Consider the following 56,059-nt stretch of genomic DNA (forward strand, 5'->3'; position numbering starts at 1 on the left):
ACGATGATTTCCAGGTGCAACTCGCCCATGCCGGAGATGATGGTCTGGCCGGACTCTTCGTCGGTGCGCAGGCGGAACGAGGGGTCTTCGGCAGCCAGGCGGCCCAGGGCGATGCCCATCTTCTCCTGGTCGGCCTTGGTCTTGGGTTCGACGGCCTGCGAAATCACGGGCTCGGGGAAGATCATCCGTTCCAAGGTGATCACGGCCTCGGGGTCGCAGAGGGTCTCGCCGGTGGTGACGTCCTTCAGGCCCACGCAGGCGGCGATGTCGCCGGCCAGGATCTCCTTGATCTCCTCGCGCTGGTTGGCGTGCATCTGCAGGATGCGGCCGATGCGCTCCTTCTTGCCGCGGATCGGGTTGTAGACCGAGTCGCCGGACTTCAACACGCCCGAATAGACGCGCACAAAGGTCAGCTGGCCGACATAGGGGTCGGTCATCAGCTTGAAGGCCAGGGCGGCGAACTTCTCGTCGTCGGCGGGGCGGCGGCTGACCGCCTGCTCGTCGTCGTCGGTGCCGGCCACCGGCGGAATGTCGACCGGCGAAGGCATGAAGTCGATCACGGCGTCCAGCATGCGCTGTACGCCCTTGTTCTTGAAGGCGGTGCCGCACAGCATCGGCTGGATCTCGCCGGCGATGGTGCGGCTGCGGATCGCCAGCTTGATCTCGTCTTCGGAGAGGTCGCCCGTCTCCAGATACTTGTTCATCAGCTCCTCATTGGCCTCGGCGGCGGCCTCGACCATCTTCTCGCGCCATTCGACCGCGCCGGCCTGCAACTCGGCCGGGATGTCCTCGTAGCTGAACTTCATGCCCTGCGAGGCCTCGTCCCAGATGATGGCCTTCATCTTGAGCAGGTCGATGACGCCCTTGAAATGCTCCTCGGCGCCGATCGGCAGCACGATGGGCACCGGGTTGGCCTTGAGCCGGTCCACCATCATCTGGCGCACGCGGAAGAAATCGGCGCCGACGCGGTCCATCTTGTTGACGAAGGCCAGGCGGGGCACCTTGTACTTGTTGGCCTGACGCCAGACGGTCTCGGACTGGGGCTGCACGCCGCCGACCGAGTCGTAGACCATCACCGCGCCGTCGAGCACGCGCATCGAACGCTCCACCTCGATCGTGAAGTCCACGTGCCCGGGGGTGTCGATGATGTTGATGCGGTGCTCGGGCAGCGACAGGTCCATGCCCTTCCAGAAGCAGGTCGTCGCGGCCGACGTGATCGTGATGCCGCGTTCCTGCTCTTGCTCCATCCAGTCCATCGTGGCGGCGCCGTCATGCACCTCGCCGATCTTGTGGTTCACCCCGGTGTAGAACAGGATGCGCTCGGTCGTGGTGGTCTTGCCGGCATCGATGTGCGCGGAGATACCGATATTGCGGTAGCGCTCGATGGGGGTCTTGCGGGACATGGTGTCACTCCTGGCTCGGGTTTGTGCGTCGGTGCGCGCAGATGGGGATGTTTTCCCGGATCTCCAGTCGAATGTACTCGTGGGGGCGCGACCGTGCCAGTTGCTTGGTTTTGCGCGCGATTCCTCGGCAGGTGCGCGAGGCGTTGCGCGCCGTCCGTCGTACCCCATGTTTGAGGGGGTGGTGATGGGTGCGATGACATCTCTGGCCTGCGTTTTGCTGGCTACATTCCGAGCCCAGGGAGAGAGGACACATGAAGAGAAGCTTGTTTTGTCTGTTGGCGACGTCGGGCTTGCTGAGCTTGGCGCCGGCCATGGCCGCGGACGCTGGGGAGTCGAGACCGCGTGCCGGCATGACCTGCACGGTCCCGGACGGCTGGTGGTCGCTCGATCCCCGCAAGCCGGAGCAAGCGGAGGCGGTGCTCGTCGTGGCCTTGCGGCCGCTCGTGACCGCGGAGCCCGGGGCCTGGGTGCAGCCGCTGCGCGGTCAACTGACCGGCTACCAATATCTGATCCCGCTCGCCCGCCTGCAGGCATGCCGCGCGACCTGAGCCGAGCGACGCCGCCTCGCCCGCTGCCGCGGGCGCGAGCCTGACGCGCGGAATCTTCGCATCGGCCTGAGCGCCGGCGCCCGGTCACCAACCCGCCATTGGCGGGTTTTTTCATTTCAAGATCCCTTGATGGGTCGCTGCAAGTTCATCCAGCACTTGTAAAGCAGTTTGCAAGTCCTTCTTTTTGAACGACTTTTATTGACGTCAAAGCTCCAATAACGGGCTGTAAGTACTTGATTTCATTGAGAATTTTTTGGTTTTCGGTATTGACCGGCGCGCGTGCGATAAGTAAAGTGGTGAAAAGTGCAATTTAGTGGGTCGCTGTGGCGAATTTCGTGTTTCAAGGGGCGTCGGCCTTGGCAATGGATGCCAAGGGGCGGCTGGCCGTCCCAACACGGCATCGCGAGACCTTGCAGGAGCTCTGCGCCGGCCAGCTGACCCTGACCAAACACCCCGAGGGTTGCCTGATGCTTTTTCCGCGCCCGAGCTGGGAAACCTTCCGCGACCGCATCGCTGCCCTGCCGATGTCGGCCTCGGGCTGGAAGCGCGTCTTCCTGGGCAATGCCCAGGATGTGGAAATTGATGCCTCCGCGCGTATCCTGATTGCGCCCGAGCTGCGTGCCGCCGCCGGCCTGCAGAAGGATGTGATGCTGCTGGGCATGGGCAGCCACTTCGAACTCTGGGATGCCGCCCGCTACGCGGCCCACGAGGCTCAGGTGATGCAGTCCGAGCTGCCGGACGCCTTGAAGGATTTCAGTTTCTGATGGCCGCGCCCGACACCTCCTCTTTCACCCACACCACCGTGCTGCTGCACGAGACGGTGGATGCCGTGCTGACGCGGCCCGATGGCGTCTATGTCGACGGCACCTTCGGCCGTGGCGGCCATTCGCGGCTGCTGCTGAGCAAGCTCGGGCCCGCGGGGAGGCTGATCGCGATCGATCGCGACCTCGAGGCCATTGCGGCCGCCACCTCGGGCGATACGCGGGTCTCGGACCCGCGTTTTTCCATCTGCCATGCGCCCTTTGCCGAGATGCGCGCCGAGCTCGACCGGCTGGGTGTGCATCGGGTGGACGGCGTGATGCTGGATCTGGGGGTTTCCAGCCCCCAGATCGACAACCCGGCGCGCGGCTTCAGCTTCCGCTTCAGCGGTCCGCTGGACATGCGCATGGACACGACACGCGGCGAAAGTGCCGCGGATTTCCTGGCCCGCGCCGACGAGCGCCAGATTGCGGAGGTGATACGCAACTATGGGGAAGAACGGTTTGCTGCACAGATTGCAAAGGCGCTTGTTGCTTGCCGCGCAAGCGGGAGTCCAGTTCGAACAACCGATGAGCTTTCCAAAGTCGTGGCTGGCGCGGTCAAAACCCGCGAACCGGGCCAGGACCCTGCAACGCGCACATTTCAAGCGCTTCGGATTCAGGTCAACGCCGAGCTTGAAGAGCTCGAGCAGGGGCTGAGGGCCGCGCTGGCCCTGCTGGCGCCCGGCGGCCACCTGGCGGTGATCAGCTTCCATTCGCTGGAGGACCGCATCGTCAAGACCTTCATCGGCGCGCACAGCAAGGAGGTCTATGACCGCCGTGCGCCCTTTGCGGCACCCAAACCGCTGGCGCTGAAGGCGCTGGCGCGCATCAAGCCCGGCGAGACCGAGGTGCGCGCCAACGGTCGCGCGCGTTCGGCCATCCTGCGTGTGGCCGAGCGCACCGACGCGCCCCTGCCCGAGGACCGTGCCGCATGAGCCGCCTCAACCTGCTGCTGCTGATCGCCGTGCTGGCCAGCGGCATGGTACTGGTCAGGAGTGCCTACGAGTCGCGCCGCCTGTTCACCGCGCTGGACCGCGCCCAGGCCGAGTCGCGCCGCCTGGATGCCGACCACCAGCGCCTGCTGGCCGAGCGCCAGGCGCAGGCCACCAATCTGCGCGTCGAGCAGGTGGCGCGCGAGCGCCTGCACATGCGCGTGGTCGGGCCGGCGGTGACCCAGCAGGTCGAGTCCGGCCGTGCCGCCTCGGGAGTCGCCCCATGAGCTGGTGGCGCCCCGATGGGAAGAGCGGCGGGAAGGGCGGCAAGGCCGGCGCGCGCGCCGTCAGCGCGCGCAGCGTCAGCTATTCCAGCAGCCCGCTGCTGGCCTCCAAGACTCCGCCCTGGCGCTCGCGCTTCCTGGTGGCCCTGGTGGGCCTGGGCTTCATGGGCCTGCTGGGGCGTGCCGTCTATGTGCAGGTGATCGGCAACGAGTTCTTCCAGCGCCAGGGCGAGGCGCGCTATGCCCACACGATGGAGCTGCCGGCCAGCCGTGGCCGCATCAATGACCGCAAGGGCCAGGTGCTGGCCACCAGCGTGGCCGTGCCCTCGATCTGGGCCATTCCCAAGGAGGTCGAGGCGGATGCCGGCCAGCGCCGCGCGCTGGCCAAGATCCTCGGCATCAGCCGCCAGGAGCTGGACAAGAAACTCGACCCGGCCAGCCGCTTCGTCTGGCTGCGCCGCCAGGCCGACGACGACACCGCCGCGCAGATCAAGGCCCTCAACCTGAAGGGCGTGTTCCAGGACCGCGAGTACAAGCGCAAGTATCCCGAAGGCGAGGCCGCCGCCCATGTGGTGGGCTTCACCAATATCGAGGAGCGCGGCCAGGAGGGCATCGAGCTCGCGTTCCAGAAGGACCTGCAGGGGCGCGACGGCTCGCGCTCGGTCGTGCGCGACCGCCTGGGCCGCGTGGTCGAGGACATCGGCGAGCGCGTGCCCGCCAGCAATGGCCGTGACATCGACCTGTCGATCGACTCCAAGGTGCAGTTCTTCGCCTACCAGCGCATCCGCGACGCGGTGGCCGAGCACCGCGCCAAGGCCGGCTCGGTGGTGGTGCTGGATGTGCAGACCGGCGAGGTGCTGGCCCTGGCCAACTTCCCCAGCTACAACCCCGGCGACCGCCAGAACCTCAGCGGCGCCCAGCTGCGCAATCGCGCGCTGACCGACATCTTCGAGCCCGGCTCGACGATGAAGCCCTTCATCGCCTCGCTGGCGCTGGAGACCGGCCGCGTCAGGCCCGACTCCATCATCAACGTGGCGCCGCGCAGCCTCAGCATCAACGGCTTCTCGCCCACCGATGCCCATCCCTATGGCGACCTGACGATCGCCCAGGTGATCCAGAAGTCCAGCAATATCGGCGCGGCCAAGCTGGCCATGCAGATGCAGCCGCGCGAGATGTACGAGCTGTTCGCAGCCATCGGCCTGGGCCAGCGTCCGCAGCTGAACTTCCCCGGCGCGGTGACCGGCAAGCTGCGGCCCTACAAGAGCTGGCGCCCGATCGAGCAGGCCACGATGAGCTATGGCTACGGCCTGTCGGCCTCGCTGTTCCAGCTGGCGCGCGCCTACACCGTGTTCGCGCGCGACGGCGAAATCATCCCGGTGACCATGACCAGGCAGCCCGAGGGCGAGGTCGCGCATGGCATCAAGGTGTTCTCGCCCAAGACCATGCAGGACATGCGGAGCATGCTGCAGATGGCCGCCGGCCCCGGCGGCACCGCGCCGCAGGCCATGGTCAGCGGCTACAGCGTGGGCGGTAAGTCCGGCACCGCGCACAAGCAGGAAGGCAAGGGCTACACCAACAAGTACCGCTCCTGGTTCGTCGGCATCGCGCCGATCAGCAAGCCCCGCATCGTCGTCGCGGTGATGGTGGACGAGCCCAGCAACGGCGTCTATTTCGGCGGCGCGGTCGCCGGCCCGGTGTTCAGCCAGGTGGTCGCGCAGTCGCTGCGCCTGCTCAACGTGGCGCCGGACCTGGACGTCAAGACCCAGATCGTCGCGAAGAACATCGCGGCGGTGGAGGAGAGCTTCTGATGCCGCTGATGCGTCTGAAATCCCCCGAGGCCGCGGCCCGCTGGCTGCGCGAATGGACCACCGGCACGCTGTGCACCGACAGCCGGCTGGTCCGGCCGGGTGATGCCTTCATCGCCTGGCCCGGCCACGCGCAGGACGGCCGCCGTTTCGTACAGGCCGCGCTGGATGCCGGCGCCGCCACCTGCCTGGTGGAGCTGGACGGCGTCGAGGCTTTTCACTTCAATGACGGCCGCGTCGCCGCGCTGCCGGGGCTGAAAGCCGTCACCGGTCGCATCGCCGCCGAGTATTTCGAGCAGCCCACGCGCGCCCTGCAGGTCATCGCCAGCACCGGGACCAATGGCAAGACCAGCACCGCCTGGTGGACCGCGCAGCTGCTGAGCCTCTTGGGCCGGCGCTGCGGCGTGGTCGGCACGCTGGGCATCGGCGAGCCGCCGCTGCGCGATCAGCCGGCTCAGATCACCTACACCGGGCTGACCACGCCCGACCCGGTACAGCTGCAGGCGGGCTTCCGGCGCATGGCCGACGCGGGCTTCGCGGCCTGTGCGATCGAGGCCTCGTCGATCGGCATTGTCGAGCAGCGCCTGGCCGGCACCGAGATCGCGGTGGCGCTGTTCACCAACTTCACGCAGGACCACCTGGACTACCACGGCGATATGGCCGCCTACTGGGAAGCCAAGCGCCGTCTGTTCGACTGGCCGGGCCTGCGCGCCGCGGTGATCAATCTGGATGACCCCAAGGGAGTGGCGCTGGCGGCCGAGCTGCAGGGGCGGCTGGATGTCTGGACCTATGCGGTCGAGGCGCCGGGCCGCCTGTCGGCCCGCGGCCTGCATTACCAGGCCGGCGGTCTGGCCTTCACCTTGCATGAGGGCGAGACCGCACTGCCGGTGCAGACCGGGCTGATCGGCGAGTACAACGTGGCCAATCTGCTGGCCGTGATCGGCGGCTTGCGCGCCCTGGGGCTGGCGCTGGCCGACATCGTCGCCGCCGTCCCCCTGATCACGCCGGTGCCGGGCCGCATGCAGCGCATCGGCGCGGGGCTCGGTGCGCCGCAGGCCGTGGTGGACTATGCCCACACCCCCGACGCGCTGGAGAAAGCGTTACAAGCCTTGCGTCCGCTGGCGGCCGCGCGCGACGGACAATTGCTGTGCGTGTTCGGCTGCGGCGGCAATCGCGATCCGGGCAAGCGCCCGCTGATGGGCGCGATCGCCGGGCGGCTGGCCGACCGGGTGATCGTCACCAGCGACAACCCGCGTCATGAGCCGCCGCTGGACATCCTGGCCCAGGTCGCGGCCGGTGTCGGCGGGCCGTGCGAGCAGATCGAGGACCGCCATGCGGCGATCGCCCGGACCCTGGCCGGCGCGGACGCGCGCGACGTGGTGCTGATCGCCGGCAAGGGGCATGAGGATTATCAGGAGATCGCGGGTCAGCGCCGCCCGTTCTCCGATGTGGTCGAGGCCGAAGCCGCCCTGGCCGCGAGGAAGGAAGTGAAAGCATGAGCGCGCCCCTGATGACCCTGGCCCAGGCCCATCACCTGCTGCAGGCGGCGCTGCCGCAGGCGCGGCTGATCGGCGACGGGCAGACCGAGATCCTGCGCGTGCACAGCGACACGCGCAGCCTGCGGCAGGGCGATCTGTTCGTCGCGCTGCGCGGCGAGCGTTTCGACGCGCATGACTTCCTGCCGCAGGCCGGCGCCGCCGGCGCGGTGGCGGTGATCGCCGAGCGCGGCATCGCCGGGCAGGGCCTGGCCGGCATCGAGGTGCCGGACGCCAAGCAGGCGCTGGGCCTGTTGGCCGCGGCCTGGCGTGCGCATTGCCATCTGCCGCTGATCGCGGTGACCGGTAGCAACGGCAAGACCACGGTCACGCAGATGATCGCCAGCATCCTGCGCGCCTGGCTGGGCGGCGCCGCGCTGGCCACCGAGGGCAACTACAACAACGATATCGGCGTGCCGCTGACGCTCTTGCGCCTGCGCCAGGACGATGCGCAATGGCATCGCGCCGCGGTGGTCGAGCTGGGCATGAACCATCCGGGCGAGATCGCCCCGCTGGCCGCGATGGCCCAGCCCACCGTGGCCCTGGTCAACAACGCGCAGCGCGAGCACCAGGAGTTCCTGCAGACCGTCGAGGCGGCGGCGCTCGAGAACGGCGCGGTGCTGGAGGCCCTGGGCGCGGCCGGTATCGCGGTGTTTCCGGCCGACGACGCCTGCGCGCCGATCTGGCTGCGCCAGGCCGGCAAGCGCGCGACGCTCAGCTTCGGGCTGCAGGGCCAGGCCGATGTGACCGGCCATGCTCAATGGGTGCAGGGCGGTGGTGATGCGGGCGATGCCGGGCATTGGGCGCTGGAGCTGCACACGCCGGCCGGCGATGCGCCGGTGGCCTTGCGCGTGGCCGGCCAGCACAATGTGCGCAATGCGCTGGCGGCCGCCGCGAGCGCGCTGGCCGCCGGCGCGCCGCTGGCCGTGATCCGCAAGGGGCTGGAGGATTTCGAGCCGGTCAAGGGCCGCTCGCAGCTCAAGAGCCTGAGCCGCGGCGGCCAGCGCGTCACCCTGATCGACGACAGCTACAACGCCAATCCCGACAGCGTGCGCGCCGCCATCGACGTGCTGGCCGACCTGCCGGGCGCCTCCTGGCTGATCCTCGGCGACATGGGCGAGGTGGGCAGCCAGGGGCCCGAGTTCCACCGCGAGGTGGGGGCTTATGCCGCCGAGCGCGGCATCGCCGCCTTCTGGGCCGCGGGCAGCGCCTGCGCCGACGCGGCGGCGGCCTATGGCGCCGGCGCGCGCCACTTCGATGACGGTGCCGCGCTGATCGCGGCGCTGTCCCAGGCGGAGACGCCGCGCGCCAAGAACATCCTGGTCAAGGGATCGAGATTCATGCAGATGGAAAAAGTGGTGGCCGCCCTGCTGGCCGCCGAGAACAAGGCGGGAGGCACCGATGCTGCTTAGTCTGGCGCAATGGCTGCTGGCGCAGTACCCGGAGCTGGGTTTCCTGCGCATCTTCAACTACATCACCTTCCGCGCCGTGATGTCGGCGCTGACCGCGCTGCTGATCGGCCTGGCCTTCGGCCCCTGGGTGATCCGCCGCCTGACCGAGATGAAGATCGGCCAGCCGATCCGCGAGTACGGCGTGCAGCAGCATCTGGCCAAGAGCGGCACCCCGACCATGGGCGGCGTGCTGATCCTGATCGGCATCGGCGTCTCGACCATCCTGTGGTTCGACTGGAGCAACCGCTTCGTCTGGGTGGTGATGCTGGTGACGATGGGCTTTGGCGCGATCGGCTGGGTGGACGACTGGCGCAAGGTGGTGCGCAAGGACCCCGAGGGCATGCGCAGCCGCGAGAAGTTCTTCTGGCAGTCCTTGATCGGCCTGGTGGCCGCGCTGTACCTGGCCTTCAGCGTGTCCGAGACCAGCTTCCTGGGCGTGGTCCAGCTGTTCTTCCGCTGGGTGTCCAGCGGCTTCTCGACCGAGCTGCCGCCCAAGGCCGACCTGATCGTGCCCTTCTTCAAGACCGTCAGCTATCCGCTCGGGGTGTTCGGCTTCATCGGCCTGTCCTACTTCGTGATCGTCGGCACCAGCAATGCGGTGAACTTCACCGATGGTCTGGACGGCCTGGCCATCATGCCGGTGGTGCTGGTGGGCTCGGCCCTCGGGCTCTTCGCCTACCTGACCGGTTCCTCGGTCTATGCCAAGTACCTGCTGCTGCCCTATATCCCGGGCTCCGGCGAGCTGCTGATCTTCTGCGCCGCGATGGCGGGGGCAGGTCTTGCGTTCCTGTGGTTCAACACCCACCCGGCACAGGTCTTCATGGGCGACGTCGGCGCGCTGTCGCTGGGCGGCGCGCTCGGGACGCTGGCCGTGATCACGCGCCAGGAGATCGTGCTGGGCATCATGGGCGGCGTGTTCGTCGCCGAGGTGCTGTCGGTGATGGTCCAGGTGAGCTGGTTCAAGTACACCAAGAAGAAGACCGGCACCGGCCGGCGCATCTTCAAGATGGCGCCGCTGCACCACCATTTCGAGAAGTCGGGCTGGAACGAGACCCAGGTGGTGGTGCGCTTCTGGATCATCACGATGCTGCTGTGCCTGATCGGCCTGGCCAGCCTGAAGCTGCGGTGAGCGCATGAGGAATCTGAGCGGACTCACGGTGCTGGTGCTGGGGCTGGGTGACTCCGGCCTGGCGATGGCCGCCTGGGTCCAGCGCCACGGCGCGGCCGTGCGGGTCTGGGATTCGCGCGAGCGCCCGCCGCAGCTGGCCGCGCTGCACGAGCAGCTGCCGGCGGCCGAGTTCTGCCATGGCGAGCTGCCCGAGAGCGCCCTGCAGGGCGTGCAGCTGGTGCTGAAGAGCCCGGGCCTGTCGCCGCTGGACGCCCGCCTCGCGCCGCTGCTGAGCCTGGCGCGCAGCACCGGCGTGCCGGTGCAGGGCGAGCTGGACCTGTTCGCGCGCGCGCTGGCCGAGCTGAAGCTGGAGCGCCGCTACGAGCCTGCCGTGCTGGCCATCACCGGCACCAACGGCAAGACCACCACCACCTCGATGACCGCCCAACTGGTCGAGCGCGCCGGCAAGCGCGTCGCGATGGCCGGCAATATCGGTCCCAGCATGCTGACGACGCTGGCCCGGGCGCTGGACCTGGAGCCGGCGCCCGCCGCGCCCGAGGAAGCGCAGGCCCGCGAGGCCTCGCCGCTCGTCGCGCCCGAGGCGGCGGACGCGCAGGCCGCTGAGCCCGTGGATCAGGCCGAGGCTGAAGTCGAGGCTGAGGCCGGGCCCGTCACCGAGCCGGTCGCCAGCTCGACCCTGGACGAAGTGGCCGCGCTGCTGGACGAACAGCCGCTGCCGATCAAGCCGCCGCCGCCCAAGCCCAAGGTGTTCGAGCATCTGCCCGAGGTCTGGGTGCTGGAGCTGTCGAGCTTCCAGCTCGACGGGGTGAGCGGTTTCGAGCCGACCGCCGCCGCGGTGCTGAACCTGACCCAGGACCATCTGGACTGGCATGGCGACATGGCCGCCTATGGCCGCGCCAAGGCGCGCATCTTCGGTCCGGAGCTTGGCAGCGAGACCGTGATGGTGATCAACCGCGACGACGCCCTGGTCGAGGCCATGGTGCCGGCTCCCGTCAAGGTGCAGCAGGGCCGCGGCCGGCCCGCCAAGCTGGTGGCGCGCAAGGTCGTGCGCTTCGGCCTGGGTGCGCCGCGCGGCCCCGGCGACTACGGTCTGGTGGACGAGGGCGGCATGGCCTGGCTGGTGCGGGCCCGCGAGGCCGACGAGACGCTCAAGCGCCGCAAGGGCGATGCCGAAGAGGACGAGCTGTCGGTCCAGCGCCTGATGCCGGCCGATGCGCTGCGCGTGCGCGGCCGCCACAACGCCAGCAATGCGCTGGCGGCGCTGGCGCTGGCCAGCGCGGCCGGCTGCCCGCTGGCGCCGATGCTGCACGGCCTGCGCGAATACCGCGGCGAGCCGCATCGCGTCGAGCATGTGGCCATGGTGCGCGGCGTGGATTTCTACGACGACTCCAAGGGCACCAATGTCGGCGCCACCGTGGCCGCGATCACCGGCCTGGGCGCCGACCGCGCGCCGGCCAGGCTGGTGCTGATCCTCGGCGGCGACGGCAAGGGCCAGGATTTTTCGCCGCTGCGCGAGCCGCTGGCGGCTCACGCCCGCGCGGTGGCCCTGATCGGGCGCGACGCGCCGGCCATCGCCAGCGTGCTGCCGGACGGTTTGAACGCGCAGATGCACGACACCCTGGAGGCCGCCACGCGCTGGGCCTTCGCGCAGGCCCGGGAGGGCGACAGCGTGCTGCTGAGCCCGGCCTGCGCCAGTCTCGACATGTTCCGCAACTATGCGCATCGCGCCGAGGTTTTCGTCGCCGAGGTGCAGGCGCTGGCGAACGAGGAGGGTCTGGCCTGATGAACGCCCTGCTGCAATCCTGGCGCTTGCGTCTTCAAGACCTGCTGAACCGCGACAAGAGCGGCGGTGGCGGCGGCGAGGTGCCGGTGCGCGACTGGGTCAGCGTGTCCTCGGGCCAGCCGACCCGGCTGTCCAATTTCGATGTGACCCTGGTCTGGGTGGTGCTGGCCCTGCTGGCCCTGGGCCTCCTGATGGTCTATTCGGCCTCGATCGCGCTGCCGGACAACCCCAAGTTCGCCAAGTACCTGCCGACCCATTTCCTGGTGCGCCATGTGGTGGCGATCAGCCTGGCCCTGCTGGCGGCGCTGATCGTCGTGCAGGTGCCGGTGGCGACCTGGGAGCGCGTCGCGCCCTGGATCTTCGTCGCGGCCCTGATGATGCTGGTGGTCGTGCTGATCCCCGGCATCGGCAAGGGCGTCAACGGCGCGCGACGCTGGCTGCCGCTGGGCTTGATGAACTTCCAGCCCTCCGAGCTGGCCAAGCTCGGGATCGCGATGTACGCGGCCAGCTACATGATGCGCAAGATGGAGGTGAAGGAGAACTTCTTCCAGGCGGTCTGGCCGATGGCGGTGTCGCTGGCCGTGGTGGGCGTGCTCCTGCTTGCCGAGCCGGACATGGGCGCCTTCATGGTGATCGCGGCGATCGCGATGGGCATCCTGTTCCTGGGCGGCGTCAACGGCCGCATGTTCTTCCTGATCGTCGCAGTGCTGGTCGGCGCCTTCGTGCTGATGATCACCTTCAGCGAGTTCCGCCGCGAGCGCATCTTCGCCTACCTGAGCCCCTGGGAGGAGAAGTATGCCCAGGGCAAGGCCTACCAGCTGACCCATTCGCTGATCGCCTTCGGCCGCGGCGAGCTGTTCGGCCAGGGCCTCGGCTCCAGCGTCGAGAAGCTGCACTACCTGCCCGAGGCGCATACCGACTTCCTGCTGGCCGTGATCGGCGAGGAGCTGGGCCTGGTCGGCGTGGCCCTGGTGATCTGCGCCTTCTTCTGGCTGTCGCGCCGGCTGTTCCATATCGGCCGCCAGGCCGTCGCGCTGGACCGCGTGTTCGCCGGCCTCTATGCCCAGGGCATCGGCATCTGGATGGGCGGCCAGGCCTTCATCAATATGGGCGTGAACCTGGGTGCGCTGCCGACCAAGGGCCTGACCCTGCCGCTGATGAGTTTTGGAGGTTCGGCGATCCTGATGAACTGTGTGGCACTGGCGATTGCGCTGAGGATTGATATCGAGAATCGGCAACTCATGCGCGGAGGCCGCGCATGAGCACCAAGCACCTCGTGATCATGGCGGCCGGCACCGGCGGCCACATCATTCCCGGCCTGGCGGTGGCGGACGAGATGAAGCGCCGCGGCTGGAGCGTGTCCTGGATGGGCACCGAGCAGGGCATGGAGAACAAGCTGGTGCCGCCCAGCGGAATTCCGCTGGACCGCATGGCCTTCGCGGGCCTGCGCGGCAAGGGCCTCGCGCATGCGCTGCGAGGCATCGTCGGCCTGGTCAAGGCCTTCGTGCAGTCGCGCCAGGTCTTCGTGACCCGCAGCGCCGACGCGGTGCTGGGCATGGGCGGCTATGTCTGTTTCCCCGGCGGGCTGATGGCCTGGCTGATGCGCCGCCCGCTGATGCTGGTGAATGCCGATGCGGCGATGCTGATGTCCAACCAGGCGCTGAAGGGCATGGCCCGGCGCATCGCCTTCGGCTTCGACGGCTCGGCCGCGGCCTCGACGGGCAAGGCGGTCGTGACCGGCAACCCGGTGCGCGCCGAGATCGAGGCGCTGCCCGATCCGGCCGAACGCTATGCCGGCCGCAGCGGGCCGCTGCGCATCCTGGTGGTGGGCGGCTCGCTCGGCGCGCGCGCGATCAACGACTGCATCCCGAAGATGCTGGCGCTGTGGCCCGAGCAGGAGCAGAAGCCCCTGGTCGTGCATCAGGCCGGCCAGGCCAATCTCAGCACGGTGCAGGCGGCTTACCAGGCGGCGAACGTGCAGGCCGAGATCCTGCCCTTCATCGACGACATGGCGGCCCAGCTGGCCGCGGCCGATCTGATCATCTGCCGCGCCGGCGCGGTGACGGTCAGCGAGCTGTGCGCGGCCGGCCTGGCGAGCGTGCTGGTGCCGCTGGTGGTCAGCACCACCAGCCACCAGCGCGACAACGCGCGCTTCATGGCCCAGCATGGCGCGGCCATCCATCTGCCGCAGACCGAGCTGACGCCACAGGGCCTGCTGGCGCTGCTGCAGGGCCTGGACCGCGAGCAGTTGCTGGCGATGGCCGAGAAGGCCCGCGGCCTGGCGCGCCCGCGCGCCGCGGCGCGCGTGGCCGATGAAATCGAAATGATGGTGAAACGATGAAGCACGCCGCCAAGCAGATCCACTGCGTCGCAGGCGGTGAAGCCGCCGAGGCGATCGGTGCAATGCCGGGAGCGTCCGCATGAAACACGCGGTGAAACACATTCACTTCGTCGGTGTGGGCGGCGCCGGCATGAGCGGCATCGCCGAGATCCTGCACCACCTGGGCTACACCGTGTCCGGTTCCGATCAGGGGGCGAGCGCCACCACCGAACGCCTGGCCCAGCTGGGCCTGCGGGTGTTCATCGGCCATGCGGCCGAACATATCGCCGGCGCGCAGGCGGTTGTGACCTCCACCGCGGTGAAGGCCGACAACCCCGAGGTGATCGCGGCGCGCGCCGCGCGCATTCCGGTGGTGCCGCGCGCCGTGATGCTGGCCGAGCTGATGCGCCTGAAGAAGGGCATCGCGATCGCCGGCACGCATGGCAAGACCACGACCACCTCGCTGGTGACCACGGTGCTGGCCGAGGCCGGCGTCGACCCCACCTTCGTGATCGGCGGCAGGCTCAACAGCGCCGGCGCCAATTCGGCGCTGGGCAGCGGCGAGTACATCGTGGTCGAGGCCGACGAGAGCGATGCTTCCTTCCTGAACCTGCTGCCGATGATGGCCGTCGTCACCAATATCGACGCCGACCACATGGACACCTATGGCCATGACTTCGCGCGCCTGAAGCAGGCCTTTGTCGACTTCCTGCACCGCATGCCCTTCTACGGCGCGGCGGTGGTGTGCGGCGACGATCCGGGCGTGCAGAGCATCCTGCCGCTGATCTCGCGGCCCATCGTCAGCTACGGCTTCGCCGAGGACAACCAGGTGCGCGCGGTCGATGTGCAGGCGCTGGCCGGCGGCCAGATGCGCTTCACCGCCCGTCGTAATCTTGGCGCCGGCCTGGCCGACCTGGACATCACGCTGAACCTGCCGGGCGTGCACAACGTGCTGAACGCGCTGGCCGCGATCGCGGTGGCCACCGAGCTGGAGCTGCCCGACGCGCCGATCGTCGCGGCGCTGGCCAAGTTCGGCGGCGTGGGCCGGCGCTTCCAGCGCTGGGGCGAGCTGCCGGCGCAGGGTGGCGGCCTGTTCACCTTGGTCGACGACTACGGCCACCATCCGGTGGAGATGGCCGCGGTGCTGTCCGCCGCGCGCGGTGCCTTCCCGGGCCGGCGCCTGGTGCTGGCCTTCCAGCCGCATCGCTACACCCGCACGCGCGACTGCTTCGAGGACTTCGTCAAGGTGATCGGTGGCTTTGACGCGGTGCTGCTGACCGAGGTCTACGCGGCCGGCGAGGCCCCGATCGTGGCGGCCGACGGCCGGGCGCTGACGCGCGCGTTGCGCGTGGCGGCCAAGCTGGAGCCGGTCTTCGTCGAGGACGTGCGGGCGCTGCCGGCGGCGATCGCGAGCCAGGCGCGCGACGGCGATGTGGTGATCGTGATGGGGGCCGGCTCGATCGGCGCGGTGCCGGCCGCAACCGTGGATTTGCTGAAATGAACCTGAACTTCAACATCGATCCCAAGAGCCTGGGCAAGGTGGCCGTGCTGATGGGCGGCAGCTCGGCCGAGCGCGAGGTCTCGCTGACCATGTCGGGCCCCGGCGTGCTGGCCGCGCTGCGCGAGGAGGGCGTCGACGCGCATGCCTTCGACCCGGCCGAGCGCGGCCTGCACGAACTGAAAGAGCTCGGCTTCGAGCGCGCCTTCATCGCCTTGCACGGCCGCCATGGCGAGGACGGCACGGTGCAGGGTGCGCTGGAACTGCTGGGCATTCCCTACACCGGCTCCGGCGTGATGGCCTCGGCCGTGGCGATGGACAAGATCACTACCAAGCGCTTGTGGCGCGCCGACGGCCTGCCGACGCCGCGCTGGCTCACGCTGAAGACGCACGAGCAGACGCGGGAGCGCATCCGCAGCGTGCCCGATGAGCTGGGGCTGCCCCTGTTCGTGAAGGCACCGCACGAGGGCTCCAGCATCGGCCTGAGCAAGGTGATGGGCTATTCGCAGATGCAGGACGCGGTGCAACTGGCCGCCCGCTACGACGGCGAGCTGCTGTGCGAGGAGTTCATCGACGGCCAGGAACTGACCTGCCCGGTGCTGGGCGAGGGCGATGCCGCGCAGGCCCTGCCGGTGATCGTGATCGAGGCGCCCGAGGGCAACTACGACTACCAGAACAAGTACTTCACCGATGTGACCCAGTACCACACCGGTCGCCTGACGCCGGCGCTGGAGGCCGAGGTCCGGGCCCTGGTGCTGGCCGCCTACCGCTCGCTGGGCTGCCGCGGCTGGGGCCGCGCCGACCTGATGCTGCGCAAGAGCGACGGCAAGCCCTTCCTGCTGGAGATGAATACCTCGCCCGGCATGACCTCGCATTCGCTGGTGCCGATCTCCGCCAAGGCGGCCGGCATCTCGTACTCGAAGCTGTGCCTGCTGGTGCTGTCCATGGCCCGCCTGGATCGCGCCTGATCGCCTGTCCATGAACACGCTCGCCGCCGCCGCCCCGCTGCCGTCCGACGTCCGCCTGATGAATGGCGTGACGGCGCTGCTGATGGCCGGCCTGGTGATCGCGGGCCTGGGCGTGGCGCTGCACCAGCTGGCGCGGCTGCCGGCCTTCAATATCCGCCATATCCAGGTGGAGGGCGAGGTGGCGCGCAACAGCGTGGCCTCGCTGCGCGCCAATGCGCTACCGCATCTGTCGGGTACCTTCCTGAGCATGAGCCTGCGCCAGGGCCGCCAGGCCTTCGAGGCCGTGCCCTGGGTGCGCAAGGCCCAGGTGCAGCGCGTCTGGCCGAATCGGCTGCGCGTGAGGCTGGAGGAGCACAAGCCCGCGGCCTACTGGGAGGCCAAGGCCGACGGCGCCGACGCCAACAGCGACGCCAGCACCGGGCGCGCCCTGGTGAACAGCTTCGGCGAGGTGTTCGAGGCCAATCTGGGCGATGTCGAGGACGACGATCTGCCGGTGCTGGCCGGCCCGGAGGGCAGCTCGGAACGCATGCTGTCGATGTGGCGGCAATTGCAGGGCGCCAGCCAGGGCCTGGGGGAGACGGTGGGGCGCCTGGACCTGTCCAGCCGCGGCTCCTGGCGCCTGACCCTGGAAAAGGGCGCGGTGGTGGAACTGGGGCGCGGCAGCGAGGCCGAGGTGCTGGCGCGCTACCGGCAGTTCGCCACCAGCATCACCCAGATCACCTCGCGCTTCCAAACCCCGCTGCTGACGGCCGACCTGCGCCACGGCGACGGGTATGCGGTGCGCTTGCGCGGAATATCGACTACCACGACACCGGGCCCGGTCAAGGGCCAGGTCAAAAAACGCTGAGGGGCATATGGCCAAGGAATACAAGGATCTGGTCGTTGGTTTGGATATCGGCACCGCCAAGATCATGGCGGTGGTGGCCGAGGTGCTGGGCAATGGGGAGTTGCGCATCGCCGGCCTGGGTGTGGCGCCCTCGCATGGCCTGAAGCGCGGCGTGGTGGTGAATATCGACGCGACGGTCCAATCCATCCAGCAGGCCCTGAAAGAGGCCGAAATGATGGCCGACTGCAAGATATCGCGGGTTTTCACGGGGATTACCGGCAGCCATATCCGGGGGCAGAACTCCACCGGCATGGTGATCGTGCGCGACAAGGAGGTGACGCCGGTGGATGTCGCCCGCGTGGTCGAAACCGCCAAGGCCATCAATATCCCGAACGACCAGCGCCTGCTGTTGGTCGAGCCGCAGGAATTCGTGATCGACGGCCATGAGGTGAAAGAGCCGATCGGTATGAGCGGCGGTCGGCTGGAGGTCAAGGTCCATATCGTGACCGGGGCCCAGAGCGCGGCGGAAAACATCGTCAAGTGCGTGCGCCGCTGCGGCCTGGAAGTCGACCAGCTGGTTTTGAACCCCAGCGCCTCGAGCGCCGCGGCCCTGACCTCGGACGAGCGCGACCTGGGCGTGGCGGTGGTCGATATCGGCGCCGGCACCACCGATGTGGCGATCTTCACCGGCGGCTCGATCCGTCATACCGCCGTCATCCCGATCGCCGGCGACCTGATCACCAGCGATATCGCGATGGCGCTGCGCACGCCCACCAAGGACGCCGAGGAAATCAAGGTCGAGCATGGCGTGGCCAAGCAGCTGCTGGCCGACCCGGCGGACCAGGTGGAAGTGCCGGGGCTGGGCGACCGGGCACCGCGCATGCTGTCGAAACAAGCACTTGCGGGGGTTATTGAACCCCGAGTCGAGGAAATATTCTCGCTGGTGCACCAGGTTATCCGCGAGAGCGGTTACGAGGAATTGCTGTCGTCCGGCATTGTTTTGACCGGCGGCTCGGCGGTGATGCCGGGCATGGTGGAACTGGCCGAGGACATATTCCTGAAGCCGGTGCGCCGCGGCAACCCGACCTATAGCGGTGCGCTGTTCGACATGGTTTCGAACCCGCGCTCGGCGACCGTGATGGGTTTGTTGGAGGAGGCCCGGCTGTCACGCACCCGGGGTTTGAAAGCGGCACAGCAGGCCGGTTCGGTGAAAACCATCATCGGCCGTGCCAAGGATTGGTTTCTGGGTAATTTCTGAGCGCCCTGTAAGCGCTGTGGCGTGCGGCCCGAAAAATATGGGCCGACACGTAAAAAAGGGGTCTTCCCTGTAGTTTTTAACGGTTGGCAACTGCACAATTGCTGAAGGAGGTTTGCTATGGCGATCGAGATGATCGAAGAGTTTGATCAGGGCACCCAAATCAAGGTGATTGGGGTCGGTGGCGGCGGCGGCAACGCGGTCGATCACATGATTGCCCAGGGCGTGCAAGGTGTGGAATTCATCTGCGCCAATACCGACGCCCAAGCCCTCAACCGCTCCAAGGCCGACCAGCTGCTGCAGCTGGGCACCTCCGGTCTCGGCGCCGGCGCCAAGCCCGAGATGGGCAAGGCCGCCGCCGAGGAGGCCGAGAACCGCATCCGCGAATCGATCCAGGGCGCGAACATGCTGTTCATCACCGCCGGCATGGGCGGCGGCACCGGCACCGGCGCCGCGCCCGTGATCGCACGGGTCGCCAAGGAAATGGGCATCCTGACCGTGGGCGTGGTGACCAAGCCCTTCGAGTTCGAGGGCGGCCGCCGCTCCAAGGCCGCCGACGCCGGCCTGGCCGAGCTGGAGGCCAATGTCGACTCGCTGATCGTGGTGCTGAACGACAAGCTGCTCGACGTGCTGGGCGACGACGTCACCCAGGACCAGGCCTTCGCGCATGCCAACGACGTGCTGAAGAACGCCGTGGGCGGCATCTCCGACATCATCCACATGCCGGGCCTGGTGAACGTCGACTTCGAAGACGTCAAGACCGTGATGAGCGAGCCCGGCAAGGCCATGATGGGCACCGCCGTGGCCGGTGGCCCGGACCGCGCCAGCAAGGCGGCCGAGGCCGCCGTGGCCTGCCCGCTGCTGGAAGGCATCGATCTGTCGGGTGCGCGCGGCGTGCTGGTGCTGATCGCCGCCAACCGCAACACCTTCAAGCTGGCCGAGAGCCGCAACGCGATGAACGCGATCAAGCGCTACGCCGCGGAAGATGCGCACATCATCTACGGCACGGCCTATGACGAAAGCCTGGGCGACCAGCTGCGCGTCACCGTGATCGCGACCGGCCTGACCAGCAACCGCGCCCGCGTGCAGGCGCCGCTGCAGGTGGTGCAGCCGGCCGCGGCCCTGCGCACCGGCACCGACAACATCCCGGTGCTGAACCATGCGGTCAGCATGCCCGCCGCCACGACGACCATGGGCGGCGGCAACGATTTCGCCGGCATGAGCGTGCCCAGCGTCTGGCGCCATGGCCGCACCGCCGCGGCCAAGGTCGAGGCCCTGTCGTCCAACGGCATGGACGAGATCGAGATCCCGGCCTTCCTGCGCAAGCAGGCCGACTGAGCGCGATATCGAGGGCCGTCGGCCCTTGATATCCGTCATCAAGCAAGCCCGCCGGGCAGCGACCCTCCTCCTCGCTGCCCGGCGGGCTTGCGCGTTTTCTGCTGCGGGCATGCGACATCCATGCCCTCATCGGCGTAAGCGTCGTAGCCAGCCCGCCTGCTTGGGGGCAGACTAGGCGCCGCGGACAGGCCTCGGTCCGCCCGACGCAACAAGTTTTTCTACTCGGATGGGTCCGATCTCGCTGCTACTGCCGCGTCTGTTGTCCCTGCTCCTGGCCTGCTGCCTGCTGGGTCCGGTGCAGGCGCAGCGCCTGGGCCTGCCGGATGCGCCGCTGCGCAGCGCCGGCGAGCGGGCCACCGGCGCGCAGCTGGCGGTGTCGAACTGGAACCGCGAGGACCTGCGCGAATGGTGGGCGGCGTTGCGCGCGATGGACGGCACCCCGGGCCTGCTGCCCGCCCATCTGCAACCGCCCGAGCAGGACAGCGCCTGGGTGCCGGTGCGCCTGCCCGATGTGCGCAAGCGCGAGGCCGGCGCGCGCCTGGCCGACGAGCAGCGCTTCCAGATGCGCTGGTACCGGCTGCGCTATGCGCCGCCCGAGGGGCGCTGGCCGACCAGCGTGGCGCTCTACATGCCGCGTCTGGTGGGCATGGCCGCGGCGGTGCTGGTGCGCACCGAGGAGGGCTGGCGCCCGGTGTTCGACAACCAGAGCGGCGCGCGCGAGCAATGGGTGCGGCCGCTGTGGGCGGTGTTTCCCGGCGCCTTCACCGAGCTGCAGCAGGAACGTGCGATCGAGGTGGTCGTCGCGGTGCCGGTGCTGAAGGACAGCTTCTTCGCCGTTTCCAGCGCCTGGCTGGGCGCGCGCGAGGACCTGGAGCCGCTCTACGACACGCGCTGGGCGCTGCAGATCGGCGTGCCCCAGGCCACCGGACTGCTGCTGGTGGTGCTGGGCCTGTTCGCCTTCACCCTGTGGCTGCAGCGGCGCGAGGAGCCGGCCTATCTGCTGTTCGCGCTGGCCTCGGTGGCCTGGCTGGTGCGCAATCTGCATTACCACCTCGACCTGCCCGGCACGCGGCTGGGGCTGGAATGGTTCTGGTGGGCGACGCATGCCTCGATGTCCTGGGTCATGCTGCTGACCTTTCTGTTCGCGCTGCGCTTCGCGCAGGGGCGCTTCCCGCGCTTCGAGCGCCTGCTGGCGGTGTTTGTCGTGCTCAGCAGCGTGCTGACCATGCCGCTCTGGATCGATGTGATGGACCCGCTGGTGCTGCAGCACATGGTCAATGCGGTGGTGGGGCTGATCGGCACGGTGTTCGTCGGCGTGGTGGCGCTGCGCGAGGGCAGCCGCGAGCTGCGCCTGATCGCCTTCTGCCTGCTGCTGGGCCTGGCGCTCGGCATTCACGATCTGGGCCTGCTGGCCGGCTGGGGCTGGAGCGAGCATATCTACCTGATGCCCTTCGCCACCTTGGTGATCGTGGCCAGCTTCCTCTATGCGGTGCAGCAGCGCTTCCTCGGAGCGCTCCGGCAGGTGGAGCAGGCCAATGGCCAATTGGGCCAGCGCCTGGCCGAGCAGGGCGCGCAGCTGCAGGCCCAGCATGACCGGCTCTCGGAGGCGGAGCGCCAGCAGGCGCTGCTGCTGGAGCGCCAGCGCCTGATGCAGGACATGCACGACGGCCTCGGCAGCTCGCTGCTCTCGGCCATGGTGGCGGTCGAGCAGGGCAGCATGGGCCAGGAGCAGGTGGTGGAGGTGCTGCGCGAATGCGTGGACGATCTGCGCCTGGTGATCGATTCGCTGGAGCCGGTGGGCCACGACCTGGTGTCCCTGCTGGCGACGATGCGCTACCGCCTGGGCAAGCGCCTGCAGGCCGGCGGCCTGATGCTGGAATGGGACGTGCAAGACCTGCCCCCGCTGGAGTGGCTGGAGCCGCCCGACGCGCTGCATGTGCTGCGCCTGCTGCAGGAGGCGCTGAACAATGTGCTCAAGCATGCGCGCGCCTCGCGCGTGCGCATCGCCACGCGCGACCTCGGACACAAGGTCGAGATCCGCGTCGAGGACGACGGCCTGGGCTTCGATCTCGACACCGCGCAGAAGGGCCGCGGCCTGCGCAGCCAGCAAAAGCGCGCCCATCGCCTGGGCGGCAGCGTCCATGTGGACAGCCGACCGGGCCATGGCACCCAGCTCAGCCTGCGCCTGCCGGTGCGGCGGCGCGAGTCCGGCGAGACCCCGGCCCAGCAGAGCTCAGGGTAATCACCGACAATAGCGGCATGCTGCAACAACGAACGCTCAAGTCGCTGACGCGCGCCGTCGGCGTCGGCATCCACAGCGGTCAGAAGGTCGAGCTGACCCTGCGTCCGGCCGCGCCCAACACCGGCATCGTGTTTCGTCGCGTCGACCTGAACCATCCGGTGGACATCCCGGTGCGCGTCGACACCGTCTGCGACACGCGCATGGCCACCACGATCAGCCCCGGCGGCGATCCCGGCGGCCCCAGGGTGCAGACCATCGAGCATCTGCTGTCGGCCTGCGCGGGCCTGGGTCTGGACAATCTCTATGTCGACATCAGCGCCGACGAGGTGCCGATCCTCGACGGTTCGGCCGCCAGCTATGTGTTCCTGCTGCAGAGCGCCGGCATCGAGCTGCAGAACGCGCCGAAGAAGTTCCTGCGCGTCAAGAAGACCGTCGAGGTGCGCCAGGGCGAGGGCAAGCGCCTGATGTGGGCCAAGCTGGAGCCGCACCATGGCTACACCCTGAGCTTCCAGATCGAGTTCGACAACCCGGCGGTGTCGGCGACCGGCCAGCATTTCGTGTTCGACATGGGCTCGGGCCAGTACAAGAAGCAGATCGCGCGCGCCCGCACCTTCGGCATGACCAGCGACATCGAGCTGATGCGTTCGCGCGGCCTGACCCTGGGCGGCTCGATGGACAACGCCATCGTCGTCGACGATTACCGCGTGCTGAACGCCGACGGGCTGCGCTACGACGACGAGTTCGTCAAGCACAAGATCCTCGACGCGATCGGCGACATGCATGTGGCGGGCCATCCGCTGCTGGCCGCCTACACCTCGTTCAAGGGCGGCCATGCGCTGAACAACAAGCTGCTGCGCGCGCTGCTGGCCGACGAGACGGCCTGGGAAATCGTCAGCTTCGAGGACGAGAAGGAAGCCCCCGCCGGCTTCGCGGAGCTGGCGCCGGCCTGGTGAGGCGGCGGCGGGCTTCAGGTAAGCCCCAGGGCGGCGTGCCGGACCCGCGGGCTAGGATGGGCCGGACCCATCCCGCCCGCCGCGCCGCACGATGCATTCAGACGCTCCCGAACCGGAATCCCCGCCTATCGATGAGCCTACCCGGGTCCCGCTGGCGCTGGAGGACTGGGCCACGGTGATCATCATGGGTCTCTTGGCCTGCATCACCTTCGCCAATGTGCTGGTGCGCTACTTCACCGATGCCTCCTTCGCCTGGACCGAGGAGGTGTCGATCTTCCTGATGATCCTGCTGGTGCTGGTGGCCGGCTCGGCCGCGGTGGCGCGCGACCGGCATATCCGCATCGAGTTCTTCCTGGAGCGCGGCCCGGCCGCGCGCCGCCGCCGCCTGGCCCGGCTGGGCGCCCTGGTGGTGGCCCTGGTGTTCGGGCTGATCGCGCTGCTCAGCGTGCGCGTCGTCTGGGACGACTACCGCTTCGGCGAGACCTCGCCGGGCATCGGCGTGCCGCAGTGGTGGTATTCGATCTGGCTGCCCCTGGTGTCGCTGGCCATCGCGCTGCGCGCGCTGGGCCTGCTGATGCGCCGCCGCGAGCCCGGTGCATGATCGCGGCCCTGCTGTTCGCGGCCTTCGTGGTGCTGATGCTGGCCGGTGTGCCGATCGGCGCAGCCATGGGTCTGGCCGGCGCGGCCTGCATCGCGCTGGCCAATGCCGAGGTGCAGTGGTTCGGCCTGCTGGCCGTGCCGCAGAATTTCTATGCCGGCCTGGGCAAGTACCCGCTGCTGGCGATCCCGATGTTCGTGCTGGTGGGCAGCATCTTCGACCGCTCGGGCGTGGCCTCGCGCCTGGTGAACTTCGCGATCGCCATCGTCGGCCGCGGGCCCGGCATGCTGCCGCTGGTGGCGATCGGCGTGGCGATGTTCCTGGGCGGCATCTCGGGCTCGGGCCCGGCCACCGCGGCGGCGGTCGGCGGCGTGATGCTGGCCGCGATGGCGCGCGCGGGCTATCCGGCGGCCTATTCGGCCAGCGTGGTCGGCGCCGCGGCGGCCACCGACATCCTGATCCCGCCCTCGATCGCCTTCATCGTCTACTCGGTGCTGGTGCCCGGGGCCTCGGTGCCGGCGCTGTTCGCGGCCGGCGTGGTGCCGGGCGTACTGGTGGGCTTCGCGCTGATGGCGCCGGCGGTCTGGCTGGCGCGCCGCCACGGCATGGGCAAGCTGGAGGCCGGCCTGCCGCGTCCGCCGTTCTGGCGCAGCCTGCGTGAGGCGAGCTGGGGCCTGATCGCGCCGGTGCTGATACTCGGCGGCATGCGCGCGGGCTGGTTCACGCCCACCGAGGCGGCGGTCGTCGCGGTGTTCTACGGCCTGTTCGTCGGCATGGCGGTGCACCGCACGATCGGGCCGCGCGACCTGTTCGAGATCCTGCGCGAGTCGGGCGAGCTGTCGGCGGTGATCCTGCTCGTGGTGTCGTTGGCGGGCATCTTCGCCTTCTCGCTCTCGACGCTGGGCGTGATCGATCCGCTGACCCGCGCCATCACCGGCGCGGGCCTGGGCGAGTACGGCGTGCTCGCCGCGATCGTGCTGCTGCTGATCGTCGTCGGCATGTTCCTGGACGGCATCTCGATCTTCCTGATCTTCGTGCCGCTCTTGTGGCCCATCGTCCAGCATTTCCGCTGGGACCCGGTATGGTTCGGCGTGCTCTTGACCCTGCTGGTGGCGCTGGGCCAGTTCACGCCGCCGATGGCGGTGAACCTGATGGTGGCCTGCCGCATCGCCCGGGTCGGCATGGACCAGACGGTGGTCTGGGTGCGCTGGCTGGTGCTGGCCATGCTGCTGGTGATCGTGGCCGTGATCGTCTGGCCGGCGCTGGCGCTGTGGCTGCCGGCCAGGCTGGGATACTGAACGAAGCGACAACATATCTACAAGCAGGAGACCCGACCGATGCAGACCTTCCGCCGCTCCCTTCTTGCCTCGCTGGCCCTGGCCGCGGCCGCGGCCCTGAGCCTCGGTACCCCGGCCGCCCAGGCCCAGGGGACCTACAAGAGCGAATACCGCATGTCCCTGGTGCTGGGCACGGCCTTCCCCTGGGGCAAGGGCGGCGAGATCTGGGCCAATCTCGTGCGCGAGCGCACGCAGGGCCGCATCAACATCAAGCTCTACCCCGGCGTCTCGCTGATCCAGGGCGACCAGACGCGCGAGTTCAGCGCGCTGCGCCAGGGCGTGATCGACCTGGCCGTCGGCTCGACCATCAACTGGTCGCCCCAGGTCAAGCAACTGAACCTGTTTTCGCTGCCCTTCCTGATGCCCGACTACGCGGCGATCGACGTGCTGACCCAGGGCGAGGTGGGCAGGGAGATCTTCGCGACCCTGGACAAGGCCGGCGTCGTGCCGCTGGCCTGGGGCGAGAACGGCTACCGCGAACTGAGCAACAGCAAGCGCGCGGTGAAGACGCCCGAGGACCTGAAGGGCCTGAAGATCCGCGTCGTCGGCTCGCCGCTGTTCCTCGACACCTTCACGGCCCTGGGCGCGAATCCCACGCAGATGAGCTGGGCCGATGCCCAGCCCGCCTTCGCCAGCGGCGCGGTGGACGGCCAGGAAAACCCGCTGGCCATCTTCACCGCGGCCAAACTGCACAGCGTGGCGCAGAAGCACATCACGATGTGGGGCTATGTGGCCGACCCGCTGATCTTCGTGGTCAACAAGGAGGTCTGGGCCTCCTGGACCCCGGCCGACCAGGCCATCGTGCGCCAGGCCGCCCTCGACGCCGGCCAGCAGCAGATCGCGATCGCGCGCAAGGGCCTGGTGGAGCCGGGCCAGCCGCTGCTGAAGGATATCGCCGGCCTCGGCGTCACCGTCACGCAGCCGAGCGCCGCCGAGCGCGAGGCCTTCGTCAAGGCCACGCGTTCGGTGTACAACAAATGGAAACCGCAGATCGGCGTCGAGCTGGTCGCCAAGGCCGAGAAGGCGATCGCGGCCCGCAAGCGCTGACGCCGCCGCTCGGCATAGCCCCTCGGACCCTCCGATACAGGAAAGCGAGATCCCGTGCTGATCTTCCGCCTCGTCGTCGGCCTGCTGCTGTTCGCGGGCATCCTCTGCTTCGCGATGTACATCGGCACGCGCCAGCCCGTCTGGCGCCACCGCGGCATCGTGATCATCAAGTGGACGGTGATCGCCGCTTTAGGCTTCTTCGCGGTGCTGATCCTGGAGCGGCTGGCGCCGATGCTCTGAGCGAACCGTCGTTACGACGCCTGTTCGCCGCCGGTCGGCGGCGGCGACGGCCGTACCGAGATCCCGTACAGCGCCAGCAGGCCCACCATATGCCCGATGGAAACGCCCGGTTCGCCGGCCTCGATGCGGGCGATCGTCTGCACATGGACGCCCAGGCGGGCCGCCGCGGCGGCCTGGCCTTCACCCGCGCTCAGGCGGGCCTGCTTGGCGGTGGCGCCCAGGTCCCTGATGGACCGGAGCGCGTTGTCGTCGATGTCTGCGGAAATTCGTTTGCCTTGAGCCATCGGGATATTGTGGCGCGGCGGCAGCCCGTGGGGTGCCGGTCGCTCAGGCGGTGCCATCCACGAGCGGCAGCGGCGCGTCGGGATGGACCAGACCGGCAGCGCGCAACTCGCGCCAGAAGTCGGCCGGCACCTTCTCGTTCAGCGCGGCCCGGTCTTCGGCGAGGCGCCCCGGCTGGCTGGCGCCGGGAATGACCGCGGCCACCGCGGGGTGCGCCAGCGCGAACTGCAGGCCCGCGGCCTTCATGCCGATGCCATGACGGTCGGCCAGTGCCTTGATGCGGGCGATCTTGTCGCGCATCGCGGGCTGGATCGGCGCGTACTCGAAGTTAGGTCCGCCGACCAGCGCACCCGAGCTGTAGGGGCCGCCCACGACGATGGACAGGTCGCGCTCCAGCACCTTGGGCATCACGCGCTGCAGCGCGCGCTGATGGTCCAGCAGGGTGTAGCGGCCGGCCAGCAGGAAGCCGTCCGGGCGAGGCCCCTCCAGGTCCAGCAGCAGCTCGATCGGCTCCACCCGGTTGACGCCCAGGCCCCAGGCCTTGATCACGCCCTCGTCGCGCAGCCGGTCCAGGGTTTTGAAGGCGCCCTTGCGCGCGCTCTCGAACACCGAGAGCCATTCGTCGCCATAGAAGTCCTGCGCGACGTCGTGCACCCAGACGATGTCCAGGCGGTCGGTCTGCAGGCGCTTCAGGCTGTCCTCGATCGAGCGCAGCGTGGCATCGGCCGAGTAGTCGTTGACGATCTTGTTGGGCCGGCCATGCTTGAACACATCGCCCTTCTCGCCGAGGTCGCGGGCGCTGACGTCCTCGACCTCGTCGAGAATCAGGCGGCCGACCTTGGTGGCGACGACATAGTCCTCGCGCGGCTTGGCCGCCAGCGCCTCGCCCATGCGCAGCTCGGCCAGGCCGGCGCCGTAGAAGGGCGCGTTGTCGAAGAAGCGGATGCCGTCGTTCCAGGCGGCGTCCACCGTGGCGCGGGCTTCCGCCTCGGGGATGTCGCGAAACATATTGCCCAGCGGGGCGGTGCCGAAGCCCAGCTTGCCGGGCAGAAGGTCCTTGATGAGTGCCATGCTTGAGACTCCAGAGCTGGATGGGGAAGGGCAGCTTACGCGGCCCGCGGCAGCGTGAACCGGGTATAGCCCTCGGCGTCGCCGCCGAAATAGGCCGAGAAGGGCGCGTCGAACAGCGGCGCATTGACGCGCAGGCGCGCCACCAGGTCCGGGTTGCCGATGAAATGCCGGCCGAAGGCGACCATATCGGCCTGGCCCGAGGCCGTGGCGTCCAGCGCGCGCTGGCGGTCGTAGCCGTTGTTGGCGATGTAGGCGCCGCCGCCGAAGGCCGCGCGCAGGGCCTGGTTGTCGAAGCCGCCGCCATTCTCGTTGTCATTGCCATGCATCTGGCCCTCGACCACATGCAGATAGGCCAGGCCCATCGCGCCGAGCCGGCGGGCGAGATAGGCATGCGTTTCCATCGGCGTGCTGTCCAGCGGCGTGTCGCCGATCGCGGTGGACAGCGGCGACAGGCGCAGGCCCACGCGATCGGCGCCCCAGACGCCGGCGACCGCCTCGACCACCTCCAGGGTCAGCCGGGCGCGGTTCTCGATCGAGCCGCCATATTGATCCTGGCGGCGGTTGGTGCTGTCGCGCAGGAACTGCTCCAGCAGATAGCCGTTGGCCGCATGCACCTCGACGCCATCGAAGCCGGCGGCCTTGGCGCGGATCGCGGCCTGGCGGTAGTCCTCGACGATGCCGGCGATCTCATGAGTCTCCAGCGCGCGCGGCATCGACGGCGGCTCGAAACCGGCCTCGGTGAAGACGCTGCCGCCGGCCTGCAGCGCGCTGGGCGCGACCGGCGCGGCGCCGTCCTCCTGCAGGCTGACATGGGACATGCGGCCGACATGCCAGAGCTGCATCACGATCTTGCCGCCGCCGGCGGCGTGCACCGCGTCGGTGACCTTCTTCCAGGCTTGCACCTGGGCGTCGGTATAGATGCCGGGCGTGTAGGCATAGCCGCGGCCCTGGCGCGAGATGTTGGTGGCCTCGCTGATGATCAGGCCGGCGGCGGCGCGCTGGCGGTAGTACTCGATGGCCAGCGGCGAGGGCAGGCCGTCCATGCCGCCGCGCGAGCGGGTCAGCGGGGCCATTGCGATGCGGTTCTTGACGTCGATGGCGCCCAGGCGGGCGGGGGTGAACAGGGCTTCGGTGGACATGGCGGCTTCCTTTCGGTGTTCGCGAGAACGCGGGATCTGTTTCGGATGAGGCAGAGTTTGGGTGCGGTGCAGCAATTCATCCAATTTATTTATTGAATTTAAGATATATATCAAGCAATATGACTGGATGCGCTACGACCTGAACCTGCTGCCCGTCTTCCTGGCGCTGATGGAGGAGCGCAGCGTGACGCGCGCGGCCGAGCGGCTGGGCATCACGCAGCCCGCGCTGTCGAATGCGCTGACGCGCCTGCGCGCGCTGCTGCTGGACCCGCTGTTCACCCGCGCGCGCTACGGCATGCAGCCGACGCCCAAGGCGCTGGAGCTTGCGCCGGCGATCGCGGCGGCGCTGGCCGGCCTGGACGGGGTGGTCCTCGGTCAGCAGGACTTCGATCCGGCGAAGGCGACCCAGCTGATCACGATCGCGCCCAACAGCTATGTCGAGTTCGTGCTGGTGCCGGCCATCGTGGCGCGGCTGCGCGAGCGCGCGCCGGGCATCAGCCTGCGGCTCACCCCCTATGGCACGGACCTGGCCGAGACCGGCGTGATCTCAGGCTCGACGGCCCTGGTGCTGGGCCGCATCGTCGCCCCGCCGGACCAGCTGATCGTGCAGCATCTGATGGACGACGGCCTGGCGTGCATCGTGCGCGCCGACCATCCGCAGATCGGCGAGAAGATCACGCGCAAGCAGTTCGAGCAGCTCAAGCATGTGAACATGCTGCCGCCCGGCCGCCTGCGCGTCGGCCTGTTCCAGGCGCTGGAGCGCCAGGGGCTGAGGCGCGAGGTGGCGGTCTCGGTGACGCATTTCCTGGCGATCCCGGAAGTGGTCGCGGTGACGGACTACTGCGCGACCCTGCCCCGGCTGATCTGCCGCCGCCTGGCCCGGGACGCGCGCCTGAAGATCCTGCCGACGCCGGCCGAGCTTGGCAGCTTCCCGGTGGAAATGGCCTGGCATGTGCGCTACCGCCAGGATCCGGCGCACCGCTGGTTGCGCTCCCTGATCGCCGAGGTGGCGAGCGAGCTGGGTGGCTAGGCCAGGGTCACGGGACTTCGGCCGTCTTCGGCGTCCGCGCGGCGCGCAATTTCGCGTATCGCAGGAGTCCGACCTTGAAGCCGATCAGCATGGGGGCGGCGATGACGAAGAGCAAGGCGATGGCGTTGAACGCGGTGTCGAAGGCAATCACGACGGACTGACCGGTGACGGTGCGGCCGAGCAGGCTTGTCGAGGTCGCGGTGGCGACCGCCGCATCCAGCCCTTTCGACGCGAGCATCGCCGCGGTCGTCGTCAGACGTTCGCCGACGGCGGGGACGCCTGCGCTGATGTGCGCCCCCAGCACCGCGATATTGGCGGCGGTCTCATGGTCGATCAAGGTCTGCAGCCCGGCGACCCCCATCAGCCCGCCGAGCTGGCGGCCGGTGTTGAAAAGACCGATGCCGGAAGCGAGATGGTGGTCGGGCAGGCTGCTAAAGGCGACCAGGGTGATCGACAGGAAGAGGAAGCCAAGGCCCAGGCCGCGCAACAGGACGGCGGCCATCATGTCGCTCGCGCCGCTGTCGCCGCTCGACCCGGACAGCATCCACATCGACACCATGATCATCAGGATGCCCAAGGGCACCGTGGCGATCGGAGGAACGCGGCGGGCTTGCATCAGGAATGCGCTCAGCAGCAGCGACCCGATGAACAATGCACTGCTTGGCAGCAGGAGCTCGCCGGCGGCGGTGGGCGTGAAGGCAAGGCGGGACACGGCAAATGCCGGGATCAGGAACGCGGTCCCGAACAAGGCGGCGCCGGCCACCAGACTGACGACGGAGGCGAACGAGAAGTCGTCCGACCGGAACAGCGAAAAGTCGAGCAGGGCCTTAGGTCCGGCCAGCACCTGCCGGCCGAGGAAGGCCAGCAAGGCGGCAGCGCCGATCAGGGTCAGCCACAAGATGCGAGCTTCCTCGAACCAGTTCCAGCGACTGCCTTGGCTGAGGACGTAGGTGAAGCACAGGAGTGCGGTGGCGAGGAGCGGGACGCCGATCCAGTCGAAGGGGCGGCGTGCGGTCTCGAGGGGCGTCGGACCGTCCGCCAGCAGCAGCAGCCCGGCGGCCGCCAAGGCCAGCGGGACGATGCAGAGGAAGATCCAGGTCCACGACAGATGGTCGAGCAGCCACCCGCCGAGCGCCGGCGTGAGCGTCGCCGGGGCAACGACCGCGCCGATCGCGAACAGCGCCTGAAGGGTCGGTTGGAGACGCCGCGCAAAGACCAGAAAGATGATCGTCTGGCCCGCGACCAGCAGGGTGCCGCCGGCCAGGCCCTGCACGGCCCGCAGCGCGACCAGCAGGTCCAGGCGGGTCGTCAGCGCGGCGCTCAGGCAGGCCGCGCCCATGACGAGGGTGGAGCCGAGGATCAGGCCGCGCGGCCGGATGCGTGTCATCAGCCACGGGGCAAGCATGAACCCCAGCAGTTTCAGCGCGGTATAGGCGATGTCCAGCCAGGCCAGCTCGTCCGGCGTGGCCTGGGTATCGCCGGCGATGTCGGCGCGCGCCAGCGCCAGGACGGTGCCGGCGATCGCCTCGGTCAAGGCGGCACTGATGATGGCCGCCAGCAGCAGGGCGCCTGCCGCTGGCGTGGGCGATCTGGAGGCGGCCGCCGTCATGACCGGCTCGCTGCGACGATCTGGACCCGGGCCGACAGGCCCGGCGCCAGCTGACGAGGCAAGGACGTGGTGCCGACGAACCTGATCTTCACGGGAACGCGCTGGACGACGCGAACGAAGTTGCCGGTGGCATTGTCCGAGGGCAGCAGGCTGAAGGTGGAACCGCTGGCAGGCGCAAAGCTGTCCACGACGCCGTCGAACCTCTGGTCGGGCAGTCCGTCGATCGTGATCCTCGCGCGCTGACCCGGGCGGACATGCTCGAGCTGGGTCTCCTTGAAGTTCGCCACGACCCACAGATCTTTCGCGGGGACGATGTCCAGCAGGGCAACACCGGGGGCGACCAGGCGGCCGACGCGGATCTGACGGTTGCCGACAATGCCGCCGACCGGTGCCCTGACGACCGTGTTCTCAAGATCGATCTGGGCGAGATCGTAGGCGGCCTGTGCCTGCTCCACCGCGGCCAGGGCCGCGGTCCGCTGGGTGGCCAGCACGGCGATCCGCTGCCGCTGCGCCGCCACCATCGCCGCTGCGGCCGAGACGCCCGACTCGGCCCTCGATTGCGCCGCATCGCTTTCATCGAGCTGGGCGTGGCTGACGAAGCCAACGCTGACCAGGTGACGCCGACGATCCAAGGCCTTGGTCGCCAGGGTCATCTCCGCCAGGTTCGATTGCCGTTGCGCTTCGGCCTGGCGGATCAGGGCCTGCTGCAGCGGTGTCTCGGCATCGACGCTGGTGAGGCGGGCCCGGGCGGCTTCGACATTGGCCGCGGCTTGCGCCAGGCGTGCGCGGAAGTCCCGGTCGTCAATCCTGAACAGCACGTCGCCCGCCCGGATGGCCTGGTTGTCCTCGACCTCCACGGCCGTGATGTAGCCCGCGACCTTGGGGGCGAGCGAGGTCACATCGCCGCGGACATAGGCGTTGTCGGTCGACGGCTCGTCACCCGAACGGGCCATGGCCCATCCGGCGGCGACGGCGACCACGGCGCCCAGGCACAGCAGCAGGCCGATGGCCTTTTTCCTGTCGAGCCGTGCCACGACTAGCGCTCCGCTCGGGCCGTCGACTGCCCGAGCCAGTCCTCGAACCGGGTCGCGCCGAGGCGCGGATCGGCCCCGGGGGTGAGCGTCTGGTCGGTGAGGAGGCCGCCGAAGTAGCGCGCGCGGACGTCCGCCACGACCCGGTGCGTTTGCTTCGTGCCGCGCAGGAAGCGGCGGACCAGCTCGTCGAGCGGCATGGCCTCGGGGCCGGCGACTTCGAGCGTGCCGTTGACCGGCGCTGCCAGCGCGACATCGGTGAGCGCCAGCGCCACGTCCTGCGACGCGATCGGCTGGATCAGCGCCGGTGACAGGCGTACCTCCTCGCCGACCGTGGCCGCCTGGGCAATGCCGCCGACAAACTCGAAGAACTGCGTGGCACGCAGGATGGTATAGGGCACGGCGGAGGCCTTGATCAGGGCTTCCTGCGCGACCTTCGCCCGGAAGTAGCCGCTTTCCGGCAGCCGTTCGGTGCCGACGATCGACAGCGCGACATGGTGGCGCACGCCGGCCGCCACTTCGGCGGCCAGCAGGTTGCGACTCGAGGTTTCGAAGAATTCGAGCACGGCCTGGTCTTCCCATACCGGCGCGTTCGCCACATCGACGACGACATCGGCGCCGTCGAGCGCCTTGGCCAGGCCCTCGCGGGTGATGGTGTTGACGCCCGTGTTGGGAGCCGCCGCGAGCGCGTCGTGGCCGCGCTCGCGCAGGTTGGCGACCAGCTTCGTTCCGATGAGGCCGGTGCCTCCGATGACAACAATCTTCATGGCTTCTCTCCGATTGCCCCGACCGCAACCCTTGCCGTCGGCGTGCATGAAGATTGCCGGAGCGGGCCCAGAAAGTCCTTGCCGGCACCCTGGATCGGTCTTCAGGAAGGCTTGGTTTTTCGTCCAAACCCTGTTCGATCGGGACGGGATCTCCCGCCGGGCCTTGCCGTACCATCGACGCACGGAAATGCCGTGCCGCTTGCCCCGCCGGGCAGCCGTTTGACAAAGGGATGCCGAGGTGCAGTTCAAATTTGGAGACTATGTGCTCGACCCGGAGCGCCGCGAGCTGTCGCGTCGTGCGGAAGTCGTGCCGGTCGGGCCGCAGGTCTTCGACCTGCTGCTGCATCTCGTCAGCCACCGCGACCGGGTCGTCAGCAAGGACGAGCTGCTGCAGACGGTCTGGAGCGGCCGGGTCGTCTCGGAATCGACGATCACCAGCCACATCAACGCGGTTCGCAAGGCCATCGGCGACACCGGCGAGCATCAGCATCTGGTCCGCACGGTCGCCCGCAAGGGGTTCCGCTTCGTCGGCGAGATCGAGGCCGCGCAACGGCCCGGCGCATCGGAGCTCCACGAGGGCATGGGTGACCAGCGCGACCCGCCGCCCGCGCCCCTGCTGCCGGGCAAGCCCTCCATTGCCGTCCTGCCCTTCCACAACCTGAGCGGTGATCCGGAGCAGGAGTACTTCGCCGACGGCGTGGTGGAGGACATCATCGCGGCGCTGTCGCGCATGCGCTGGCTGTTCGTGATCGCGCGCAACTCGAGCTTCACCTACAAGGGCCGGGTGGTGGACGTGAAGGAGGTGGGTCGCGAGCTTGACGTGCGCTATCTGCTGGAAGGCAGCGTGCGCAAGACCGGCAGCAGGGTGCGCATCACCGGGCAGCTGATCGACGCCACGACCGGGATGCATCTCTGGGCGGAGCGTTTCGAGGGCATGCTGGACGACCTCTTCGAGCTGCAGGACCGGATGGCGGAGAGCGTCGTCGGCGCGATCGCGCCGCAGCTCGAACGGGCGGAAATCGAGCGCGCCAAGCGCAAGCCGACGGAAAGCCTGGACGCCTACGACTATTACCTGCGCGGCGTCGCGAAGCTGCACAGCGGCACCCGCGAATCCATCGAGGCGGCGCTGCCCTTGTTCCGCCGGGCGACCGAACTCGATCCGGAGTTCGCATCGGCCTACGGCATGGCGGCCTGGTGCCATTTCTGGCGCAAGGTGAATGGCTGGACCAGCGATCGCCCCTGGGAGATCGCCGAGGGCGCCCGCTTGGCGCGGCTCGCGGTGGAGCTCGGCCGGGACGACGCCGTGGCGCTCACGCGCGGCGGCCATGCACTCGGGCATCTCGCCGGCGACCTCGATGTCGGCATCGCCCTGCTCGACAGGGCCGTGCTGCTCAATCCGAACCTTGCCTCCGCATGGTTTCTGGGCGGGTTCCTGCGCGCCTTGCACGGTGAATCCGATGCCGCGATCGAGCATTTGACGCATGCCATCCGCCTGAGCCCGCTGGATCCGGAACTGTTCAGGATGCAGGCCGGCATGGCGCTGGCGCATTTCCTGGCGGGCCGCTTCGATGCCGCGGCGGCCTGGGCCGAGCAAGCCCTGGGCAATCTGCCCAGCTTCCTCGCCGCGGCCTGCCTGGTGGCGGCGAGTCAGGCGCTCGCCGGACGAACGGACAAGGCGTGCCAGGCGATGCAGCGCATACGCGCGCTCGACCCGTCGCTGCGACTGTCCAATCTCGAGGGCTGGCTGCCGATCCATCGACCGGAAGACCTGGCGCGACTCGCCGATGGACTGCGGCTGGCCGGCCTGCCCGAGTGACGACGGCACGATGGGCGCTCGACCCGCGTGCACCGGTCACTCGATGGCGGCGTCGTCATCGGCCGAATTTGGCCGGGGCCGTGAATTCAGCCCGGCCCCACGCCCGTATCCAGCGCCTGCAGCTGCACCAGCCGCTGATAGATGCCGCCCTCATGCCGCATCAGCGTCTCGTGCGTGCCGCGCTCGGCCAGGTGGCCGTGGTTCAGCACCACGATCTGGTCGGCCGCGCGGATGGTGGAGAGCCGGTGCGCGATCGCGACCACGGTGACCCGGCCGCGCAGGGCCTCCAGGGCCTCGCTGATCACGCGCTCGGTGGCGCTGTCGATGTTGGAGGTGGCCTCGTCGAGGAACAGCAGGGTCGGGGCGCCGGCCAGCGCGCGGGCCATCGCGATCAGCTGCTTCTGGCCGGTGGAGACCCTCGCGCCGCCCTCGCCCAGCGGAGTGTCGTAGCCCTGCGGCAGCCCGGCCAGGAACTCGTGGATGCGGGCGGCCTTGGCGGCGTCGATCAGATCCTCCTCGGTGATGTCGGCGCGGCCCATCGCGATGTTCTCGCGCGCGCTGGCGGCCATCAGATAGGGCTCCTGCGGCACCAGGCCGACCCGGTCGCGGAAGGTGGCGTCGGGAATGGCGGCCAGCGGCTGGCCGTCGATCTCGATGCGGCCGGACTGCGGCGCATAAAAGCGCAGCAGCAGCGACAGCAGGGTGGACTTGCCGCTGCCGGTATGGCCGACGATGCCGACGAAGCTGCCGGCCGCGAAGCTGAGGCTCAGGTCGTGCAGCACCGGATGCGCCGGGTCGTAGCCGAAGCTCAGGGAATCGATCGTGATGTGGCCATGGCCGATGCGGTGCTGCGCGTTGGTCGGGGGCACGCTCTGCGTTTCCTGCAGCAGGGTGCGCACGCGCGCGGCCGCCACCATGGCCTGCTGCAGCTGGCCGAACTGCAGCGTGATCTGGATCAGCGGCTCCACCACGCGGGCGATATAGCCCAGGAAGGCGTAGAGCAGGCCCACCTCCAGCGCGGCGGTCCCGATGCCCGTCGCCAGACTCGGCTGGCGCTGGCCGAAACCGTAGATCAGGCCCACCACCAGCAGCACGTTCAGCAGGTCCAGCGCCGGGCGCAGCAGCCAGGCATTGGCGCGCAGCTCGTCCATGCGGGCCTTCAGCTGGCGCTGGTTGGTTCCGCCGAAGCGCTCGGCGAAGCGCGGCGCGGCGCCGGCCGCCTGCAGCACGGCCATGCCGGCCATGCTCTCGGCCATCTGGGCATTGATGTCGCTGCGCAGCTGGCGCGAGCGCGCCACCGCGGCGCCTGAGAGGCGCTGGTAGAGCGTGATGATGATCAGCATCGCCGGCACCAGGGTGGCGACGATCAGCATCAGGCGCCAGTCCAGCCAGGCCATCGCGATCATCGAACCGAGCACGACGATGCTGGAGTCCAGCATCACGTAGAGCACCTGGCGGTAGAGCTGGTTCACCGCCTCGGTGTCGTTGGTGACGCGGCTGACCAGCTGGCCGGTGATGGCCTTGTCGAAGAAGGCCATCGGCAGGGCCAGCACATGGGCATAGACGCGCTCGCGCAGCCTCAGGACCGAGCGCCGCGCCACGCCGGCCATGCGCGCCAGCTGGGCATAGCGGATCCAGCTGGCGGCCCAGCCCGACAGCAGCAGCGCGGCCAGCAGGCCGGCCATGGCCGTGACGTCGAAGCTGCGCGGCAAGAGGTAATGGTCGATGAAGAACTTGCCGATGATCGGTCCCAGCGCCTCCAGGCCGGCGGCCAGCACCAGCCACAGCACGCCGCGCCACAGCTCGGGCTTCTCGCCCCGCGCCGACTCCAGCAGCAGGCCGACCGAGCGCCAGGGCTTCTCTTGCGTGTCGGTATCAGGGTTCGTCACGTGGCACTCTCGTTGCAAACGTCGGGTCTCGACCCAGCGGAGCCCGAGGATCCGGCCTGGCCGGTCCTGCGGGCTCGCCCCCTTGAGGGGGCCGGCGCAGCCGGTAGGGGGTGGGCGTCAAGCCGCATCGAGGCTGGCCTCCAGTTGCTGGTAACGCCACTGGGTGGCGTACCAGCCCTCTTGTGCGAGCAGGGTTTCGTGATTGCCGCGCTCGGTGATGTGGCCCTTGCGCAGCACCACGATCTGGTCGGCTTCCATCACCGCGCTGAGGCGGTGGCTGACGATGATCACGCAGCGTTCGGGTCGCTCGCGGCGCAGCTCGCGCAGGTGTTCGAGGATCAGGGTCTCGGTGCCGGTGTCGACGGCCGACAGCGCGTCGTCCAGCAGCAGAATGGACGCGTCGCTGAGCAGGGCGCGGGCGATCGCGACTCTCTGGCGCTGGCCGCCCGACAGGGTCACGCCGCGCTCGCCGACCAGGGTGTCGTAGCGCTGCGGCAGGCGCTGGATGTCCTCGTGCACCGCGGCCAGCCCGGCGGCCCATTGCACCTGCGCGCGCGTCGCGTCGGGCCGGGCCAGCGCGATGTTGTCGGCGATCGAGGCCGAGAACAGGAAGGGCTCCTGCGGCACCCAGGCGATGGCCCGGCGCAGCGATGGCAATTCGAACTCGGGCAAGGCCTGGCCCCCGATCGCGATGCGGCCCGCCGTCGGCTCGAACTGGCGCAGCAGCAGGCGCAGCAGCGTGGACTTGCCGGCGCCGGTGGGGCCGACCAGGCCCAGGGTCTGGCCGGGCGCCAGGCGCAGGCTCACGGCCTCCACGGCCAGGCGCGGCGCGGCTTCCTCCTCGCCGGGGTAGGCGAAGGACAGGCGCTCGAACGCGATCTCGGCCCGCGCCGGCAGGGCCTGCCGCCCGTCGTCCGTCAGGGTCAGCGGCGCCTGCAGCACCGGCGCCAGCCGCCCCCAGGCCGCCCGGCCGCGCTCCAGCAGGGACAGCACCCAGCCGGCCGCGAACATCGGCCAGATCAACTGGCCCAGGTACATCGTGAACGAGGTCAGCTGGCCGATCGAGAGTTCCTGTTTCGCCACCAGCCAGCCGCCCAGGCCCAGCGCGATGGCCATGGCCGCGGTCAGGGTCATGCCGACGGCCGGCTCGTAGGCGGCCTCCCAGCGCTGCGCCTGGTAGCTGGCCTCGCCGGCGCCGTCGGCCAGCGCGGCGAACTGCCGGCTGCTGCGCGGCACGAGCCCCAGGGCGCGCAGGGTGCGCACGCCGGCCAGGCCCTCCTGCACATGCTGGTTCAGCAGCGAGAAACGGTCCAGCGAGCTTTTCCAGGCATGGTGCACATGGTCGGAGATGCGCCAGAAGGCCAGCGCCATCAGGGGGAAGGGCAAGAGCGCGGCCAGGCCCAGGCGCCAGTCCACGCCCAGGGTCATCATTGCCAGCACCAGCACCAGGGTCAGCGTGCCGTCGAAGGCCGCCAGCAGGGCCTCGCCGGCGGCCAGCTCCACGGCATCCACATCGTTGGTGGCCAGGGCCATCAGGTCGCCGGTGCGCTTGGCCTGGAAGAAGCCGGGGCCCTGCAGGGTCAGGCGCTGGTAGAGCTGGATGCGCAGCTGACGGCCCAGCTTGTAGGCCGCGCCAAAGAGGGCGATGCGCCAGCCCACCCGCATCAGATAGATCAGCAGGCCGGCCAGCAGCAGCAGGGCCAGCTCCCACAACAGGCCGCCGGTCTGCAGGCGCCCGGCGATCATGCCGTCCACCACCGCGCCGACCTGGCGCGGGATCCAGACGGTCAGCAGCGCGATGCCGGCCAGCATCAGGGCCGAGGCGGCATAGGCGGGCCAGTGCCGGCGCACGAAGCCGGCGATCAGCTGGGTCAGGGTCATGGGGCGGGCTGGGTCGGGGAGGGCCGATTGTGCCAAGAAGTGCCAAGAATCGCCTTAGCATCAAGGCTCAGGAGGTGATCGCCATGAGCGGACTAGCGGAGCGTATCGACGAGGCGCTGAACATCCACCCCGATCGCGCCGCGGAGGCCGCGGACCTGCTGCGCGCGGCGGCCCCGGCGCTGCCCGGGGCCGAGCCGGCGCAGCAGCAGGCCTGGCTGCGCGCGGCCGAGCATGTCCTGCTGGGTCATCTGGCCGATGGCGCCGGCCTGGCGGCCCTGCTGCCGGCGCTGCCCGCCGCCCAGACCCGGCGGGCCCAGGCGGCCATTGCGCTGGCGGCGGGCGCCGCGCCCGACTGGCAAGAGCTGGCCCCGGCCGAGCGCATCCGCGCCCATTACAACGCGGCCCTGGCACGCACGCGCGGCCGCGACTTCGCCGGGCTGGCGGCCCTGATGGATGCGGCCCAGGCCCTGGTCGCGGGCGATGCGGATGGCGCCAAGGCCTGGGCCGCAATGGCCAACAATGTGGCCGGCGATCTGCGCAGCTACTTCAGGGCCGGGGATGCCGAGGCGGCGCACGCCATGCTGGACGCCGCCCGCCGTGCCCGTGCCGCCTGGCAGCGCGCCGGCGGCTGGCTGGAGCTGGAGCGGGCCGACTGGCAGCTGGCCCTGTGCGCGGCGGCGGCCGGCGAGGGCGCGCTGGCGCTGCGCGCCGCGCAGGACTGCCTGGAGGTCTGCCAGGGCAACGAGGCCGGCGACTACGAGCATTGCTTCGCCTACCAGGCCCTGGGCCTGGCGGCGCTGGCCGCGGGCGACGCGGCGCTGGCGCGGCGCGCGCATGCGCAGATGGCCGAGCGCGTGCTCCTGCTGGAAGGGGACGAGCGCCTCTATGCCGACGGCTGTCTGGCGGCGCTGGAGGCCAGGCTGGACGGCTGAGGCTTGGAGACCAGCCACAGGCCGGCAAGGGTCAGCAGGCCGTTGATCAGCAGCAGCTCCAGGCCCAGCTCGTAGCCGCCGAACCAGCGCTGCCGGCTGTCCAGCAGCCAGCACAGCAGCGGCGCCGCCACGGCCACCGCCGGCACCCAGGCATCGCGCACCGCGCGCCGGCTCAGCATGCCGAAGGCGAACAGGCCCAGGAGCGGCCCGTAGGTGTAGCCCGCCAGTTTCAGGATCAGGCCGATCATGCTGGGGTCGTTGACCCACTTGAACCCCATCACCAGCAGCAGGAAGAGGGCCGCGAAGGCCAGGTGCACGCGCTTGCGCACCGCCAGCTTCCTGGCCTCGTCCCAGTCCTGGCGGCGCTGCAGGCCCAGCAGGTCGATGCAGAAGCTGGAGGTCAGGGCGGTGATCGCGCCGTCGGCGCTGGGGAACAGGGCCGAGATCAGCGCGATGATGAAGACCAGCTGCACCCAGGCCGGCAGATGGTTCAGCACCACCGCGGCAAACAGCTCGTCGCCCCTGGCCGTCAGCGCTTGCTGGGCCGCGAACAGCTGCAGGAGGCCGCCCAGGAACAGGAACAGCAGCACCACCGCGAGCATGATGGTGGCCAGCACCATCACGTTCTTCTGCGAATCGGCCAGGCGCTTGACCGAGATGTTCTTCTGCATCATCTCCTGGTCCATGCCGGTCATCGCGATCGCGATGAACATGCCCGCCAGGATCTGCTTGCCCCAGAACAGGCGGCTCAGCGGATCGCCGACGAAGACCTGGGACAGGCCGGTCTCGTTGAGGCGCACGAGGCTCTGGCCGAGTTCCAGGTCCAGCGCCCGCAGCAGATAGGCCACGCAGACGATCAGGCCCAGCAGCATGCCGCTGGTCTGCAGGGTGTCGGTCCAGACGATGGTCTTGACCCCGCCTTCGTAGGTGTAGGCCAGGATCATCAAGAGAATCACCAGCGCGGTCAGCCAGAAGGGCAGGCCGAAACCGTCGAGGATGGCCTCCTGCAGGATCTTCACGACCAGGTACAGGCGCGCGGTGGCGCCCAGGGTGCGCGAGAGGATGAAGAAGCCGGCGCCGGTCTGGTAGCTGCGCGGTCCCAGGCGCTGGCCCAGGTAGTCGTAGATCGAGGTCAGCCGCAGGCGGTAATAGAGCGGCAGCAGCACGAAGGCGATCACCGCATAGCCGAGAAACTGGCCCAGCACGATCTGGAAATAGCTGAAGGCCGAGGCGCCCACCGCGCCGGGCACGCTGATGAAGGTCACGCCCGACAGCGAGGTGCCCACCATGCCGAAGGCCACCAGGCCCCAGTTGCTGTTGCGGTTGCCGATGAAGAAGCTCTGGTTGTCGGCCGCGCGCGAACTCCACCAGGCCACGCCCAGCAGCAGCGTGAAATAGGCCAGCACGACGGTCAGCAGCAGCAGGGGGGACATGGCGATCAGGGGCGGGCACCGGAGGGCTGCCGATTATGGGCAGCCCTTCCGCGGCCGCGCATTCCGGTCCGTCGGGCGGGCATAACCGGTGAAAACCCGCAAGCGGCGCGATGGCCGGCGCGCGTGCCAGGGAAAACCCCGGGCCGATTGCAAATCGAGGCGACCGCGCCGGGGAGCGGCCGCCGTGCGATGCCCGCCCGGGGCGCGAGTGAGGAATCAATAACTTATCGGAGTATGTGCAACCGTTTGCGCATCTGCGCTGCATTTGCGTTTCATTTGCGCAAAATTTGCGGGTGTTGGCTGGGCCAATACCCGTTGTCCGGATATGGAGGAAGAATATCCAGCGCGCCCGGCACCCCGCATTCGCGGTGTCTCAAGCTGTCATACACAAACGCTAGCATGCTGTCGAAGCCGCTCTGGCGACCACCGCAAGCCCATGATTTCATGGGTTTTTTGATTCGGTTGGCGGGGCGGGGTGGTTCCTCCCTCGGTCCTTCCCATCATCTTTTGACCATGAAGCTAAAACCTCTTGTTTCCCTGCTGGCGGCAGTATTTGCGGCGCCGGCGGTATTGGCCTCGACCAGCGGCGTCGTGATCAGCCAGGTATATGGCGGAGGCGGCAATAACGGCGCCACGCTGACGCATGATTTCGTCGAGCATTTTCAATGCCGGCAACAACCCGGTGAGCCTGAATGGCTGGTCGGTGCAATATGCCTCCAGCGCCGGTACCTTCGGCACCTCCACCGGTTCCCTGACGCCGTTGCCCGACCACATGCTGCAGCCCGGGAAGTACTTCCTGATCCAGATGGCCAAGGGCAGCGGCGGCACCCAGGCCCTGCCCACGCCCGACCATAGCGGTGCCGCAGCGATGAGCGGCAGCGCCGGCAAGGTGGCCCTGGTTCCCGGTGTGGCGGCCCTGGCCGTCGCCAGCCCGAGCGCGGCCCAGGTCGTGGATGTGGTCAGCTTCGGCGAGGCGAGCACCGCCATCGAGGGCTCGCCGACGCCCGCGTTGAGCAACACGACGGCAGCGCTGCGCGCCGGCAAGGGCTGCACGGACAGCAACAACAACAATGCCGACTTTGGCGTCAGCGCTCCCGCCCCGCGCAATTCGGCCTCGGCGACAAACGTTTGCGACAGCGGTGGTGGTGGTGAAACCCCGCCGCCCGCCGGCTCCACGGTCGCGATCTACACGATCCAGGGCAGCGGCGCGCAGAGCCCCTACAAGGACCAGACCGTCACCACCACCGGTGTCGTGACCCATGTGGTGTCGACCGGCTTCTACATGCAGGACCGCCTGGGCGACGGCAACATGGCCAGCTCGGACGGCATCTTCGTCTACACCAATGCCGCCAACAGCGCCCAGCTCGGTCAGGAGCTGAGGGTCACGGCCAAGGTGGTCGAATTCATCGCCGGCGCCGGCAGCGCCGATGCGCAGGCCAACCCCATCACGGAGTTGAGCGCGCCGACCGCGATCACGGTGCTGAGTTCCGGCCATGCGATCACGCCCGTCGAGGTCGACCTGAGCACCCTGCCGGCCGGCGGCCTGGAAGCCTACGAGGGCATGCTGGTCACGCTGAAGGGCCCGCTGACCGTGCAGCAGAACTATTTCCTGGGCCGCTTCGGCCAGCTGACCATGGCGGCCGGCGGCCGCACCTGGCAGCCCACCAATCTGTACCGCCCCGGCACGCCCGAGGCGCTGGCGCTGGCGGCCGACAACGCGCGCCGCATGTTCATCCTGGACGACAACAGCTCGGTGCAGAACCCCAACCCGACGCCCTATATGGGCGAGGGCGACACGGTGCGGGCCGGCGACACGGCCGCCGCGCTGACCGGCGTGATCGATTTCGGCCTGGCCACCGCCACCGCCACCGGCGCCGCGATGTACAAGCTGCAGCCCACCGCGCCGGTGCTGTTCGAGCGCAGCAACCCGCGCACCACCGCCCCCACCGCGGTCGGCGGCAACTACAAGGTGGCCAGCGCCAATGTGCTGAACTACTTCACCACCTTCACCAACGGCCAGACCGCCGGCGGCCAGAGCGGCCAGGGCTGCACCTTGGGCACCTCCACCGCCGCCTCCAACTGCCGCGGCGCCAACAACCTGGCGGAGTTCCAGCGTCAGCAGGCCAAGCTGGTGGCCTCGCTGTCGGCCATCAACGCCGACGTGGTGGGCCTGATGGAGGTCCAGAACAACGGCGACGTGGCGGCGCAGAACCTGGTCGACGCGCTCAATGCCAAGCTGGGCCCGAACGTCTACAAGGTGGTGCCCAAGGGCGCGCTGAACACCGGCGACGACGCGATCCGCGTGGCGCTGATCTACAAGCCCGGCCGTCTGGCGCTGAACGGCGTGGCGCTGTCGGACACCCATGAGGTGAACAACCGCCCGACCTTCGCCCAGGGCTTCGCGGCACCCAACGGCGAGCGCTTCGCGGTGGCGGTCAACCACCTGAAGTCCAAGGGCAGCTGCCCCTCGGGCGGCGGCGCCGATGCCGACCAGGGCGACGGCCAGAGCTGCTGGAACGCCACCCGGGTCCAGCAGGCCGAGCGCCTGCGCGAGTTCCTGGGCCAGATCCGCACGAGCGCCGGCACCGACGACTTGATCCTGATCGGCGACCTGAACGCCCATGGCCAGGAAGACCCGCTGCACGCGCTGACCGGCGACGGCCTGATCGTCGACCATGTGGCGCGCTTCATGCCCGAGAACCATTCCTATGTGTTCGACGGCCTGGCCGGCCGCATGGACCATGGCCTGAGCACGGCCACGATGCAGCAGAAGATCGTCTCGGCCGCGCCCTGGCATGTCAATGCCGACGAGCCCACCATCATCGACTACAACCTGGAGTTCAAGCAGCCGGCCTGCGCCACCTGCGGCCCGGACTACTACGCGCCGACGCCCTACAAGTCCTCCGACCATGATCCCGTCGTGCTGGGCCTGAACCTGCTCAAGCAGATCGGCGGCACGGCCGGCCGCGACACCATCGTCGGCACGGCGGGCGACGATGTGATCGAGGGCGGTGCGGGTGCTGACACGCTGACCGGCGGTGCCGGCCGCGACCAGTTCGTCTACAGCAGCGTGCTGGATGGCGTCGACACCATCACCGACTTCACGCCGGGCGAGGATCGGCTGGTCTTCACCAGGCTGCTGGAGGTGACCGGCATCGGCAGCCCGGATCCGCTGGCCAGCGGCCATGTCAGCTGCACCAACTCCGCCGCCGGCGCGCTGGTGGGGGTCGACACCGACGGCAGTGCCGGCGCGCTGAAGGCCCGCACGATGGCCGTGCTCAAGGGCGTCAACTGCTCGGCACTGAACGCCGCCAGCTTCAAGTTCTGAATCAAGAAGGAAGACACAGCATGATCATCAAGATGCGTCACACCCTGCTGGCCGCCGCGCTGGCCCTGGCCGGCCTGAATGCCCAGGCCGCCGCCTACAGCTTCGCGGGTCGGCTCGACGACGGCCCGCTGGCCGGCCTGGGCTTCGGCGGCCAGTTCAGCTACGACGAACTGGCTCTGAGCGGTTCCGGCTACGAGTTCCTGGACCTGAGCGCCTGGACGCTCAATGTACTGGGCCAGAACTTCAGCTCGGCCACCACGCCGGCATCGCCGCAGGCCGCCTTCTGGGACGGCCGGTTCGTCGGCCTGAACGGCAGCTTCGCCTCCGGTGCCTATGAGGTGACCCTGGCCGACGGCGTGGTCGACTTCTCCGGCGCCTACCTGGGCTACCGGACCCCGGCCGGCGAGGGCTTCGGCTCCTACAGCGTCACCGCCGTGCCCGAACCCAGCAGCTGGCTGATGAGCCTGGCCGGCCTGGCCTCCATCGGCGCGATCGCGCGCCGCCGCAAGGCGGCCGACCTGGCTTGAGCCTGGTCGCGGTGCCATGTTCGACGGGGCCTTCGGGCCCCGTTTTCTATGGCTGCGCCTGCAGCTGCCGGTAGACCTGCTCGCCCAGTTGGGCCAGCCGCTGCGCCGGCAGCCGGCCGGTCAGCGCATAGCCCAGCCGCCCGTCCACCCAGTAGAAGCTGCGGCTGGCCTGCGCGCCCCGACCCTGCTCGGAGAAATGGAAGGCGGTGGGGGCGCCTTGTGCGGCGCCGACCACCGAGACATAGAGCGTCAACCGCTCGCTGCTCCATTCACCGTCCGTGCTCTCGTACATGAACTGCGCGCGCGCCTGCTCGGGCCCCGAGGCCTCGCCGGCCGGCAGCAGGCGCCCGCCCATCAGGCGCCAGCCTTCGCCCTCCAGATGCGGCACGCGCAGCGGCTGACCCAGGCGCTTGCTGAGCCATTGCACCAGATGCTCCTGCTGCTCGGCGCCGACCTCGACCGGGTGGCGCCGCTCCGGCAGGTAGACCGCATGGGCGATGCCGGCATCGCGCACGAAGCCCGGCACGAGGCCGGGTGCCGCGGCCGCGCGCTCGGCCGCGCCCGTCGGCGGCGCCAGCCAGGCGCGGCCGTTCCAGCCCAGGGCCAGGCCCAGGGCCAGCACGCAGACACCGGCCAGGGCCTGGACCCGGTAGCTGGGCGCGTTGGCGGCCAGGCGGCGTTCGCCGCGGCGCAGGCCCTGCAGCAGGGCCGTGGGCAGCGGTTCGTCCAGCAGCTCGGCATGCAGGGCCTGCAGGCCGGTGCGCTGGCTGCGCCAGTCCAGCACGCGTCGTGCATCGGCGGGGTGCTCCTGCAGCCAGGCGGCCACCTCGGCGGCCTCGGCCGCCTCCAGCAGCCCGTCGGCGAAGGCGTGCAGCCGGGCCTCGTCCATCATGCCGAATTCCTGCTTGCTCATCTTGTTGTCACTTCACCACGCGCAGCGGTGCCACTCGCGGCGCTTCACCATGCATCAGCTGGCGCAGCCGCTCGCGGGCGCGCGCCAGACGCGACATCACGGTGCCCAGCGGCACGTCCAGCACATCGGCGGCCTCCTGGTAGCTCAGTTCCTCGACGCAGACCAGCAGCAGCACCTCGCGCGCCGCGGCCGGCAGCGCGGCCAGCGCGCGCTCCAGGTCCAGGCGCAGCGGCAGGCTGGATTCCAGCTGGCCGCCATGCAGGGCGTCGTCGAACTCCTCGTGCGGATGGCGGCGTTCGTCGCGCAGCTGGTTCAGGAACACCCGGTGCATCAGGCTCAGCAGCCAGGCGCGCAGGGCCTGGGTCCGGTCCGGCCCGCCCAGCTCGGGGCGCCACAGCGCGGCCTTCAGCAGCGCGCGCTCCAGCGTGTCCTGCAGCAGATCGTCGGCGCGCGCCGCGTCGCCCGTCAGCAGCCGCGCATGGCGACGCAGCCGGGGCAGATGCGGCAGGGCCTCGTCGAGGATCATCGCGCCCGCGCGGTTCAGGGCCTGGCGGTCTTCCAGACCTGGTTGACGCCGTCGCCCGTGCGGTCGCCGGGCTTCTGGTCCTTGGCCCAGTAGTACAGCGGGCGGCCCTTGTAGGCCCATTGGCGGGCGCCGTCGTCGCGCATCACGATGCTCCAGTCGCCCTGGGCCTGGGCCTGGTCCTCGGCCTTGGCCGGCAGCGGCGGCCAGTTGGCGGCGCAGGGGCCGTTGCAGACGCTCTTGGCCGAGCCGGCGGTGTCGCGGTCGAAGGTGTAGAGCGTCATCTTGGCCGGGCCGACCAGGGCGCCATCCAGGGCCATGGCCGGGGCGGCGGGCTGCTGCTGCATGCCGGCGCAGGCGGCCAGCGTGCCGGCGATGGCGGCGATGGCGGTGCTTAGCGCGAGGCGCTTGAGAGTCGGGATCATGGGGGTCTCCAGTTGCGTACCCAGCGAGAACACCCGGCGCGGCCGCTTTATTCCAGCGCGGCCCAAAAAAATCAGCGCGACAGGGCCAGCTTGACGCCGAAGCCGATCAGCACCGTGCCGGCCAGCTTCTCCAGCAACTGGCCGAAGCGGGGATTGCTGCGCAGCCGGCTGGCCAGGCGCAAGGTCAGCAGGGTGACAAGCAGGCCATAGGCCAGGGTCAGCGCGGCGATGGTGGCGGCCATCGCGGCGAAGCTGAGCAGGCCCTGATGGCGGGCCGGATCGACGAAGAGCGGGAAGAAGGCCATGTAGAACACGATGGCCTTGGGGTTCAGCAGGGTGATGAACAGGGCCTGCTGGAAATACCGGCGCGGTCGGATCTGCAGCACCGGTGCCGCGCCCGGCCGGGCGCGCAGCATGCGCCAGCCCAGCCAGGCCAGATAGGCGGCGCCCAGCCATTGCACGCCGGCGAAGACGCGCGGCGAGGCCGCCAGCAGGGCCGCCACGCCGGCCACCGCCAGCCACATCAGGACCTGGTCGCCGGCGATCAGGCCCAGCGTGGCGGCCAGTCCGCCCTTGAAGCCGCCCTTGCCGGTGGACGAGATCAGCGCCAGATTGCCGGGGCCCGGGATCAGCAGGAAGATGATGACGGCAATGACGAAGGCGGGATAGTCGGTGATGCCGAACATGGCGAAACTCCAGGGCTTGAACGTGCCTCGCGATGGTACGCGTTGGACGCCCCGGCCGGAGCGGCCGGGGCGACGGTGTGGAGAGAATGGATGGATCGATAGACAGCAAGAGACCGCAAGCGACCGCAAGGGGCAGGAAAGACAGGAAGGAAAACCGGCGCCGCCGTCACGGAACGGGGGTGCCAAACGTCTGGATCACCATGAACGACGCCACCGAATGCTTCACCCGCCTGCGCCCGCGCCTGCAGGGCATCGCCTACCGCATGCTGGGCTCCTCGGCCGAGGCCGAGGAAGTGGTCCAGGACGCCTGGCTGCGCTGGCACGAGACCGACCTGGAATGCGTGGACAACACCGAGGCCTGGCTGGTCTCGGTCACCACGCGCCTGGCCATTGACCGGCTGCGCAGCGCCAAGGTGCAGCGCGAGCACTATGTGGGCACCTGGCTGCCCGAGCCGCTGATCAGCGATTCGCCGGCCTCGCCCGAACAGCTGCTGGAGCGGGTCGACGATGTGTCGGTGGCCTTCATGGCCCTGCTGGAACGCCTGGCGCCCGAGGCGCGCGCGGCCTATCTGCTGCGCGAGGTGTTCGATGCCGACTATGGCGAGGTGGCCGAGGCCCTGGGCAAGACCGAGCCGGCCTGCCGCCAGCTGGTGCACCGCGCCAAGGTGCAGCTGCAGGACCAGCGGCCGCGCTACACGGTGGCGCGCGAGACCCAGCTGCGCCTGCTGCGCGGCTTTGCCGATGCAGCGCAGCGCGGCGAGTTCGCCGCGCTCAAGTCCATGCTGGCCGAGGACGCCCAGCTGATCGGCGACGGCGGCGGCAAGGTGCCGAGTTTCGGCGTGCCCATGGTAGGCGGCCAGCGCATCGCCCAGCTCTATCTGGCCACCCAGCTGCGCTATCCGGGCCTGGTGCGCTTCGAGGTGGTGGTGCTGAACGGCCAATGGGGCCTGCTGCGCTTCATCGACGGCACGCTGGAATCGGCCCAGTCGCTGGAGACCGATGGCGAGCGCATCCTGCGCATCCATGCCCAGCGCAATCCGGACAAGCTGGCCCGCATCGCCGCGGCGCTGGGCCGCGAGCTCAACTACCACAGCGCTGCCGCCGCCGCCCCCGGCGTCACAAGCCCGCCGCCCCAAACGTCTTGAGTCTGTGCATCCCGCATGGCACTCGAGGCAGCCTATGAACACCGAACCGCGTCTTCCCTGGACCCATATCTCCCCGAAGGCCTACCAGGCCATGGCCGGCGTCAATGCCAGCATCGCCAGGTCCTCGCTGGGCCCGCAGCTGATCGAGCTGGTACAGACCCGCGTCTCCCAGCTCAACGGCTGCGCCTTCTGCCTGGACATGCATGCCCGCGAACTGCGCAAGGCCGGCGAGAGCTGGCAGCGCATCAACAGCCTGGCGAGCTGGCGCGAGACCGGCCTGTACAGCGGGCGCGAGCGCGCCGCGCTGAACTGGGCCGAGACCATGACCCGGCTGGCCGGGGCGCAGGGCGGCCGCGACGCCGATTTCGAGACCCTCAAGCTGCAGTTCAGCGATCAGGAGATCGTCGAGCTGTGCTGGGCGATCGCCGCGATCAATGCCTGGAACCGCATGGCCATCGGCATGCAGATGCCCGTGCTCGAAAAGCCGATCGAGTGAGCGGAGCGCCGTCACAGGCCGGCCGCGCCGAACGTCTTGTGCCGCAGCGACGGTTGCAAGCCGCCACCGTCCTCGATCCCAACCCTCTATCGTTGAAGGACCCGACATGAAAGCAGTGATCATCGGAGGCAGCGGCCTCATCGGCAAGAAGCTGGCGGCCCTGCTGGAGCAGGCCGGTCATGTGGTGCTGGCGGCCTCGCCGTCCACGGGCGTGAACGCGGTGACCGGCGAAGGCCTGGCCGCGGCCCTGGCCGGTGCCGAGGTGGTGGTGGACGTGACGAACTCGCCCTCCTTCGAGGACGAGGCCGTGATGCAGTTCTTCAAGGCCTCGACCCAGAACCTGCTGGCCGCCGAACTCGCCGCCGGCGTGCGCCACCATGTGGCGCTGTCGGTGGTGGGCTCCGAGCGGGTGCCCGACAGCGGCTACTTCCGCGCCAAGGTGGCCCAGGAGGCGCTGATCAAGGCCTCCAGCGTGCCCTACACCATCGTGCGCGCCACCCAGTTCTTCGAGTTCCTGGGCGCCATCGCCCATGTCGGCACCGAGGGCCAGACCGTGCGCGTCTCCTCGGCCCAGCTGCAGCCGATGGCCGCCGCCGATGTGGCGGCCGCGCTGGCCCGGGTTGCCGCCGAGGCGCCGCTGAACGGCACTTGCGAGATTGCCGGCCCCCAGGTCTTCCGGCTCGACGAGCTGATGCGCCGCACGCTGCGGGCCAGCGGCGATGCCCGCGAGGTCGTGACCGACGACGCGGCGCTGTATTTCGGCACCCGTCTGACCGACGCCTCGCTGATGCCCGGCGCCGGGGTGCGGCTCGGCACGGTCACGCTGGACGGCTGGCTGGCGCAGAACGCCGGCGCGTGAGCGGCCCCATGCGCCGGCCGCGCCGGCGCCGTCAGTAGGTGCGTCCGCCGCGGAACTGCGCGTGCTGGCGCCGCTGCAGGGTGGTGCTCTTGCTCATCGCCTCGAAGGACACGCGGGCATGGGCATGCATGATGGCCAGGCCCAGCGCATCGGCCGCGTCCTTGCCCGGCTCGCCGGGCAGGTTCAGCAGGCGCTGCACCATCAGCTGGATCTGTTCCTTCTTCGCATGGCCATGGCCCACCACGGCCTTCTTCATCTGCAGCGCGGTGTACTCGGACACCGCCAGGTCGCAGGACACCAGGGCCGTCAGCGCCGCGCCGCGCGCCTGGCCCAGCAGCAGGGTGGACTGCGGGTTGACGTTGACGAACACGATCTCCACCGCCGCGCATTGCGGCTGGTAGCGCGCCGTCACCTCGCGCACGCCGTCGAAGATGATCTTGAGCCGCGCTGGCAGGTCGCCCGTGGCCGCCGCGGCGGTCTTGATCGTGCCGCTGGCCACATAGGCGAGGCGCGGGCCGTCGGCGTCGATGACGCCAAAGCCCGTCGTCTGCAAGCCGGGATCGATGCCGAGGATGCGCATCAGTCCTCCATGCCGCGTCGCGGTGGCCGCGTCGCGGGACACAGGTCGAGCCCCGCGACGCCCGAGGATCCGGCTCTGCCGGTCCGGTGGGCGTGCCCCCTTGAGGGGGCGCGCGAAGCGCGTAGGGGGTGGGTCATAGATTCGCCTTGAAGTACCAGCGCACCGAGTGGAAGAACACCGGCGCCGCGAAGCACAGCACCGCGATGCGGTCCAGCAGGCCGACGGCCCCGGTGATGGAGCTGCGGTTGCCCCAGTAGATCACACCGGCGTCGCGCTTGAGCGCCTTCATCACCAGACCGCCCATGGTCCCGGCGGCCGCGGCGATCACGGCCATCACCAGGGCCTGGCCGGCCTTGAAGGGCGTGATCCAGTAGAGCAGGGCGCCCGACAGCGCGGCCGCCAGCAGGCCCAGCCACCAGGCGCGCAGCGAGAAGCTGCGGCTGATGCGGCGCGCCACCGGCCGGCGGCGCAGCGAGCGGCTGGCCACCTCCTGCACGATCTGCGCAACGCCCACCACCATCACCATGAAGAACAGCAGGAAGGCGCCGCGGCCCTCGTAGCCCTTGAAATCCAGCAGCAGCAGGGCCGGCGCATGCGACAGGCCGTAGATGCAGACCATGATGCCCCACTGGATCTTGGCATTGCGCTCCAGGAAACGCTGCGGATCGTCGGCCAAGGCGCTGGCCACGGGAATGGCGACGAAGCCGTAGACCGGGATCAGCACGCTGAACAGGTCGAAATGCCGCGTGCCCACCAGCACATACTGCAGCGGCAGGATCGCGAAGAAGGCCAGGATCAGGCTGCGGTGGTCGGCGCGGCGCGTGTGCATCAGGGTGATGAACTCGCGCAGCGCCAGGAAGGACAGCACGCCGAACAGCAGGGTCGCGCCCACCGGCCCCGAGACCCAGGCGGCCCAGAACAGGCAGGAGCCGCCCCAGATGGCCTTCAGGTCGCGCCTGAACTGGCGCCAGTTGTCTTCGGCACGCTCGCTGCGCTCGCCGCTCTTCAGCGAATAGAGCAAGCCGCCCAGCGTGATCAGCACCAGCAGCCCGAACAGGATCAGGAACAGCAGCGCGATCTGGTCGCTGGCGCTCATCATGCGCAGCGCCCTCATGCCTGGCCTCCGACGGGCCGCTGGGCCATCACCGCCGCGCGGGCCCGCTCCAGGAAGGCGCGCTTGTCCTCGTCCGGCCGGCGCTGCAGCGCTTCGCCGAAGGTGACGGTGCACAGGATGGGCACCGGCACGACCTCGCCCTTGGGCATCACGCGCTGCACATTGTCGATCCAGGTCGGGATCAGCTGCACCTGCGGAAACTGCGCGGCCAGATGAAAGAGCCCGGCCTTGAAGGCCTGCGGGTCACCCTTGCTGGAGCGCGTGCCCTCGGGAAAGATCACGACCGAGTCGCCGCCCGCCAGCGCCTCGACCAGCGGTTCCAGCGGATCCTCGTCGGGGCTGCTGCGGGTGCGCGAGACATAGATGGCATTGAACACCGCGCCGGTCAGCCAGGCCTTCAGCCGGCTGCCGGTCCAGTAGTCGCGCGCCGCGATCGGGCGCGTGCGCGCGCGCAGCTCGGCCGGCAGCGCGGCCCAGATCAGCACCCAATCGAAGTGGCTCTGGTGGTTGGCGAAGTAGATGCGCTGCTCGGCGGTGGGCGGGCAGCCTTTCCAATGGCCCTGCGCGCCCGTGATCAGGCGCGCCAGCCAGGCCAGGAACAGGCCGGTGAATTCGGCAAGAGACATGGGGCGCGATTATCCCCGGAGCCGGCGGGGCGGTATCCGGACCTTCAGACCGGCAGGGCCAGGTCTTGAGCGGCTGCTCCGGTGGCGGCGGGCCGGGGCGCGGCGCGGCCGCGGATCAGGTCTGCCGCCTTCTCGCCGATCGCGATGGCCGGGGCATTGGTGTTGCCGCTGACCACCTGGGGCATGACTGACGCATCGACCACGCGCAGGCTCTCGATGCCGTGCACGCGCAGTTGCGCATCGACGACGGCGAGCGGGTCGCGCCCCCCGGGGCCCATCTTGCAGCTGCCCACCGGGTGGTAGACGGTATCGACGCGCTGGCGCAGCAGGGCCTCGATCTCGGCATCGCCATCGCCCACCTGGGCCTCGCGGCTCCAGATCTCGTGCGTCCAGTAGGCTTTCAGGCTGGGGGCGCGCATCAGGTCGCGGGTCAGCCGGTAGCCTTCGATCAGTTGCCGCACATCGTCCGGGTGCTGCAGAAAGGCGGGGTCGATCAGGGGCGTGGCCAGCGGGTCGGCGGCGGCGAGGCGCACGCTGCCGCGGCTTTGCGGGCGCAGCAGGCAGACGTGGCAGGACAGGCCGTGGCCCAGGCCCAGCTCGCGTGCGTGGTTCTTCACCAGCGCGACGACGAAGTGCAGCTGCACATTGGGCGCCGGCAGGCCGGGCCGCGTGCTGAGGAAGCCGCCGCATTCGGCGAAGTTGCTGGTGATCATGCCGCGGCGTTCGCGCCGGTAGCGGTCGATCTCCTTCAGCAGGCGCGCGCCGCCCTTCAGCGAGATGCCCACCGTGTCCAGGCTGTCGGAGACATAGCCGAACACGAAGTCCGGGTGATCATGCAGATTGCGGCCCACGCCGGGCAGGTGGTGGGCGACCGCAAGCCCCAGGGCCTGCAGCGCCGCGCCGTCGCCGATGCCCGAGAGCATCAGCAGCTGCGGCGACTGCAGCGCGCCGGCGCTGAGGATCACCTCGCGGCGGGCGCGCAACGTGCGTCGGATGCCGCCTTGCAGGACCTCCACGCCGACGGCGCGGCGGTTTTCGATCAGGATGCGCAGCACCCGCGTGTCGGTCTGCAGGTCGAGGTTGGCGCGCTGGCCGAGGTGCGGATGCAGATAGCCGCGCGCGGCGCTCCAGCGCTCGCCTTCGAACTGGGTGACCTGGTAGACGCCCAGTCCCTCCATCCGCGCCGCATTGAAATCCTCGACGACCGGGTAGCCCTGCGCGCGGGCCGCCTCCAGCCAGGCTTCATGCAGCGGGCTGTCGGTGCGCAGATCGCCGACGCGCAGCGGACCATCCTGGCCATGCCAGGGCGCGCCGAAGCGCACGTTGTTCTCGGCGCGGATGAAGTAGGGCAGCAACTCGTCGAAGCCCCAGCCGGGGTTGCCGGCGGCGGCCCAGGCGTCGTAGTCGCTGCGGTGGCCGCGGATGTAGACCATCGCATTGATCGCGGAAGAGCCGCCCAGCACCCTGCCGCGCGGCTGGTAGCCGCGCCGGCCGTTCAGCCCGGCCTGCGGCACGGTCTCGAAGGCCCAGTTGTTCAGCTTGCTGGGAACCTGCAGCACGCCGGCGAAGGGCGTCTTGACCACCCAGTTGTCGCCGCGGCCGCCGGCCTCCAGCAGGGTGACGCGGCAGTCCGCGTCCTCGCTGAGCCGGCCGGCCAGCACGGCGCCGGACGAGCCGCCGCCGATGATGATGTAGTCGGTTTCCATCGCAGCCGGCCTCAGGTGATTTTTTTCAAGAGGCCGAGCAGGCGCTCGAAGGTCTTGCCGTAGGGCGGATGGAACAGCCTGGTGCCCGCGAAGCGCGGCTGATGGAACACCGGCTTCAGGTGGCTGAAGGTGCGAAAGCCCCAGACGCCGTGGTATGCGCCATGGCCGCTGGCGCCGACGCCGCCGAAGGGCTGGTCCTCCTGGCCCAGGTGCCAGATGCAGTCGTTGACGGTCACGCCGCCGGCATGGGTCTGGCTCAGCAGCAGGTCGCGCGCGGCAGCGTCGCGGCCGAACCAGTACAGGGCCAGCGGGCGTTCATGGCGATTGATCAGGGCGATCGCGTCGCGCGGCTGCTCGTAGGCCAGGATGGGCAGCAGCGGGCCGAAGATCTCCTCGCGCATCACGGCCATGCCCTCGTTCACGTCGAGCAGCAGGGTGGGTACCAGGCGGCGGTCGCCGGGATGTTCGTCGTGGCTGCGCAGCAGGGTGGCGCCCTGCGCCCGCGCCTCGTCCAGCAGGCCCTGCAGCCGCGCATGGTGGCGGGGCGTGGCGATGGCGGTGTAGTCCGGGTTGCCGGCGATCCGCGGGTACAGGCGCCGCATCGCTGCCAGCACCGCATCGGCCAGCGGCCGCACCAGCTCGCGCGGCGCCAGCACATAGTCGGGCGCCACGCAGGTCTGGCCGGCGTTGAGCAGCTTGCCGAAGGCCAGGCGCTCTGCCGTCAGCGCCAGGTCGGCGCTGCGGTCGACCACGGCCGGCGACTTGCCGCCCAGCTCCAGGGTCACCGGGGTCAGGTGTTGCGCCGCGGCCTGGGCCACCAGCCGGCCCACCGCGGTGGAGCCGGTGAAGAACAGATGGTCGAAGGGCAGGGCGCTGAAGGCGCGGCCCAGCTCGGCGTCGCCGGTCAGCACCGCCATCTCGTCGGGCGCGAAATGCTCGGCGACGATCCGGGCCATCAGGGCCGAGGTGGCGGGAGTCAGCTCGGAGGGCTTGATCATCACCCGGTTGCCGGCCGCCAGAGCCGCCACGGCCGGGCTCAGCGCCAGGTTGTAGGGATAGTTCCAGGGCGAGACGATCCCCACCACGCCCAGCGGCTGGGGCATCAGCCGATTGCGGCCGGGCAGGAAATGCAGGGCGGTCGGGGCGCGCTTGATGGCCATCCAGCGGCGCAGGTGCCGGATCGCGTGGCGCGCGCCGGACTCGACGGTGAAGATGTCGGCCAGCAGGCTCTCGTGGCGCGAGCGATGGCCGAAGTCCTGCGCCATCGCGGCGGCCAGCGCCTCGGCATGCCGGCGCGTCATGTCCAGCACGCGCTGCAGGCGCTCGCGCCGCAGCGCCAGACTGGGCATCGGGTCGGCCAGGAAGGCGCTGCGCTGCGACTCCAGGCAGAGTCGCAGGCGCTCGTTCGGGCTGTGGTCCAAGCAGTCTCCTCGGTCTTGTGGAACCGAGGCTATCTGCTGGGCGCCGGAACGCCAAGGGGAGTGGCCCTTGGCTAGAGGGGGGGCTCTACTCTGCGAGGCTACCCTGCGGCCCGACTCGGCGGCGCCGCCGCGTGGCGGCGAGGCCCAGCAGTGCCACGCCCACCAGGCCCAGGCTGGTGGGCTCCGGCACGCTGTTGCCGCCGTCATCCAAGGTCAGGGTCAGCGACCAGCCCGCGAGGCGGCCGATATCAGCCGCCGCGTCGTCCCGCACGAACAGCGACCAGCTCCCATTGGACAGGCCGCCGTCGAAGGCCGACAGCGACGAACCATAGGGGCCGGCCGGGGCGGGGGCAGGGAAGGTTTCGCTGGCGCCGATATCGGTCGGCTTGTAGCTGCCCGCCGTCAGCTGAGCGCTATCGGGCAGCGAGCCCGCCGCCTCGTCGTCAAACGTCAGGTTCAGGCCGCCGACGTCATTGCTGCCGCCGGCATCGCTCATCAGCAGCACCGTCTGTCCGCCAGGGCCGACCAGCAGGATGTC

The 56,059-nt window shown here is 69.5% G+C and carries 50 protein-coding genes (1 of these 50 cut by a window edge); 30 read left to right on the forward strand and 20 right to left on the reverse strand.

Annotated features, from left to right (window positions below; genetic code table 11):
* Positions 1–1,403: elongation factor G (gene fusA, locus AC07OQ_RS09100; RefSeq protein ID WP_495052795.1), on the reverse strand; the 1,403-nt coding region annotated here is incomplete at its 3' end.
* A gap of 251 nt (positions 1,404–1,654) precedes the next feature.
* Here fusA and AC07OQ_RS09105 point away from each other — a divergent pair.
* From AC07OQ_RS09105 to AC07OQ_RS09210, 22 genes are all read left to right on the forward strand, one after another.
* Positions 1,655–1,951 (forward strand): hypothetical protein, encoded by a 297-nt coding sequence (locus AC07OQ_RS09105; RefSeq protein WP_495052796.1) that lies wholly within the window; start codon positions 1,655–1,657, stop codon positions 1,949–1,951.
* Positions 1,952–2,286: 335 nt separating this feature from the next.
* A complete protein-coding gene (mraZ, locus tag AC07OQ_RS09110; protein WP_495052797.1) occupies positions 2,287–2,715 on the forward strand; it encodes a division/cell wall cluster transcriptional repressor MraZ in 429 nt (142 codons plus the stop codon).
* On the forward strand, positions 2,715–3,686 hold the full coding sequence (gene rsmH, locus AC07OQ_RS09115) for a 16S rRNA (cytosine(1402)-N(4))-methyltransferase RsmH (protein ID WP_495052798.1): 972 nt from the start codon (positions 2,715–2,717) through the stop codon (positions 3,684–3,686). The genes mraZ and rsmH overlap by 1 nt, the downstream gene beginning before the upstream one ends.
* On the forward strand, positions 3,683–3,970 hold the full coding sequence (ftsL, locus tag AC07OQ_RS09120) for a cell division protein FtsL (protein ID WP_495052799.1): 288 nt from the start codon (positions 3,683–3,685) through the stop codon (positions 3,968–3,970). The genes rsmH and ftsL overlap by 4 nt, the downstream gene beginning before the upstream one ends.
* Positions 3,967–5,775 carry a peptidoglycan D,D-transpeptidase FtsI family protein gene (locus tag AC07OQ_RS09125; protein WP_495052800.1) on the forward strand — a complete coding sequence of 603 codons (1,809 nt, stop codon included), beginning with the start codon at positions 3,967–3,969 and terminating at the stop codon, positions 5,773–5,775. Before ftsL ends, AC07OQ_RS09125 begins: the two co-directional genes overlap by 4 nt.
* Positions 5,775–7,271, forward strand: a complete 1,497-nt coding sequence (locus tag AC07OQ_RS09130; RefSeq protein ID WP_495052801.1) for a UDP-N-acetylmuramoyl-L-alanyl-D-glutamate--2,6-diaminopimelate ligase — start codon at positions 5,775–5,777, stop codon at positions 7,269–7,271. Before AC07OQ_RS09125 ends, AC07OQ_RS09130 begins: the two co-directional genes overlap by 1 nt.
* Complete coding sequence (locus tag AC07OQ_RS09135) at positions 7,268–8,719, forward strand: UDP-N-acetylmuramoyl-tripeptide--D-alanyl-D-alanine ligase (RefSeq protein WP_495052802.1); 1,452 nt, start codon at positions 7,268–7,270, stop codon at positions 8,717–8,719. Before AC07OQ_RS09130 ends, AC07OQ_RS09135 begins: the two co-directional genes overlap by 4 nt.
* Entirely contained in the window at positions 8,709–9,887 is a 1,179-nt protein-coding gene (gene mraY, locus AC07OQ_RS09140) for a phospho-N-acetylmuramoyl-pentapeptide-transferase (protein ID WP_495052803.1), read from the forward strand. Before AC07OQ_RS09135 ends, mraY begins: the two co-directional genes overlap by 11 nt.
* A 4-nt stretch (positions 9,888–9,891) precedes the next feature.
* On the forward strand, positions 9,892–11,670 hold the full coding sequence (gene murD / locus AC07OQ_RS09145; RefSeq protein ID WP_495052804.1) for a UDP-N-acetylmuramoyl-L-alanine--D-glutamate ligase: 1,779 nt from the start codon (positions 9,892–9,894) through the stop codon (positions 11,668–11,670).
* The gene (ftsW, locus tag AC07OQ_RS09150) at positions 11,670–12,932 is read left to right on the forward strand and encodes a putative lipid II flippase FtsW (protein WP_495052805.1); all 1,263 of its coding nucleotides are present in this window, start codon (positions 11,670–11,672) and stop codon (positions 12,930–12,932) included. Before murD ends, ftsW begins: the two co-directional genes overlap by 1 nt.
* Positions 12,929–14,011 (forward strand): undecaprenyldiphospho-muramoylpentapeptide beta-N-acetylglucosaminyltransferase, encoded by a 1,083-nt coding sequence (murG, locus tag AC07OQ_RS09155; RefSeq protein ID WP_495052806.1) that lies wholly within the window; start codon positions 12,929–12,931, stop codon positions 14,009–14,011. The genes ftsW and murG overlap by 4 nt, the downstream gene beginning before the upstream one ends.
* Positions 14,012–14,090: 79 nt before the next feature.
* Entirely contained in the window at positions 14,091–15,491 is a 1,401-nt protein-coding gene (gene murC, locus AC07OQ_RS09160) for a UDP-N-acetylmuramate--L-alanine ligase (RefSeq protein ID WP_495052807.1), read from the forward strand.
* Positions 15,488–16,456: a D-alanine--D-alanine ligase gene (locus tag AC07OQ_RS09165; RefSeq protein ID WP_495052808.1), complete on the forward strand. Its 969-nt coding sequence runs from the start codon at positions 15,488–15,490 to the stop codon at positions 16,454–16,456. Before murC ends, AC07OQ_RS09165 begins: the two co-directional genes overlap by 4 nt.
* Before the next feature lie 10 nt (positions 16,457–16,466).
* Positions 16,467–17,303 carry a cell division protein FtsQ/DivIB gene (locus AC07OQ_RS09170; RefSeq protein WP_495052809.1) on the forward strand — a complete coding sequence of 279 codons (837 nt, stop codon included), beginning with the start codon at positions 16,467–16,469 and terminating at the stop codon, positions 17,301–17,303.
* A gap of 7 nt (positions 17,304–17,310) precedes the next feature.
* Positions 17,311–18,540, forward strand: a complete 1,230-nt coding sequence (ftsA, locus tag AC07OQ_RS09175; protein ID WP_495052810.1) for a cell division protein FtsA — start codon at positions 17,311–17,313, stop codon at positions 18,538–18,540.
* A gap of 117 nt (positions 18,541–18,657) precedes the next feature.
* Entirely contained in the window at positions 18,658–19,875 is a 1,218-nt protein-coding gene (gene ftsZ, locus AC07OQ_RS09180; protein WP_495052811.1) for a cell division protein FtsZ, read from the forward strand.
* A 259-nt stretch (positions 19,876–20,134) separates the two neighbouring features.
* On the forward strand, positions 20,135–22,117 hold the full coding sequence (locus AC07OQ_RS09185; protein WP_495052812.1) for a sensor histidine kinase: 1,983 nt from the start codon (positions 20,135–20,137) through the stop codon (positions 22,115–22,117).
* 17 nt (positions 22,118–22,134) lie between these two features.
* Positions 22,135–23,070, forward strand: coding sequence for a UDP-3-O-acyl-N-acetylglucosamine deacetylase (gene lpxC / locus AC07OQ_RS09190; protein ID WP_495052813.1), 936 nt, complete (start codon positions 22,135–22,137; stop codon positions 23,068–23,070).
* 91 nt (positions 23,071–23,161) lie between these two features.
* Positions 23,162–23,671 (forward strand): TRAP transporter small permease, encoded by a 510-nt coding sequence (locus tag AC07OQ_RS09195; RefSeq protein ID WP_495052814.1) that lies wholly within the window; start codon positions 23,162–23,164, stop codon positions 23,669–23,671.
* Entirely contained in the window at positions 23,668–24,966 is a 1,299-nt protein-coding gene (locus AC07OQ_RS09200) for a TRAP transporter large permease (protein ID WP_495052815.1), read from the forward strand. Before AC07OQ_RS09195 ends, AC07OQ_RS09200 begins: the two co-directional genes overlap by 4 nt.
* A gap of 39 nt (positions 24,967–25,005) precedes the next feature.
* The gene (locus AC07OQ_RS09205; protein ID WP_495052816.1) at positions 25,006–26,052 is read left to right on the forward strand and encodes a DctP family TRAP transporter solute-binding subunit; all 1,047 of its coding nucleotides are present in this window, start codon (positions 25,006–25,008) and stop codon (positions 26,050–26,052) included.
* A gap of 54 nt (positions 26,053–26,106) precedes the next feature.
* Positions 26,107–26,292, forward strand: a complete 186-nt coding sequence (locus AC07OQ_RS09210; protein ID WP_495052817.1) for a hypothetical protein — start codon at positions 26,107–26,109, stop codon at positions 26,290–26,292.
* An 11-nt stretch (positions 26,293–26,303) separates the two neighbouring features.
* Here the strand turns inward: AC07OQ_RS09210 and AC07OQ_RS09215 are convergent, their stop codons facing one another.
* From AC07OQ_RS09215 to AC07OQ_RS09225, 3 genes are read right to left on the reverse strand one after another with little or no spacing between them, the layout of a single operon-like run.
* The gene (locus tag AC07OQ_RS09215) at positions 26,304–26,576 is read right to left on the reverse strand and encodes a helix-turn-helix domain-containing protein (RefSeq protein ID WP_495052818.1); all 273 of its coding nucleotides are present in this window, start codon (positions 26,574–26,576) and stop codon (positions 26,304–26,306) included.
* A gap of 43 nt (positions 26,577–26,619) precedes the next feature.
* The gene (locus AC07OQ_RS09220; RefSeq protein WP_495052819.1) at positions 26,620–27,645 is read right to left on the reverse strand and encodes an aldo/keto reductase; all 1,026 of its coding nucleotides are present in this window, start codon (positions 27,643–27,645) and stop codon (positions 26,620–26,622) included.
* Between the two features lie 35 nt (positions 27,646–27,680).
* On the reverse strand, positions 27,681–28,784 hold the full coding sequence (locus AC07OQ_RS09225) for an alkene reductase (RefSeq protein WP_495052820.1): 1,104 nt from the start codon (positions 28,782–28,784) through the stop codon (positions 27,681–27,683).
* Between the two features lie 127 nt (positions 28,785–28,911).
* Between AC07OQ_RS09225 and AC07OQ_RS09230 the strand changes: the two genes are divergently transcribed.
* On the forward strand, positions 28,912–29,814 hold the full coding sequence (locus tag AC07OQ_RS09230) for a LysR family transcriptional regulator (protein ID WP_495052821.1): 903 nt from the start codon (positions 28,912–28,914) through the stop codon (positions 29,812–29,814).
* A gap of 7 nt (positions 29,815–29,821) precedes the next feature.
* Here AC07OQ_RS09230 and AC07OQ_RS09235 read toward each other — a convergent pair whose 3' ends face one another.
* Genes AC07OQ_RS09235 through AC07OQ_RS09245 form a run of 3 tightly spaced genes read right to left on the reverse strand, consistent with a single transcriptional unit; the run spans position 29,822 to position 33,221 of the window.
* Entirely contained in the window at positions 29,822–31,423 is a 1,602-nt protein-coding gene (locus AC07OQ_RS09235; RefSeq protein WP_495052822.1) for an MFS transporter, read from the reverse strand.
* Entirely contained in the window at positions 31,420–32,457 is a 1,038-nt protein-coding gene (locus tag AC07OQ_RS09240) for an HlyD family secretion protein (RefSeq protein WP_495052823.1), read from the reverse strand. Before AC07OQ_RS09240 ends, AC07OQ_RS09235 begins: the two co-directional genes overlap by 4 nt.
* A gap of 2 nt (positions 32,458–32,459) precedes the next feature.
* Positions 32,460–33,221 (reverse strand): SDR family oxidoreductase, encoded by a 762-nt coding sequence (locus AC07OQ_RS09245; RefSeq protein WP_495052824.1) that lies wholly within the window; start codon positions 33,219–33,221, stop codon positions 32,460–32,462.
* A gap of 238 nt (positions 33,222–33,459) precedes the next feature.
* Here AC07OQ_RS09245 and AC07OQ_RS09250 point away from each other — a divergent pair, with 238 nt between their 5' ends.
* Complete coding sequence (locus tag AC07OQ_RS09250; protein WP_495052825.1) at positions 33,460–35,037, forward strand: winged helix-turn-helix domain-containing tetratricopeptide repeat protein; 1,578 nt, start codon at positions 33,460–33,462, stop codon at positions 35,035–35,037.
* Between the two features lie 86 nt (positions 35,038–35,123).
* On the opposite strand, the gene AC07OQ_RS09255 is transcribed toward AC07OQ_RS09250, so the two are convergent.
* Positions 35,124–36,926: an ABC transporter ATP-binding protein gene (locus AC07OQ_RS09255; RefSeq protein ID WP_495052826.1), complete on the reverse strand. Its 1,803-nt coding sequence runs from the start codon at positions 36,924–36,926 to the stop codon at positions 35,124–35,126.
* 117 nt (positions 36,927–37,043) lie between these two features.
* The gene (locus tag AC07OQ_RS09260; protein WP_495052827.1) at positions 37,044–38,807 is read right to left on the reverse strand and encodes an ABC transporter ATP-binding protein; all 1,764 of its coding nucleotides are present in this window, start codon (positions 38,805–38,807) and stop codon (positions 37,044–37,046) included.
* 83 nt (positions 38,808–38,890) lie between these two features.
* Here AC07OQ_RS09260 and AC07OQ_RS09265 point away from each other — a divergent pair, with 83 nt between their 5' ends.
* The gene (locus AC07OQ_RS09265) at positions 38,891–39,739 is read left to right on the forward strand and encodes a hypothetical protein (protein WP_495052828.1); all 849 of its coding nucleotides are present in this window, start codon (positions 38,891–38,893) and stop codon (positions 39,737–39,739) included.
* Here the strand turns inward: AC07OQ_RS09265 and AC07OQ_RS09270 are convergent.
* On the reverse strand, positions 39,691–41,172 hold the full coding sequence (locus AC07OQ_RS09270; RefSeq protein WP_495052829.1) for a sodium:solute symporter: 1,482 nt from the start codon (positions 41,170–41,172) through the stop codon (positions 39,691–39,693). The genes AC07OQ_RS09265 and AC07OQ_RS09270 overlap by 49 nt on opposite strands.
* A 643-nt stretch (positions 41,173–41,815) precedes the next feature.
* Here AC07OQ_RS09270 and AC07OQ_RS09275 point away from each other — a divergent pair.
* Together AC07OQ_RS09275 and AC07OQ_RS09280 are read left to right on the forward strand one after the other, a co-directional pair.
* Positions 41,816–44,500: an ExeM/NucH family extracellular endonuclease gene (locus AC07OQ_RS09275; protein WP_495052830.1), complete on the forward strand. Its 2,685-nt coding sequence runs from the start codon at positions 41,816–41,818 to the stop codon at positions 44,498–44,500.
* A 20-nt stretch (positions 44,501–44,520) separates the two neighbouring features.
* Positions 44,521–45,027: a PEP-CTERM sorting domain-containing protein gene (locus AC07OQ_RS09280; RefSeq protein ID WP_495052831.1), complete on the forward strand. Its 507-nt coding sequence runs from the start codon at positions 44,521–44,523 to the stop codon at positions 45,025–45,027.
* Positions 45,028–45,073: 46 nt separating this feature from the next.
* Here the strand turns inward: AC07OQ_RS09280 and AC07OQ_RS09285 are convergent, their stop codons facing one another.
* The 4 genes from AC07OQ_RS09285 to AC07OQ_RS09300 all read right to left on the reverse strand — a co-directional run bounded on the left by AC07OQ_RS09285 (position 45,074) and on the right by AC07OQ_RS09300 (position 47,574).
* Positions 45,074–45,940, reverse strand: coding sequence for an anti-sigma factor family protein (locus AC07OQ_RS09285; protein ID WP_495052832.1), 867 nt, complete (start codon positions 45,938–45,940; stop codon positions 45,074–45,076).
* Between the two features lie 7 nt (positions 45,941–45,947).
* Positions 45,948–46,466, reverse strand: a complete 519-nt coding sequence (locus tag AC07OQ_RS09290; protein ID WP_495052833.1) for a sigma-70 family RNA polymerase sigma factor — start codon at positions 46,464–46,466, stop codon at positions 45,948–45,950.
* Positions 46,467–46,480: 14 nt separating this feature from the next.
* Positions 46,481–46,888: a COG4315 family predicted lipoprotein gene (locus AC07OQ_RS09295; protein WP_495052834.1), complete on the reverse strand. Its 408-nt coding sequence runs from the start codon at positions 46,886–46,888 to the stop codon at positions 46,481–46,483.
* A 71-nt stretch (positions 46,889–46,959) separates the two neighbouring features.
* Entirely contained in the window at positions 46,960–47,574 is a 615-nt protein-coding gene (locus AC07OQ_RS09300) for a LysE family translocator (RefSeq protein WP_495052835.1), read from the reverse strand.
* 200 nt (positions 47,575–47,774) lie between these two features.
* On the opposite strand from AC07OQ_RS09300, the gene AC07OQ_RS09305 reads away from it, so the two are divergent.
* From AC07OQ_RS09305 to AC07OQ_RS09315, 3 genes are all read left to right on the forward strand, one after another.
* Complete coding sequence (locus tag AC07OQ_RS09305; protein WP_495052836.1) at positions 47,775–48,719, forward strand: RNA polymerase sigma-70 factor; 945 nt, start codon at positions 47,775–47,777, stop codon at positions 48,717–48,719.
* A gap of 34 nt (positions 48,720–48,753) precedes the next feature.
* Complete coding sequence (locus tag AC07OQ_RS09310; protein WP_495052837.1) at positions 48,754–49,215, forward strand: carboxymuconolactone decarboxylase family protein; 462 nt, start codon at positions 48,754–48,756, stop codon at positions 49,213–49,215.
* A gap of 106 nt (positions 49,216–49,321) precedes the next feature.
* On the forward strand, positions 49,322–50,074 hold the full coding sequence (locus AC07OQ_RS09315) for an SDR family oxidoreductase (RefSeq protein ID WP_495052838.1): 753 nt from the start codon (positions 49,322–49,324) through the stop codon (positions 50,072–50,074).
* Between the two features lie 31 nt (positions 50,075–50,105).
* On the opposite strand, the gene ruvC is transcribed toward AC07OQ_RS09315, so the two are convergent.
* From ruvC to AC07OQ_RS09345, 6 genes are all read right to left on the reverse strand, one after another.
* A complete protein-coding gene (gene ruvC, locus AC07OQ_RS09320) occupies positions 50,106–50,654 on the reverse strand; it encodes a crossover junction endodeoxyribonuclease RuvC (RefSeq protein ID WP_495052839.1) in 549 nt (182 codons plus the stop codon).
* A gap of 133 nt (positions 50,655–50,787) precedes the next feature.
* Positions 50,788–51,768: a phosphatidate cytidylyltransferase gene (locus AC07OQ_RS09325; protein WP_495052840.1), complete on the reverse strand. Its 981-nt coding sequence runs from the start codon at positions 51,766–51,768 to the stop codon at positions 50,788–50,790.
* On the reverse strand, positions 51,765–52,394 hold the full coding sequence (locus AC07OQ_RS09330; protein ID WP_495052841.1) for a lysophospholipid acyltransferase family protein: 630 nt from the start codon (positions 52,392–52,394) through the stop codon (positions 51,765–51,767). The genes AC07OQ_RS09325 and AC07OQ_RS09330 overlap by 4 nt, the downstream gene beginning before the upstream one ends.
* 44 nt (positions 52,395–52,438) lie before the next feature.
* Entirely contained in the window at positions 52,439–54,100 is a 1,662-nt protein-coding gene (locus tag AC07OQ_RS09335; RefSeq protein ID WP_495052842.1) for a GMC family oxidoreductase, read from the reverse strand.
* A gap of 11 nt (positions 54,101–54,111) precedes the next feature.
* Positions 54,112–55,521, reverse strand: coding sequence for a coniferyl aldehyde dehydrogenase (locus AC07OQ_RS09340; RefSeq protein WP_495052843.1), 1,410 nt, complete (start codon positions 55,519–55,521; stop codon positions 54,112–54,114).
* A gap of 85 nt (positions 55,522–55,606) precedes the next feature.
* Positions 55,607–56,059, reverse strand: partial view of a PEP-CTERM sorting domain-containing protein gene (locus AC07OQ_RS09345; RefSeq protein WP_495052844.1) — the 3' portion only. Its footprint extends 258 nt past the window's final position; the window shows 453 of its 711 coding nt (coding positions 259–711); the start codon falls outside the window, past its right edge — the gene reads right to left on this strand; the stop codon is at positions 55,607–55,609.

Source organism: Roseateles sp. GW821-FHT09B06, assembly GCF_059418245.1.

Excerpts from the sequence above, each read along its gene's own strand:
- AC07OQ_RS09215 (WP_495052818.1), bottom strand. The coding sequence starts at position 26,576 with ATGGCTCAAGGCAAACGAATTTCCGCAGACATCGACGACAACGCGCTC.
- rsmH (WP_495052798.1), top strand. The coding sequence starts at position 2,715 with ATGGCCGCGCCCGACACCTCCTCTTTCACCCACACCACCGTGCTGCTG.
- mraY (WP_495052803.1), top strand. The coding sequence starts at position 8,709 with ATGCTGCTTAGTCTGGCGCAATGGCTGCTGGCGCAGTACCCGGAGCTG.
- AC07OQ_RS09300 (WP_495052835.1), bottom strand. The coding sequence starts at position 47,574 with ATGTTCGGCATCACCGACTATCCCGCCTTCGTCATTGCCGTCATCATC.
- AC07OQ_RS09130 (WP_495052801.1), top strand. The coding sequence starts at position 5,775 with ATGCCGCTGATGCGTCTGAAATCCCCCGAGGCCGCGGCCCGCTGGCTG.
- AC07OQ_RS09235 (WP_495052822.1), bottom strand. The coding sequence starts at position 31,423 with ATGACGGCGGCCGCCTCCAGATCGCCCACGCCAGCGGCAGGCGCCCTG.
- AC07OQ_RS09325 (WP_495052840.1), bottom strand. The coding sequence starts at position 51,768 with ATGAGGGCGCTGCGCATGATGAGCGCCAGCGACCAGATCGCGCTGCTG.
- AC07OQ_RS09285 (WP_495052832.1), bottom strand. The coding sequence starts at position 45,940 with ATGAGCAAGCAGGAATTCGGCATGATGGACGAGGCCCGGCTGCACGCC.
- murC (WP_495052807.1), top strand. The coding sequence starts at position 14,091 with ATGAAACACGCGGTGAAACACATTCACTTCGTCGGTGTGGGCGGCGCC.
- AC07OQ_RS09205 (WP_495052816.1), top strand. The coding sequence starts at position 25,006 with ATGCAGACCTTCCGCCGCTCCCTTCTTGCCTCGCTGGCCCTGGCCGCG.
- AC07OQ_RS09170 (WP_495052809.1), top strand. The coding sequence starts at position 16,467 with ATGAACACGCTCGCCGCCGCCGCCCCGCTGCCGTCCGACGTCCGCCTG.
- AC07OQ_RS09280 (WP_495052831.1), top strand. The coding sequence starts at position 44,521 with ATGATCATCAAGATGCGTCACACCCTGCTGGCCGCCGCGCTGGCCCTG.
- AC07OQ_RS09330 (WP_495052841.1), bottom strand. The coding sequence starts at position 52,394 with ATGTCTCTTGCCGAATTCACCGGCCTGTTCCTGGCCTGGCTGGCGCGC.
- AC07OQ_RS09335 (WP_495052842.1), bottom strand. The coding sequence starts at position 54,100 with ATGGAAACCGACTACATCATCATCGGCGGCGGCTCGTCCGGCGCCGTG.
- AC07OQ_RS09245 (WP_495052824.1), bottom strand. The coding sequence starts at position 33,221 with ATGAAGATTGTTGTCATCGGAGGCACCGGCCTCATCGGAACGAAGCTG.
- ruvC (WP_495052839.1), bottom strand. The coding sequence starts at position 50,654 with ATGCGCATCCTCGGCATCGATCCCGGCTTGCAGACGACGGGCTTTGGC.
- AC07OQ_RS09230 (WP_495052821.1), top strand. The coding sequence starts at position 28,912 with ATGCGCTACGACCTGAACCTGCTGCCCGTCTTCCTGGCGCTGATGGAG.
- AC07OQ_RS09225 (WP_495052820.1), bottom strand. The coding sequence starts at position 28,784 with ATGTCCACCGAAGCCCTGTTCACCCCCGCCCGCCTGGGCGCCATCGAC.
- AC07OQ_RS09270 (WP_495052829.1), bottom strand. The coding sequence starts at position 41,172 with ATGTCCCCCCTGCTGCTGCTGACCGTCGTGCTGGCCTATTTCACGCTG.
- AC07OQ_RS09105 (WP_495052796.1), top strand. The coding sequence starts at position 1,655 with ATGAAGAGAAGCTTGTTTTGTCTGTTGGCGACGTCGGGCTTGCTGAGC.
- ftsL (WP_495052799.1), top strand. The coding sequence starts at position 3,683 with ATGAGCCGCCTCAACCTGCTGCTGCTGATCGCCGTGCTGGCCAGCGGC.
- ftsZ (WP_495052811.1), top strand. The coding sequence starts at position 18,658 with ATGGCGATCGAGATGATCGAAGAGTTTGATCAGGGCACCCAAATCAAG.
- AC07OQ_RS09135 (WP_495052802.1), top strand. The coding sequence starts at position 7,268 with ATGAGCGCGCCCCTGATGACCCTGGCCCAGGCCCATCACCTGCTGCAG.
- ftsW (WP_495052805.1), top strand. The coding sequence starts at position 11,670 with ATGAACGCCCTGCTGCAATCCTGGCGCTTGCGTCTTCAAGACCTGCTG.
- AC07OQ_RS09310 (WP_495052837.1), top strand. The coding sequence starts at position 48,754 with ATGAACACCGAACCGCGTCTTCCCTGGACCCATATCTCCCCGAAGGCC.
- ftsA (WP_495052810.1), top strand. The coding sequence starts at position 17,311 with ATGGCCAAGGAATACAAGGATCTGGTCGTTGGTTTGGATATCGGCACC.
- AC07OQ_RS09200 (WP_495052815.1), top strand. The coding sequence starts at position 23,668 with ATGATCGCGGCCCTGCTGTTCGCGGCCTTCGTGGTGCTGATGCTGGCC.
- AC07OQ_RS09265 (WP_495052828.1), top strand. The coding sequence starts at position 38,891 with ATGAGCGGACTAGCGGAGCGTATCGACGAGGCGCTGAACATCCACCCC.
- AC07OQ_RS09125 (WP_495052800.1), top strand. The coding sequence starts at position 3,967 with ATGAGCTGGTGGCGCCCCGATGGGAAGAGCGGCGGGAAGGGCGGCAAG.
- AC07OQ_RS09260 (WP_495052827.1), bottom strand. The coding sequence starts at position 38,807 with ATGACCCTGACCCAGCTGATCGCCGGCTTCGTGCGCCGGCACTGGCCC.
- lpxC (WP_495052813.1), top strand. The coding sequence starts at position 22,135 with ATGCTGCAACAACGAACGCTCAAGTCGCTGACGCGCGCCGTCGGCGTC.
- AC07OQ_RS09295 (WP_495052834.1), bottom strand. The coding sequence starts at position 46,888 with ATGATCCCGACTCTCAAGCGCCTCGCGCTAAGCACCGCCATCGCCGCC.
- murD (WP_495052804.1), top strand. The coding sequence starts at position 9,892 with ATGAGGAATCTGAGCGGACTCACGGTGCTGGTGCTGGGGCTGGGTGAC.
- AC07OQ_RS09290 (WP_495052833.1), bottom strand. The coding sequence starts at position 46,466 with ATGATCCTCGACGAGGCCCTGCCGCATCTGCCCCGGCTGCGTCGCCAT.
- AC07OQ_RS09305 (WP_495052836.1), top strand. The coding sequence starts at position 47,775 with ATGAACGACGCCACCGAATGCTTCACCCGCCTGCGCCCGCGCCTGCAG.
- AC07OQ_RS09165 (WP_495052808.1), top strand. The coding sequence starts at position 15,488 with ATGAACCTGAACTTCAACATCGATCCCAAGAGCCTGGGCAAGGTGGCC.
- AC07OQ_RS09275 (WP_495052830.1), top strand. The coding sequence starts at position 41,816 with ATGATTTCGTCGAGCATTTTCAATGCCGGCAACAACCCGGTGAGCCTG.
- AC07OQ_RS09195 (WP_495052814.1), top strand. The coding sequence starts at position 23,162 with ATGCATTCAGACGCTCCCGAACCGGAATCCCCGCCTATCGATGAGCCT.
- AC07OQ_RS09315 (WP_495052838.1), top strand. The coding sequence starts at position 49,322 with ATGAAAGCAGTGATCATCGGAGGCAGCGGCCTCATCGGCAAGAAGCTG.
- murG (WP_495052806.1), top strand. The coding sequence starts at position 12,929 with ATGAGCACCAAGCACCTCGTGATCATGGCGGCCGGCACCGGCGGCCAC.
- AC07OQ_RS09220 (WP_495052819.1), bottom strand. The coding sequence starts at position 27,645 with ATGGCACTCATCAAGGACCTTCTGCCCGGCAAGCTGGGCTTCGGCACC.